Here is a 57671-nt window from a genome sequence, read left to right as displayed (position 1 = left end):
ATGACCGGAATGCCCTGATTGTCGCGGATCCGCTGGGTGATCACTTCGAGGTGGAGCTCGCCCTGCCCGCTGATGAGGTGCTCGCCCGTGTCCTCGTTGATCTCGATCTGGATCGTCGGGTCCTCCTTGGCGACCTGCTGGAGCGTCTCGATGAGCTTCGGCAGGTCGTCCATGTTCTGGGCCTCGACGGACTTCGTGATGACCGGCTCGGAGATGTGCTCGATCGACTCGAACGGCGTCATCTCCACGGAGGAGACGGTGGAACCGGCGATCGCGTCACGCAGGCCGGTGACCGACGCGATGTTCCCGGCGGGGACGTGACCCACTTCCTCGCGCTCGGACCCCATGAAGAGGCCGACGCTCTGGATGCGGTTTTTGCCCGCCGTCCCGGAGACGTACAGCTCCTGGCCTTTCTCCAGCGTCCCGGAGAAGACGCGGCCCGTCGCGATTTCGCCCGCGTGCGGGTCCATCGAGATGTCGGTGACCATGAAGACGACATCGCCGTCTTCGTCGACCAGCTGCATCCCCTCGGCCAGCTCGGTGTCGGCGTCGCCGCGCCAGATGCGCGGGACACGGCGGGGCTGGGCGTCGACCGGGTTCGGGAAGTGCTCACAGACCATGTCGAGCACGACGTTCGAGAGCGGCGTCCGCTCGTGGAGCTCCTCTCGTTTGTCGTTCTGCTCCAGGTCCATGATGTCGCCGAAGTCCATGCCCGTCCGCTGCATCGACGGCATGGAGACGCCCCACTTGTACAGCGCGGAGCCGAACCCGACCGTGCCGTCCTCGACGGAGACGGTCCAGTCCTCGGGGATGTCCTCCATGTTCTCGGCCATCCCGCGGATGAGCTCGTTGACGTCGGCGATAACCGACATCAGCCGCTCTTGCATCTCCTGGGGCCCCTCCTGGAGCTCGGAGATGAGGCGGTCGACCTTGTTGATGAACAGCGCCGGCTTCACGCCCTCGCGGAGCGCCTGCCGGAGCACCGTCTCGGTCTGGGGCATGGCGCCCTCGACGGCGTCGACGACGACCAGCGCGCCGTCGACCGCGCGCATCGCGCGGGTGACGTCGCCACCGAAGTCGACGTGGCCCGGCGTGTCGATGAGGTTGATGAGGTGGTTGGTGTCCTCGTACTCGTGGGTCATCGAAACGTTCGCCGCGTCGATGGTGATGCCGCGCTCCTGTTCGTCCTCCTTCGTGTCCATCGCGAGCTGCTCGCCCGCGGTGTCCTGGGAGATCATGCCGGCGCCAGCCAGCAGGTTGTCGGACAGGGTCGTCTTCCCGTGGTCGACGTGGGCAGCGATGGCGATGTTCCGGATGTTCTCCGGGGCGTCCATCAGCCGCTCGCACTCTTGAACGATCTTCTTGCGTCGGCCCATTATACCGTTCGTTACCGACAGCAGGGTCAAAAGGGTAGTGTTTCGTCTCGGCCGTTTCGACGGGGATCACCCCGGATCGCCGCCGATTTCGTGTCGGTGAGTCTCACGATCTCCGTGCGTATCGGCCACGCGATTCCCGTCCCGGTCGGCCACGCGATCCGTGGTCGCCCGGTGTCGTAACCGACCGGACCCATCCGCGGTCATTTAAGTAGCCGCTCCGAGACGGAGGCGTATGAGCGAAACGCTCTCACGGCTCGTCGACAGCGGCGTCGTCGCGGTGTTGCGCGGAGTCGAGGCCGACCAACTGATCGAGATCACGGAGGCGTTACGCGAGGGCGGCGTGACCGCCGTCGAGATCACCGCCGACACCCCCAACGTCGCCGAAAAGCTCGGCGAGGTCGCCGGGTCGTTCGACGACGAGGTCGTCGTCGGCACGGGGACGGTCCTCGACAGCGAGACTGCCCGGACCACGTTGATGGCCGGCGCGGAGTTCGTCGTCTCGCCGAGCCTCCACGAGGACGTCATCGAGACGTGTAACCGCTACGGCGCGGTCAGCGCGCCCGGCGTGATGACCCCGACCGAGGCCATCCGCGGCTACGAGGCCGGCGCCGACTTCGTGAAGGTGTTCCCCGCGAAGACCGTCGGGCCGGACCACCTCGGCGCGATGAAGGGCCCGCTCGGCCAGATCCCGATGATGCCGACCGGCGGCGTCGGCCCCGGCAACGCCGCCGACTACATCGAGGCTGGTGCGTTCGCTGTCGGCGCCGGCGGCGCCCTCGTCGACTACGACGCGGCCGCGCGCGGAGATTACGAGGAGATAACCGAGACCGCCCGGACGATGACGCAGGTCGTCGAGGACGCGCGCGGCGGCGACTGAGGCGAGGCGACAGCGACGATCTACTTATAAATAAGGCAACAGCAGCGGCGGCGCGCGCCTCCGAGTGGCCGACAGGCCACGAGGAGCGCCGTGCGAGGGAGTCGGCCGACCGGAGGGAGGCCGACGAGGCTGGGGAGGTGTGAGGCGCGGTTGCGGTGTGGGGTGGGACCCAAAGGGGAAGCCGCGAGGGCGAAGCACGCCGCAGTAAGCACCGCAGCGAGTGAGCGAAGCGAACGAGCGAGGCGCGCAACAAGGAGCGCGAGCCGTCGCGGCTTGGGCTTTGGAGGCATTCACCGGCGGTCCGTCGCGGCTTGCTTTGGAGGCATTCGCCGGCGATCCGTCGCCAACCGTTTATTAACGAGCGACTGGGGCTTTGGAGATGGTCGCCGTCGTTCTATGATCAACTATTTATCAGCGACCAGCGACACCAGCCACCGTTTACAACACTTCAACAGCCGCATTCCAGTCTCGATCTGCTACATAAAGTCCGCGATGCCCGACTGTTTGTTGGTGTCGTCTTCGAATATCGACTCTAACGACTGGTCTAACACCTTCAGCCGCTGTTTCGTGTAGGGCCGGCAGTCGAATCGGTCGGCCACCTCGATGGCGGTGTCGACGTACTTGCTCACCGACCCCTCGTGAACGGTCAGGTTCACGCGGCCGCCGCACTCGCGGCAGTCGCCGGTCAGGGGCATCCGCCGATACTTCTCGCCGCAGTCGAGACACCGCGTTTCCTGACGCGAGAACGCGCGGAGGTTCCCGATGATGTCCGGCAGGAAGTGGTACTCGATCACGCGCTCGGCCACGTCCGTCTCGTCGACCGCGCGCAGTTTCCGGGCCAGCTCCAGCTGGGCGTCCATCTTCTCCATCATGTCGCCGAGCGTCTTGTACGCCGAGAGGTCCGGCCCCATCGCGATGTCGGTCGTGTCGTGAGTGTGGCCGAACCCGTGATACTCCGCGTCGGTTCCGAGGGTGTCCTCGCCGATCTGGATCAGGTCCTCGACGGACTCCGGGTCGGCCATCTCCAGGGTCGCGTCGTAGAACTCGCGGGGGTACTCCCGCGCGATGTCGACGTTGTGCGCCTCGTCGTCGATTTCGGACGGATCGATCCGCGATGACATGACGAGCGGCGCGTCCATACGACCGCCGCGCTGGTCCGGCAGGAATGTTTTCGAGAAGTTGAGAAGTCCGTCCATGAGGAGCATGACGCAATCCTCGTCACCGTCACACTGATCGGCTGATAAATCGTTCGCGACGAGAGAGTGCGTGTCCTCGACAGTGAGGCAGTACACGTAGTTGACGTCACTCTCAACGATCTCGATCTCGTCAACAGCTTCGACGAGATACTGACCAGATCCTCCGTCAGACACTCGCGACACGTACGGGTCAACTGACGAGACGTTGTCCGCGAGCAGATCTGCTTTGCGAGAGAGGTGAAAACCGACGGATTCGGCGAATCGAACTGCTTCCTGCGAAGAGACGACGATAACGTACGTCTGTGCGTTCAGCCGCATATCACTCTCATCGTAGAACTCGGGGAACTTCTTATAGAGCCTAACCCGTTCTGGGCGATCGACCGTGGCGTGAATGCCGAGGCGTCGGAGTAAAGCGAGGGTGTCCTCTCGGAGCTCCTCGCTCACTGTCGTGGCCGTGATTCGGAGCGATTTCTTGTCAACACCGCCGTCACCACTGAAGTATCCGCTTAGGTATGCCCCGACAATGTCTTCCGATGCGTCAAATATCGAGTCGGGGACGCGCTTCGTCTCTGCGTACACGCCCGCATCGAGTACCGAATCGAAGAAGGCACGCAGGAGACGACCGGATACAGTGACCTTCGCGTGATTCTCCTCGTACGGGTCGACGCCGAACTCGTCGCGCAGAACGTTGAGGAAGAACTCTCTCGCTTCCGTTTCGGTTCCACAGATGGTCGTCTGGTGGATCGCCCCCTTCGGCGTTTCCTGTTCGCGAGCGAATCCCTCGGCCGCGTAGTAACCGAGTAGTGTCGCGACCCGGTCATTAAGATGGACGATCCGGTCGATCTCGGTTCGATCGCGTTTCATACCGAGCGTCACGTCATCGGGGACAAACGCGAGAAGTTCATCGGTCGAGGAGAAGCACTGCTGTAGGTACGACGCGGGGAAACTCTCCCGGTATAAGTAGTTACTCAGTGTCTTCTTGTTCGTGTCGAACACCCCGGTCATGCTCTGGAGCGGGTAGAACCGTCCGTCCCAGTCGTCCGCGAAGGTGTCCTCGAAGAGATCGTACAGCCGATCTTTGTCTAGTCCCTTTATCATGAGGCGGTCAGTCGGGACCGCTTCGGATCGGATAAATTCGGCGAGCAGATCGAACTGCCGTTGGCTCCGATCGGTGTCACCGCTCCCGATCGAATCGGGAACAACCAGTTTGTCGGTCGTGTCGAGGTCCCGTGCGTCCCTGCTGACGATTGTGTCCAGTTCGTCGTCGTATACGTGGATGCCGTGATCCGGAGTGACCGTTATCGAGCGCCCAGATACCGTACGGACCTGTACCATGTGATCCGGGGCTTCGTGTTTGCTGACCGCCTCGACCGGACGAGAGACGCGCTCTCCGTCGGTAGTTAGCGCGGGCACGGACAGTCCCCCGTCGACTTCTTCCAACTCGCCGATTGCTGTCCCGAAGTCGTCGAACTCGACATTGGACTGATCGAGGTACGTTTCGACGAAGTCGTCGATCTCGTCGTATCGCAGAGTGCCGGTCTCGTCCTCGTACCAGATCTTCGTCTCCGGGTGGAAGCAGTTGCGACGCTTTGCGGCGTGAAAGTACGGATGCGCGTATCCGACGGCAGCCGACGTGAATCCGACCACTCTTCCGACAGTTGCGGCGCTCGTGTGCGGCGCCATCCCGAAGACGAGCTCGCCGACGAGGTCGTCGCGCTCGTTGACCTCGTAAAAGCGGGGGAGGTCGTAGAACTGCTCTAAGAGGTCGTCGACGAAGTCCGCGGTCTTCAGCATGTGTTCCGCGGCGCCGTCGGAGAGAACGATGTCTTGGACCCGAAGCTCCACCAGTTGGTCGTCGTGGCGCAGCGGCTCGCCGTCGATGTCGGTCTCGTAGCCGATCTCGCGGAGGTGGTCGGCGGTGATGTCGAGTTCCTCCGGACGGACCGACGTGACGGGGAGGTCGGTCATGTCGTAGCGCACCGTTCCGTCCTTGAACGACGTGACGCCGTTTTTCGCGCGCAACACGCCCTTCTCGATCGGCTCGGGAGTCTTGTTCCGCGAGGTGAGCCCCTGAACGCCTTTTAAGATCTTGAACGCAGACTCCCGCTCGCCGACGTTCGCCAGCGCGGAGCGGTACGCGTCGTTGAGGTCGACTTCCTGGTAGGTCGCCGCGGTCACCTCCCACTCACAGCGCGGACACTCGACGCGCCCGGCCTCGTCGGGCTGACAGACCGTGCCGCAGTCCCCGCACTCGTAGTGGAGGTCGGTGTGGACCGCACAGTCCGGACACCGCGCTCGGTACGTGTGCTCGTTACACTCGGGGCACACCCGTTCGGAGACCTCCACGTCGAGCCGCCCGCGATGCCCCGAGTCGTCCATCACGCTCGCGGCTTCCGCCACGTCGCGCTGCGGGCCGCCCGCCTCGTTGATCGGGAACAGCGTGTGGACCGCCGGGGAGAGGTCGCGGCTCTCCGATTTCTCCGGGCGCCCCATCCGGTTACCGATCCGCGTCGGAGCGCGTTCACGTACCACGAAGGGTGCGACTTCGTTGACCGCCTTCACTGCGTTCTCGCCGTCGTCCCACTCGCGGGCCGCCGCGGAGAGTTCGTCCGCCTCCCACGTCTTTCTGAGGCCGTCGTCGACGCCGAGCGACCGCGCGAGCGGCCGCCACGTCGGGACCCGGAGCGCGTCCGGCGTCGAGACGTGTTCGACCAGCAGCGACTCCAACGCGGTCTGCGTCGTCTCGGTGCGCTCGACGGCGAGGGTCCCGTCGACCACGTCGCCGGCGGCGACGGCCTCCGCGAGCGCCTCGAACGCGTCGACCGACACGTCGTGCCAGAGGTAGGTGTAGTCGGGGTGGAGCGGGCAGTCGTACTCGTCCGCCCACGAGAGCGCCTCGTCGACGGTGGGGGATTCGAGGTCGATTCGGGGATCGTCGGTCATTGCCTGCACGTCGGCGCCGGCCGCCTCGAACTCCTGGACCCACCACTCGAAGACGTACGACGCGGGCGCGAGCGGGTGGTTGTTCTCGACGAACTCGCCGTAGTTGACGAGGTACTCGCCGAGATCGAGCACCTTCTCGACGCCGTTCTGAATCTCCTTTGCCTCCTCCGGGTCGTCGATCCGGCGGACCTCGCCGTTGGCGAGGCGGACGGTCGGCCCCTCGATGGAGTCGACCGGGACGACGCCGTGAGCCTTCCCCGGACGCTCCGTCTTGATCTGGGTGCCGGCCGCGAGGAAGTCGTCGACGATGTGCATCGTCGCCGGGTGGACCCCGCCGGTCGCGAAGCCGTGATTCCGCGCGCGACCGTATCGAAGCCGGAATCCGCCCGCCTCGCTCGGATGCGTGAAGACGGGACGACCGGCGATCAGGTCCCGGAGGAACTTCTGAGAGGGCTTCGCGCGGAGCGGGCCGTCCGGCTCGCCCGGCGAGTCGGCGGCGGGCTCGGCCGGCGCGTCCTCGCCATCGCTGGCGTCGTCGCCGTCGTCTTCGTCGCCGTGATCATCCTCCGCTTCGTCGGCGTCACCGTCGCTCGCGCCACCGCCGTCCGTTCCGATCGTCCCGTCGATCAGGTCCTGGAGCCACGGCCAGTCGACCTCGTCGAGGTCGCGGGTGTACCGCTGGATCTTCGGGGCCTTCAGCGCGATACCCTCGGCGGCGACGAGACACATCCCCCCGCGGGCGGAGTTGGTGTCGACGCGCTCCAGATCGCGGAACCCGGAGACCTCCTCGTCGCCCGTCGCCTCCCCGTCGAGCATGACGGGCATGTGCTTGGCGATGAACTTCGACTCCTTGTCCTTGGGCGTGTACTGGAGCCCCGTCTCCTTGTCGTAGAGCGCGATCTCCTCGGCGTAGCGCTCGACCTCCACGTCTCGGGGCTTGTACTCGTCGATGCCCAGAAGCGACCGGGCGTAGTCGGCGACGAGCACGGAGAGCGCCTGCGCGGTCCCACCCGCCGACCGAATCGGGCCGGCGTAGTAGACGTTGACGAACTCGGTCCCGTCGTCGTTCTCCAGCAGTTCGACGCGGTCGATCCCCTCGATCGGTGCGGCGACGACGCCCTCCGTCAGCAGCGCGACCGCGGTCCGGACCGCGCCCTCGACCTTCCCGGCGCGGGAGTCGTAGTCGCCGACGGTCCCCTCGACGAAGTCGGTGACGAGCGCGAGGGCGGCTTCCTCACGCGACATCTCGCCTTCCAGTTCGCGGACGCGCTCTGCGACCCCGTCGATACCGAGAATGTTCTCGACGCGGTCCGCCATGTCGCGGGCGATCGGGATCTCGATTTCGGGTTTCGGGTCGTGGCCCTGCTCTTTGGCGGCTTCGGCCACGTCCCACGCCTCGTCGAGGCGGTCTTCGATCCGAGCGAAGTAGCGCTCGTCGTCCGGCCTCATCGCCGCGCGCTCCGCCTCAGAGCCATAAGTCGAGGTCGGTGGCCTCGTCGTGAGAGCGTTCGAGCGGCTCGGCGAACGCCCGGAGGTGACACTCGCCGGCCCAGACGGTCGCCGAGTCGAGGTGGCCCGCGAGCGCCTGTCCGCTCGGCCGCGACAACACGACGTGCGTGTGCGCGAAGACGTCGCCGTCGAGCAGCGAGACGTTCCCCACGCAGGCCGCGACCTCCAGCGGCTCGTCGAACGTCACGGAGCGGTACTCGGTGTCCTCCTGGTCGTAGAACCACACCTCTGCGTCCTGTACGGCGCCGAGCGCCGTGAACCAGCCCGCATCTACGTCCTCCGCGCGAGCGAGGTCCTCTATCTCGCCGCGCCAGTCGGCCCCCGTCTCGAACCGCGCGACGTACTCGGCCGTCGGCTCGACTTCCCGATGGTGCATAGGAACCGTCCACGACCGCCGGGGGCAAAAACCCTTCAGTCGCGGTGGCAACGCAAATTGATATAGCGGTATATGATTTATGCCAGAACTGCGTGGCCGACTACCGCAGCCAGAGAGATAGCCTGAAGAGCGGTTTAAACCCTAAAAAACGGCAGGGCGGCTATCGAGTGGAAAAACAGAGAGAACGGAGCCGAGGGGAGACCCGATCAGAACGGGGCCTGAGGGCCTTCGTCGTCGCCGCCGTCGTCGGTCGTCTCGCCGGGGAAGGAGGGAGACATGCCGCCGCTGCTGGTGCCGCCGAGGTCGCCGTCCGCACCCGCGCCGGCGCCGGTGTCGGCGTGGACGGTCTCGATTTCGGGGATCTCCTTGACCATCCGCGATTTGATCGCCTGGATCGTCATCGGCGAGATACCGCAGCCGGAACAGGCGCCGCCGAGCTGGACCGTCACCTCGCCGTTCTCACGGTCGAGGTGGCTGATGGCGGCGCTCCCGCCGTGCATCTGGATCTGCGGGAAGTTGCGCCGCAGGAAGTTCGTGATCCGCTCGCGGAGTTCGTTTTCGCCGTCGGCAGTGTCCGTGCTCATGTCACTAAACTCGCGTTCGGGCGGCTTATGCCTTTGGTTCGACGGGACGCGTCACGCGAAAACCGACGTGTAGGCCCCGCTTTCGGCCGAATCGGGCCGTCACTCGGGCGGGTCGACGCGCAGCGTCCGGTACAGTTCCGTCTCGATCCGGTCGACGTACTCCTCCAGCGTCTCCTCGAACGTCTCGTCGTCGACGGGGACCGCGCCGCGGATTCGCTCGCGCGGGTTCTCGGGGAGTTCGACGCGAAACTCGCCGTCCTCGTAGAACGGTTCGGACTCGTTGAGCACCGTCTGGTCGATGCCGTGGATCAGCTCCGAGTCGTGGCGGTCGTTCATCTGGTTGAAGGCGTTCTTGTACGCCCGCTGGAGTTCGTTGAAGTAGTGTACGTACTTGTCCTCGAACTTCTCGGGGTCGAACTCGTCGGCCATACGTGATCCGACGATACGACCATGAAAAAGCCGGTCGATCGCCGCGTACGGGACGAAAATCGACGGTGACGGCGCGTCGTCGTCGGTCGCGAGAGTGTCCCCCGCAGGCAGTCATAAATTATATTTCGCTATATCAAATATGATCTCGGCGGCCAGCCGTCACTTCACGAAGAGCGGTGATCGGACCGTCGGCTTTGGGGCGAGTCGACTCCGAGACGCGGGTATCTCGCGTCGCGAGAAGAACGCGAGCCGGTGTCGCGCGCGACGGGGAACGACCCGGCCGCGGCTCAGCGCAGTCGGCCGAGCAGCCGGTAGTCGTGATCGGGCTCGTATCGGCGGAAGAGGAGGCTGTTCGTCAGCACGCTCACGCTCGATAAGGCCATCGCGCCGGCGGCCAGCGCGGGCTGGAGCAGGCCGAGCGACGCGAGCGGGATCATCAGCGTGTTGTAGCCGAGCGCCCACACGAGGTTCTGTTTGATCTTCTGGAGCGTCGCGTCGGAGATGCGGATCGCCTTCGCCACGTCGAGCGGGTCGTCGCGCATCAGCGTCACGTCCGCGGCCTCGATGGCGACGTCGGTGCCGCTCCCGATAGCGGTCCCGACGTGTGCGACCGCGAGGGCGGGCGCGTCGTTGACGCCGTCGCCGACCATCATCGCGTTGCGGCCGTCCGCCTGGATCGCTTCGACCGCGTCGGACTTGTCCTCGGGGAGGACGCCGGCGCGGACGTTTTCGGGGTCGATCCCCACCTGCTCGGCGACCGCGCGGGCCGTGCGCTCGTTGTCGCCCGTGATCAGCATCACGTCGATAGCGCGGTCGCGGAGCGCGGCGACGGCGTCGGCCGCACTCGGCTTCACCGTGTCCGCGTCGGCGACGACTCCCGCCAGGCGACCGTCGTCCGTGCCAGCGGGCACGCGGGCGACGAGCATCGCCGTCTTCCCCTCGCGTTCGAGGCGTTCCATCACGTCTGCGGCCGGCGAGGGGTCGATCCCGTTGTCGCGCAGCAGTTTCCGGTTGCCGACGAGCACCTCGATATCGCCGCCGTCGCCGGACGCGACCGTCGCGCGGACCCCGTGGCCGGGGACGTTCTCGAACGCGGTCGGCGACGCGAGGTCGAGCCCGCGCGCCTCGGCACCCTCGACGATGGCGCGGGCCAGCGGGTGTTCGCTCCCGCGCTCGGCGGACGCCGCGAGGCGGAGCAGTTCGTCTCTCGCGTCGCGGTCGGCCTCGCGGGCGGAGTCGTCGTCGACCGCGGGTGGCTGCGTCGCGCCGCCGTCCGGGATCGGGTCGCCGTCGCGGTCGAAGGCGACGACGTCGGTCAGTTCCATCGCCCCCTCGGTGAGGGTCCCGGTCTTGTCGAAGACGACGGTGTCGACGTCTTTGGCGCGTTCGAGCACGTCACCGCCTTTAAACAGGACGCCGTGTCTGGCGCCGATCGTCGTGCCGACCATCGTCGCGGCGGGCGTCGCGAGCCCGAGCGCGCAGGGACAGGCGATGAGCACCGCGGAGGCGAACACGACGATAGCGAACTCCGAGACCGAGATGGCGCCGCCGGCACCCGCCGGACCGCCGGCGACGAGCCCCCACAGCGGGAGCCGGCCGACGAACCCGGCGAGCGCCTCCGGGAAGAGGAACCAGACGAGCCCCCACAACAGCGCGTTGGCGATGACCGCGGGGACGAAGTACGCCGAGATCCGGTCGGCGAGGTTCTGGATTTCGGGCTGGCGCGACTGGGCCTCCTTCACCGTGCGCACGATCTGTTTGAGCGCGGTGTCGGCGCCGACCTTCGTCGCCTCGACGACGAGCACCCCGTTCTCGTTCACCGTGGACCCGACGACCTCGTCGCCGGATTCCTTCTCGACGGGCACCGACTCGCCGGTCACCATCGACTCGTCGACCGCGCTCTGTCCGTCGACGACGACCCCGTCGGTCGGGACCTGTTCGCCCGGCCGGACCTTCATCCGGTCGCCGACTTCGACCTCGTCTACGGGGACCTCTCGCTCCGTGCCGTCCGCCTCGACGAGCGTGGCGGTGTCGGCCTCCATCGCGAGCAGCTCTCTGAGCGCGTCGCCGGCCTGCCCCTTCGAGCGGGCCTCAAGGTAGTTGCCGAGCGTGATGAACACGAGGATGAACGCGGCCGTGTCGAAGTAGAGGCTCCCGGCGATCGCCCCCGACAGCGACGCGACCGAGTACACGTACGCGGTCGTGGAGCCGAGCGCGATCAGCACGTCCATGTTGGCGCGGCCGTTCGTCACGAGCGCCTTGTAGGAGTTCCTGTAGAACGGGCGGCCCAAGACGACCTGGACGGGCGTCGCGAGCAGGAACTGCACCCAGCCGATCCGGACGCCGAAGACGCTGTCCGGGAAGAGTTCGCCGCCGAAGAGCAGGTGGTCGGTCATAAACGCCAACAGGGGGGCCGCGAGGATCGCCCCGAACAGGGTCAGTCGGAGCTGTTTGCGGATCTCCTCCTCGCGGGCGGCGTCGCGGGCGTCCTGTCCCGCGTCGCCCGCGTCGGCGCTCGCTCCGTCTTCGCCCGCGTCGCTCCCGCCGCCCTCGCGGACCGGCGAGTAGCCGGCGGCCTCGACGGCGTCGTAGAGGTCGGCGAGCGAGGCGTCGGCGGGGTTGTATCGGACCTGCGCCTCGTCGGTCGCGTAGTTCACGTCGGCGGAGATGACGCCCGGCGTCGCTTCGAGGGCGTCGGCGTTGGCCTCGGCGCAGTTCGCACACGACATGTCCGTGATGGCGACGGAGACGGTCTCGCTGACCGCGCCGTAGCCGGCCGACTCGATGGCGTCGAATATCTCGCCGAGCGAGACGGCCTCGGGGTCGTACTCCACGGACCCCTCGTCGGTGGCGTAGTTGGCGTTCGCCGACGCCACCCCGTCGAGGTCGTCGAGGGCGTCCTCGATCGACGCCGAGCAGTTGGCACAGGACATCCCCGTGACGTTCAGGTGGGCTGTTCTCGTTGGCATGGGTACTACTACGGGTCCCTCCCTTAGGCGGTTTTCTGCTTCGCGATCGAGGGTGCGAGCGGGTCGAAATCTTGGATTCGAAAGCGGATGGCAGAGGCGGTGGCGCGCGCCTGCGAGGCCACATTCGTGGCCGAGCAGCGCGTGCGAGGGAGTCAGTCGCCCGAAGCAACGCGAAGGGCGACTGACGAGGCTGGGGAGGCGTGAGGTGCGGAGCGGGCGGTCGGGTGGGACTCAAAGGGGCAGTCACGCCGAGCGCACAGGCGACGCAAGCACCGGAGTGAGGGAGCGAACAGCGTGAGCGACCGAGTGAGGAGCGTGAACGACCGAGCGAGGAGCGTGAACGACCGAGTGAGGAGCGCAGCGAGCGCGCGCGCTCGGCGTGACTGGGGCTTTGGAGGGAGCCACCGTGGATCGATCAGCGATCGGTTATAAGTGAATAGCTGAGTTTTCGCAGAGACTCACCCGACAGATCCAATTATAAGCGAACACATCGATATCTCACGCCCCCTCCTCCAGTCGCTGGTATCGCTCTTGGAACCGCGAGAGACAGGAGGAACAGCAGAAGTGGTACACCTCGTCGTCGATCCGCGCCGTTTCGCCCTCGCTGTCGACGCTGTTGGAACACTCCGCACAGGTCAACGCGAACTCGACGCCCTCGATCGAGGGCGTCCACTCGAAGGAGTCCACGAGCGTGACGGTGTACTCTTCGATGTCAATCCCCTCGAACAGCCCGGCCACCCACTCCCGCGCCGTTCGACCCTCGACGCGGGCGTACACGCGGAGGTCCCCCTCGGCCGTGACGAAGACGTGTTCGACCGCGTCGGCCTCGCCGACGCGAGTCCGCGCCGCGTCGAGCGGATCCTGCCCTCCATCTGACTCGCCGCCGAGCGGGAGTGCCACGTCGATCAACACGGGGACGCCGGCTCTGAGTTTCGTCCGGTCGACATCGACTGTGAACCCCTCGATCACGCCCGTCTCCTCCAGCCGCGTGACGCGGTCGGAGACCGCCGGGCCGGAGAGCCCCACTCGCTCGCCGATCTCGCTGTACGGACGCCGGGCGTTCTCGGCCAGCAGCGACAGGATCTCCACGTCGGTCTCGTCGAGGTCGCGCATGGGGCTCGGTACGGCTGGGATATATAAGACGGTTGGGCGAACCACTTCGAATTCCAAAGTCGGACGGGCGTTCGAGCCGCGATCGGAAAGCAGAAAACGACAAACGGGTTCCGCCCCTACGGTGGTACGTCATGAGCCAGACGATCACCGTCGAAGGAATGTCGTGTGAACACTGCGAGCAGAGCGTCACGGAGGCGCTCGAAGGCGTCGCGGGCGTCGAGAGCGCGACGGCGGACCGCGAAAGCGAATCGGCGACCGTCGAGGGCGACGCCGACCCGGCCGCGCTCGTGAGCGCGGTGACCGAGGCGGGCTACGACGCGTCGGCTTAAAAGGGAGAGTAGAACCGCGGGCGGCGGGGAGACCGGCTTAGCGGTTCAGCGTGTGGATCGCCTGCCCGCGGGCGTTTTCTGCGGCCTCCATCACCGCTTCCGCGAGCGTCGGGTGCGTGTGGACCGTCCCCGACACGTCCTCCAGCGTCGCGCCCATCTCGATGGCGAGCGCGACCTCGGCGATCAGTTCCGAGGCCTCCGGCCCGACGATCTGCGCGCCGAGAACGAAGCCCGTCTCGTCGTCGGCGACGATCCGCGCGAACCCCTCGGTGTGGCCGGTGGTCATGGCGCGGCCGGAAGAGTTGAACGGCATCTCGCCGACGACCGGGTTGAAGCCGGCGTCGTCGGCCGCTTCCTCGGTCATTCCCACCGTCCCGATCTCCGGGTCGGTGAAGACGGCGGCAGGGATCGCCTGCTGGTCGAGCGCGGCGGGTTCGCCCGCGATGACCTCGGCGGCGACGATGCCCTCTTTCGAGGCCGCGTGCGCTAACATCGGATCGCCCGCCACGTCGCCGACGGCGTGGATGTGGTCGACCGCGGTCCGGGTGCGGTCGTCCGTCTCGATGAAGCCGCGGTCGTCCGTCTCGACCCCGGCCTCGGCCAAGTCGAGCCCGTCCGTGACCGGCTGACGACCGACCGCGACGAGGATCTTGTCGACGCCGTACGTCGACTCCTCTCCCTCTTCGGTCTCCGTGTGCAGGCGGTAGCCGCCGTCGGCGCCCTCCGACCACTCGCTCGCTCCCTCGCCGAAGTTGAACTCGACGCCCAGCTCCTCGGCGCGCGTGCGGACGAGCCGCGTCACGTCGTCCTCGTAGGGGTCGAGGATGTCGTCGAGCATCTCGACGACGGTCACGTCGGCGCCGAGTTTGGCGTACGTCGTCGCCAGCTCCATCCCGATGTAGCCGCCGCCGACGATCCCGAGCCGATCCGGGACCGAGTCGGCGTCGAGCGCGTCCGCCGAACTCCAGACGTGGTCCGCGGCGAAGTCGAAGCCGGGGATCTGGATCGGCCGGGAGCCGGTGGCGACGATCGCGTGTTCGAACTCGATGGACTCGGAGCCCTGTCCCTCGCCGCCGTGGGCGACGCGGACGGTGTGGTCGTCGACGAACGAGGCGGTCCCGTCGATCAGGTTGACGCCGTTGGCCTTACAGAGCTTTTCGACCCCCCCGGTGAGCCGGTCGACGATCCCGTCTTTCCACTCGGCCATCTTCCCCATGTCGACCGCGGGGTCGGCGTGGATGCCCATGTGCTCGGCGTTGCCGGCCTCGTGTGCGAGCCCAGAGCCCGTGATAAGCGCCTTCGAGGGGATACACCCGCGGTTTAAACAGGCGCCCCCGTAGGCGTCCTTCTCGACGAGCGTCGTGTCGAGTCCCTTCTGTGCGGCGCGGATGGCGGCGACGTAGCCGCCCGGCCCCGCGCCGATCACCAGTACCTCCGTTCCGGTTGCGATGTCTCCGACGACCATTATTGTGTCAACAGCAGCAGCGGGTGTTCAAGGTGTTCCATCACGGTGTTCGCGAACTCGGCCGCGACCGCGCCGTCGATGACGCGGTGGTCGATAGACAGCGACAGGGGCAGCGTCGGCGCCGCGACGACCTCGCCGTCGCGGGCGACCGGCCGCTCCTCGATGGCCCCGAGGCCCAAGATTGCGGTTTCGGGGTAGTTGATGATCGGCGTGGCGTACTCCCCGCCGATGGCGCCGAAGTTGGTGATAGAGAAGGTGCCGCCCTGCATCTCCGCCGCCGTGATCTTGCGGTCACGGGCGCGCGAGGCGAGGTCGCTGATCTCCTCGGCCAGCTCGAAGAGCCCCTTCTCGTCGACGTCCTCGACGACCGGAACCATCAGGCCGGCGTCGGTCGCGACCGCGATACCGAGGTTGTAGTCGCCTTTCAAGACGATCTCCTCGTCGTCTTCGCGCAGTTCGCTGTTGAGCGAGGGGTACTCCTTGAGCCCCGCGACGATGGCCTTCATCACGAACGGCATGTAGGTGAGGCTCACGCCCGCCGCCTCCGCCTTCGGCTTCAGCTCCTCGCGAGCCTCCACGAGGGCGTCGACCGCGACGGTGTCGTGGTGGGTGACGTGCGGCGCGGTGTACTTCGACCGCTCCATCTGTTTGCCGATGGTACGCCGGACCCCTCGATAGGGGACCGTCTCGTCGGCCCCGACGTTGGTAGCGTCGGCGTCGGTGGCGGCGTCGGTCGCCGCGGTCGTGTCGTCGAGGTCGAGGGCCTTCGGCTGGGGTGCGGAGCCGTCCTCTCCCCCCGAGGCCGACCCCTCGGCGTACGCCCGAACGTGCTCGCCGGTGACGAACGCCTCGCCGTCCCGGCGCTCGTCGGTCGGCACGTCGTCGATGTCGACGCCCAACTCGCGGGCGACCTTCCGCGTCGCGGGCGTCGCGAGCGTCGTGTCGCGGCCGGCCGGCTCCGACGCGTCCGCGTCGGGGGCCGGAGCCGCGTCGCCGGTCGCGTCCGACTCGCTCGCGCCGCGTTTGTTCACGGCCGACTTCCGGCCGGATCCGGTGTCTGCCGGCGTCGGTGCGGGCTTCGGTGCCGGACCGGCGTCGGCGGATCCGACGGTAGGACCGTCGTCGGCGTCGGCGGCTTCCGCGTGGGCTCGCACGTCCGCCTCGCTGACGCGACCGCCGGGACCGCTCCCGTCGACGGCGCCGATGTCGACGCCCAGCTCGCGGGCGAGCCGTCGGGCCGAAGGGGGCGCGAACGTCCGGCCGGACGGCGTCGGCGGCTCGGCGTCGGTCGCGTCCGTGTCGGTCGCGTCCGCGTCCGTCTCCGGCGCCTCGGTCGCGCCCGCGTCGGCGTCCTCCGTCTCCGCGTCGTCGGCCTCGTCGGCCTCGTCGGCCGCGCCGTCCTCGTCGACGCGGAACGAGATGATCACGTCGCCGACGGGGACCACGTCGCCCTCCTCGACGAACAGCTCCTCGACGAGCCCGTCGTAGCTCGACGGGACCTCGACGAGCGCCTTGTCCGTCTCGACCTCCGCGACCGGCTGGTCCTCCTCGACGCGGTCGCCCGGTGAGACGAGCCACGAGACCAACTCGCCTTCGGCGACTCCCTCACCGACGTCCGGCAGCCTGAACTCCTCGACTGTCATCGGGTGGCCTCCGTGTGCATAGTTAGAACTCCACCGCCTCCCTGATACCCTCCTCGATACGGGTCGCAGACGGGAGGTAGTAGTCTTCCAGCGCGTACAGCGGGTACGGCACGTCGAAGCCCGTGACGCGTTTCACCGGTGCCTCCTGGTACAGCAGCGCCTCCTCCTGAAGGATCGCCGTGATCTCGGCCGCGACCCCGCCGGTCTTCGGCGCCTCGTGGACGACGACGGCGCGCCCGGTCGCCTCGAACGCCGAGACGATCGCCTCGCGGTCGAGCGGGGAGATGGTGCGCAGATCGACGACTTCACACTCGATTCCGTCCTCGGCGAGGCGCTCTGCGGCCTCCAGCGTCGGGCGCGTCATGGCGCCGTAGGTGAACACCGCCACGTCGTCGCCCTCGCGACGGGTGGCCGCCTCGCCGAGCGGAACGGTGTACGGCTCCTCGGGCACCTCGTCGCGGAACGCCCGGTAGATGAGCTTCGGCTCCAGGAAGATCACCGGGTCCGGGTCCCGGATCGACGCCGCCAACAGCCCCTTCGCGTCGGACGGCGTCGAGGGGATGGCGACCTTCAGCCCCGCCTCGTGGGCGTAGAACGCCTCCTTCGACTCCGAGTGGTGTTCCGGCGCGCGGATGCCGCCGCCGTAGGGCGCGCGCAGCGTCATCGGGAGGGAGAACCGCCCGCGGCTCCGGGCCCGGAACCGGGCCATGTGGGAGACGATCTGGTCGAATCCGGGGTACATGAACCCCGAAAACTGGATCTCGGGGACGGGTTTGAGCCCCATCGCTGCCATGCCGACCGCGGCCCCGACGATGCCCGACTCGGCGAGGGGGGTGTCGACGACGCGGTCGCCGCCGAACTCGTCGAACAGCCCCTCGGTCGCGCGGAAGACGCCGCCGTTTTTCCCCACGTCCTGACCCAACACGAGGACCTCGTCGTCCTCGCGCATCTCGGTGTACAATCCGTCTCGAATCGCCTGTACCACGGTGAGGTTCTGTGTGTCGCTCATTTACTCCTCCAGGAACGCTTCGTCGCCGTGCGCCTCGTGGAACGCCGCGAACGCCTCGTACTGTCGTTCGAGCTCCGGCGGGCGCTCCGCGTACGCGTGTTCGAACATCTCTTTCGGCCGGGGTCGGGACTCGGACTCCGCCGCCTCGATGGCGTCGGCCACCCGCGTCTCGACGGCGGCCTCGATTTCGGCGACCCGCTCGTCGTCGAGGATTCCCTCCGAGCGGAGGTACGACTCGAGTCGGGGGATCGGGTCTTTCGCCTTCCAGCGTTCCACCTCGTCCGCATCGCGGTAGACCGTCGGGTCGTCGGCGGTCGTGTGCGCGCCGAACCGGTACTGGACGGCCTCGATGAGCGTCGGGCGGGGGCGGTCCGTCTCGGGGTCGCGAGCCTTCTCCAGGGCGGCCGTCGTGACGCTGTACACCGCGAGCGGGTCCATCCCGTCGACCTGCACCCCGTCGATGCCGTACGCCTCCGCCTTCTGGGCCAGCGTCGCGCTCCGCGTCTGTCGCTCGCGCGGCACGGAGATGGCCCACTGGTTGTTGTTACAGAAGAAGACGGTCGGGGTGTCGAACACGCCGGCGAAGTTGACCCCCTCGTGGAAGTCGCCCTCGCTGGTCGCGCCGTCACCGAAGTAACAGAGGAACGCGTCGTTGTCGCCGCGGATTTTCGAGGCCCACGCCGCCCCGGTGGCGTGCGGGATCTGCGAGGCGATGGGGACCGCGACCGGGAAGACGTTCACGTCTTCGGGGGTCGCGTTACCCGCCTCGTGGCCCATCCAGTAGAGCAGCGTCTGTTTCAGCGGGAGCCCGCGGACGAGGGCGGCGCCGTGTTCGCGGTACGAGGGCACCAGCCAGTCGTCTTCGGCGAGCGCCGCCGCGGAGCCGACCTGCGCGCCTTCCTGTCCGGAAAGCGGCGGGTACGTCCCCATGCGCCCCTGTCGCTGGAGGCTCACGGCGCGCCCGTCGAAGTGCCGCGCCAGCCGCATCTGCCGGTAGATATCGACGAGCGCCTCGTCGTCGAGGTCCGGCACATCGCCGACGACCGTCCCGTCCTCGTCGAGTACGCGGACCGGATCGTCGTACGCCCTGTCGAACACGCTCACGGTCGCAGACACCTCTTCATACACGAACGGTTCACCGCCCAGGTATTATTGTTTTCGTAAATAGTTTAGTATAGGCAGAAATCGGTTGGAGCGATGAGAGACTGTCCATCAGAATCGGGGAGAATCGGACATTTTTGAACAAATTGAGGGGCACTCGGCAATATTTTCGCCAATGTCGGCGTTTCCTCGAACAGTACCGAACGATCGGGAAGGTTCTCGGCCGATCGGCGAGCCGACGGGGGCAGGGTGTGTCGGATTCGGCGCGACGCGGCCGTGCGGTGTCGGCGCCGGCTCGACAAGTCAGTAGACGGTACACGAGAAGCGCCGGGCGAGAGCGGCAAGCGACGACAGCCGGCGCGCGACCGAACTAGCCGAGCCGGAAGGAGGGTTCGTCGGGTTCGCCGTCGAGATCTTCGAGCTGGATCACGTCTTCGTCGCCGTCCTCCAACTGCTCGCGGAGGTAGTTGACGTAGCGTTTGTGCTCTTCGAGCTGTTCCCGGAGGTGATCGGCTTCGAGCTCCAGTCGCTCGTGTTCGCGCACGAAACTCTTCGGGACCTCGATCTTCGGGGGGAACGACTCCCCGCTCTCGCCCATGCTGTCAAGCTCCGCCTCCGGGATGACGCGGACCTGTCCGTCGTGGGCAACGAGCGTTTCCACGTAGTCCCGGAAGACCGCCGACAGCGAGATGTCTCGCTCCTCGGCGATGTCGCGGAGGGTCTCGAACGCGTCCTCGTTGACGCGGAACGAGATCGTCTTGTTCTTGTTGCCCATTGTCGGACTAGTTTCCTGCAATCCACTTAAGCGTTTGTCAGACACTCGCAAAAGAGCCATACGGCCGGCCGCGAGGCGCTCCGGGGCGCCTCAGAGTTCCGGCGTCCCGGCCGGGTCGCTCTCGTCCGAGGCGGGGTCGTCGCTCGCGGCGCCGTCGCCGGCGAGTTCGTCCCCGTCGTTCTCGTCGAGGTCCGCTAACGCCGACAGCGCGGCGTCTTTGTACGTCTGGGGGTCCAGGTCGTACTCCTCGCGGGCCATGCGCGCGTACTCGTTACCCTCGTCGTCGAACGCGGCGACGCGCTCGACGGTTCGGCGGGCCGTCTCCGCGACCCAGCGGTCGCGGGTGGCGGCGTCGACTTCGGTGATCGACTCGGGGCGGACGGAGACCCGGACGGTGCCGTCGTCGGTCTCGTACGTCCGGGGTTTCCCCACGACTGCGACGTAGGCCGGCGGCTCCAGATCGCGGAGCTTCGACGCGGCTTCGGGCTGGTACTGGCCGGCGTACACGAAGAACGTGCCCGTCGGATCGACGATGCGGCCGCGCCAGTACTCGGCGTCTTCGCCGACGTCGTCCTTCTCGGTGAGCGTGCCGACGAAGAACACGCGGTTCGACGACTCGCCCGTCGGCAGCAGCGCGTAGACGGGCGCTCGCTCGTCGTCGGACTCGGTGAACGTGAAGGCGGCGTCGTTGAACTCGCTCGCGAACACGCGCCGGGCGACCTCTCGGGTGGGTGCGGATTGGCTCATTTAAATCGACCTCGCTTCGATCAGCGCAGTTTCAACGTCGACGGTGCCGGGGTCCTCCATCTCGTCGACCAGGACGTACCGGCCGAAGGTGGGGCCGGTGACGCGGTAGTACCGCCCGAGCACGTCGTCGCCCATCTCCTCGGCGACGACCGTGGTGTCGAGCGCATCCATCGCCATGTCCTTGGCCTCCTCCAAGCCCATACCGGTGAGCTTCTCGGTGGCCTCGCGGTCGAAGATGACCTCGGTGACGGTCTCGCCGTCGTCTAAGACGCCCTTGATCCGGAGGTCGAACTCGCCCTCGACCTCGCCGTGCTCGGAACAGCGCCCGTTCTGGAGGACGCGCGTGCAGTCGTCTTCGGGGCACCGCTTGATGAGCCCGGAGCCGGACTGGATGTCGACCAGCGCGCCCTCGACGGTGTCGGCGTTGTCGCCGACCTCGATCTCCTCGTCGATCTCGGTGATCTGCGTGGTCCGGTTGAGTTTCACCGAGTAGCTCCCCTCGTACTCGTCGGTGACGACGTTCGAGAGCTCGTAGGCCTGCCCCTCGGTGAGTTCGGGGAGCTCGGACGTTTTAAAAGCGACAAACTTGATCGTGCCGGACTCGTCGCCGACGAGCCCGACCTGCGAGATGGAGTCGCTCCGCGGCTCCCACAGGTCGACGAGCTTCACGCGTAGGTCGACCCACTGCTCGTCTTCGTCGATGTCGTTGACGAGGACCGACTCGCTGCCGCCGCGGCCGAGCTCGTCGCGCTCCATCCCGGCGTCTTCGAGGTAGCTGTTGGTGACGCTCCGACGCGCCTCGTCGACCGGGACGCGGTACTCGTCGACGAGCGTCTCCAAGCGCTCCTCGATTTCGTCGGCGTCGACGTCGAGGTGGTCCGAGAACTGTTCCGCTATCGCTTCCGCTTCCTGTCGCAGTTCGCTCATGGGGTGTCTCCGCCTCCGGTCGTGTTTCAATGGGAGGCGTACGAGGGTTGGCTCCTCACGGTATTAAAAATCGGGTAACCGCGGTGAAAGTGAACGAAACGGCGTCGTTGCCGGCGCTGCCGGCGGTTCGAGCGCTGCTGGCGCGGCGGCCCGCCGCGGCTCGCCCCGACTGCGTCTGACGCCCGTCAGCCAGACGCGGGCGCCGTTTCAAGTGGAACGGTACCACACGAGCTGCTCACAGACGGCGATGGGCCGCCGACCCACCGCCAGCCGACCCACCGTCCGCCAACGGACCTATATCCGACGCGCCGAAACGGCGGGTATGGACGACCGACTCGAACGCGTGATCCGCCAGCAGCTCCGCAAGGCGGGCAAGCAGTTCGAGGAGGCCAAGCGGGCGTACACCGAGGCGAAGGCGGACCCCGAGGGCAACGGCGAGAACGCGCGGCGATACGGTCTCGCGACCGACGACGAGGGACGCGCACGCATCGTCTGTCGCCGCCACGCGGAGCGCCGGGCCGTCGCGGTCGACGACGAGGGGCGACCGACGTGTTTCGAGGACGGCCATCCCGACTGCGAGGGGTGTGCCGAAGACGTCCGCGACGGCGTCGCCGAGTCTTGGTGACCGTCGACCGAGCCCGACTCGCGGCCTCGACGCGCCCCCGAGAGCGACCACCCAAAGCGATTTTCCTCCCGGCGCCGTCGGGCGACCCATGAAGCGGACGACGGTCGCCGTCGCGCTCCTGCTCGTGGTGGGCCTCGGACTCGGGGCCTCCGGCCTCTTTGCCGGAGCGGGCGACGAGGCGCCGCCGCCGACGGTCGACGAGCCGGCGCCGACCCCGGTGGACGAGGCGTCGCTCATCGCGGTCGCGGGCGACTACCGGCTCTGGCCGTACACGAGCCGCCGCACCGCGGTCGAGGGACGGACCCTCGCGATCAACGTTCTCGTGTACGCGGACGCGGAGACGACCCGGCGAGCGATCGAGCGCCGGTCGGGGACCGACTGGGAGACGACGACGGCAGCGGAGGCTGCGGCGACCGCCGACAGGGAGGCGGTAGAGGCGCTCGTCGAGCGGGACTGGGCGGACGCGCACAGCTCCGACCGCTACAGCTACGTCGAGGGGCCGTCGGGCGGCGTCTGGCTGGAGGAGACGTTCGAACTCCACGACGGCACGTATCTCGGCGTGCGCGATCACCTCCGGGCGTACGAGTCGCCCGACGGCGCCTACACGGCGGTGCAGGCCCACGAGGAGTACTACGACTGGTTCCGGCTCCGGCACACGGTGCCGGGTATCGACGAGCCGGCGGTCCGGCTCGAAGACGAGTTCATCCACGGCGCGGTCGACGCCGAGGTCAGCCGGGAGTACCGCGGTATCGAGGGCGGGTGGAGCGATGGGTGGGTGTCGGTGATCGAACTGACGGCGGCGGGTGCCGCGGCCGGCGCGCTGCTCCGCCGTCGGACGCAGGCCGCGGCGGTCGAACTCGCGCGTCGGGCCCGCCGGGAGGCGAGCCGACACGCCGGCGCCGCCCTCCTCGGCGCGGCGCTCGCGGCGATCGTCGTCGGCGTGCGAGTCGCCGGCGTCGCGGCCGAGACGGCCCTCCCCGGCGTCGGACCGAAGCTCATCGCCGCGCCCCTGTACCTGCTCATGGCGGTGGGGATGCCGGCGCTCGTCGTCGCCCGAGCGCCGAGGTCGGACCCGAGCGCTGCGCTTCTCGGCGTCGTCGCGGGGGTCGGCGCGGGGTTCGTGATCGACTTCGTCGCCCTCGGCGTGGCGGTGCCGCCCGCGCTCCTCGTCCATCGGGCCGCGCTGCTCGCCGCGCTCGGGACGGTCGCGATGGGACGCGCCGCAGCCGACAGACCCGTTCTCGCCGCGGGACTCGCGGCGTGGGCCGCCGGGCTGGCGCTGCCGCTCGCCGACGTGATCTGAGCGGAGCGCCCTCGACAGGCGGGCAATCGAGGGTCGCGCCGAGCGCGCCCGGACTGGCGGAAACACCACAGAAGAGATATACGTGAGCGGGAAGAGCCCTCGGACGGATGACGCGACCAGTCAGTCGCCGAGCGGCGCTCGCGGGTGTCGGACTCGCGGCCCTGAGCGCCGGCTGTCTCGGTCGAACGCGGAACATCGTGGGGCGGGACCGGGGCTCGCAGTTGGTCCTGGAGATCGCCGCCCCGCCCGCCGACACGGACCCGAACGCGATCCGTATCGCCAGACACTTCGCCGAGAATCTGAACGCGGTCGGCGTCGACGCCCGCATCAGCACCCTCGGGCGCACCGACCTCCGGCGAAAGGTCCTCATCAACCACAACTTCGACGCGTACGTCGGGCAGTTCCAGGAATCGGAGCCGTTCGACCCGGACGCGATGTACGCGTTCACCCACTCGCGGTTCGTCACGGAGGCGGGGTGGCAGAACCCGTTCGGACTCAGCGACGTCAACGGCGTCGACGAACTGCTCGCGCGCCAGCGCCGGTCCGCCGGCGACGACCGCCGCGAGGCGGTACACGCCCTCCAGCAGACCCTCGGCGAACTCCAGCCGTTCACCGTCGTCGCGTTCCCCGACCCGCTCACCGCGGTCCGCGAGGACCGCTTCGAGAACTGGACGGATCGACAGCCGCTGTCCGTCGGCGGGCTGCTCGGTCTCGAACGCGCCGGTTCGGTGGCGGGTACGGAGGAGACGGGGACCGTCGGCGGCAACGACACCGCCGACGGCAACGACACCGCCGACGGCAACGACACCGCCGACGGCAACGACACCGCCGACGGCAACGACACCGAGGACAGCGACGGGCGCTCCATCGACGGGCTGGAGCTGCTCGGCGATATGCCGCTGACGGACGACGGTGAGGACGCGGACGACGGGACCCTCCGGCTCGTCACGACCGACGAGCGCATCACGGAGAACTGGAACCCGATCGCCGCCGAGTACCGGCGGTACGGGACGTTCACGTCGCTTCTGTACGACCGGCTCGCGCTGATCGACGACGGGGAGGTGGTCCCGTGGCTCGCCGCCGGCTGGGAGCGGACCGACGACGCGACCGTCGAGCTGTCGCTCCGATCGGCCGACTGGCACGACGGGGAGCCGGTGACGGCGGCGGACGTCGCGTTCACCTACGAGTTCCTCCGGGACACCTCGATGGGCGCCGCCGAGTCGCCGGTGCCGACCCCGACGTTCCGCGGGCGAGTGTCGGCCGTCGAGTCGGCGACCGCGGTCGACGAGGAGACGGTCGAGATCGCGTTCGACGACGTCAACGAGGCGGTGGCCGTGCGCGCGCTCACCGTGCCGATCCTCCCGGAACACGTCTGGACCGACCGGACCGCGGCGGCGTCGATCGCCGGCATCGAGTTCGACGCCGAGACCACCGAGGCCGTCGTGACGAACAACGAAGACCCGGTCGGGAACGGCCCCGTCCGCTTCGTCGAGGCCACGCCCGAGGAGTCGGTCACGTTCGAGCGCAACCCCGACCACTTCCTCCGCCGATCCGCGGACGACGGGGCGACGAGCGGGGACGGGACGGAACCGCTGGCGGAGATTCCGGAGCGGTTCCGTCGGAAGCCGGCGTTCGACCGGCTGACGATCGAGGTGATGGGGTCGGACATCGCCGCGGTACAGGCGGTCGGCGACGGGTTCGCGGACGCGACCGTTTCGAGTCTCGGGCCGGACTCGGTGACGCGGATCGGTCGCGAGGCCGACGCTCGGCTCGTCGCGGGGCAGTCCGGCGGGTTCTACCACATCGGGTACAACGCCCGCCGGGCGCCGCTTTCGAACCCGCGGTTCCGGGCGGTCCTCGCGTCGCTCGTCGACAAACGGCGCCTCGTCGACGTGGCGTTCGACGGGTACGCCGAGCCCGCCGCCTCGCCGCTCGCCGCCACGCCGGAGTGGGTGCCTGCGGCGTTGCGGTGGGACGACCGCGAGACCGACCCCGTACAGCCGTTCGTGGGTGAGTCCGGATCGCTGGACGCCGAGGCGGCCAGAGACCGGCTCCGCGAGGCCGGGTATCGATACGACGAGGAGGGGCGGCTGCTCGCGCCGAACCCATGAGCCGGCTGCTGTCGGTCGTGAGTTCGCTCTCGCTGTGGGTCAGCTCGGCGCTGCTCGTCGCGAGCGTCGCCATCGTCGGCCCCCGACGACTGTACGAACTCTGGAACGACGCGCGGCGCCGGCTGTGGGAGATCCGCGTCCCCTTCGCCGGGCTGGTGGCGGTCCTGATCGCGAGCGCCGTCGGCCGGAGTTCGCTCCAGACGGTCTCGGAGCTGTTCGGGCTCCGGCTGACGTGGGCCATCTACGCGCTGGAGGGGAACTTCGTCGCGTGGCTACAGACGACGTTCGCCACTCCGCAGGTGACGATGTACTTTTCGTCGGTGTACGTGTACGGATACGTGTTCCTCGTCGCGTTCCCGTTCATCGCGTACCTCGCGCTCCCGCGGGCGGCGACGATAAAGCGGCTCCTCGTCGCGTACGCGCTCAACTACGGCGTCGGCCTCGTGTTGTACACCGTCGTGTTCGCACACGGCCCGCGGAACGTGATTCCCGAGATGGTGACCTCGCTGCTTTTCACCCATAACCCGAATTTCATGGCCCTGACCGGAGAGGTGAACAAGCCCGCGAACGTCTTCCCCTCCCTGCACACGTCGCTTTCCGTGACCGTCGCGACGTTCGCGGTGTTGACCCGGCGGAAGTACCCGCTGTGGACGCCCATCGCCGTCTGGCTCGCGGCGAGCGTGGTCGTCGCGACGATGTACCTCGGGATCCACTGGCTCACCGACGTCGTCGGCGGGACGGCGCTCGCGCTCGGGTCGGTGTACCTCTCGTACCGGTTCGTCGACGGGGACGCCGACCGGGCCGAAGCGGACGACGACCCCGACCGATCCGAGGGAGGCGAGGCGACGAGCGGGTAGCCCGCCCGGCGTTACACGTCGCCGACGAGGCGTCGGATCTGTTCCGGCGGGACCGCGCCGCGCGCGGCGTGACCGTCGTACGCGAACGTGGGGACGCCGGAGACCCCGCGCTCGCGAGCGGCGGTGAACAGGTCGGTGACGCGGTCGCGCAGGTCGTCGTCGTCGAGCGCCTCGTCGACGATAGTGGGATCGAGTCCGTCGACGTCTCCCGCGATGTCGGCGAGGACCTCGCGGTCGCCGATGTCTCGGCCGTCCTGCCACAGCGCGGCGAACACCCCCTCGTCGAACGCGAGCCACGAGTCGGGGGCCGTCTCTCTGACGTGGACCGAGACGATCTGTGCGGGCAGCGAGTCGACGTCGGTCCGGAGCTCCTGTGCCATCTCCGCGTCGTACTCGTCTTGCAGGCGACGGACGTTCTCGCGGGCCTGCTCGTAGTACGCCTCGTCTTTGCCGGTGTCGGCGCTGTCGTCGATTTCGCCGTCCGGACCGCGCTGGCCCGCCCGGAGGTCGAACGGGTGCCAGTCGATCGCGAGCGGCTCCTCGCGGGTCTCCTGATACGCTTCGAGCGACTGGCGCCCGAGGTAGCAGAACGGGCAGACGTAGTCGGAGTAGACGGTGATCGAGTCCGGCGAGTCGGGCGCTCCGGCGTCGGTGTTCGACATACCGACGGTTCGCCCGCGAGGGCAAAAGGCCGTTCGGCGGCGGCGATCCCGGTTCCGCCGGATCAGACGAAGTTGAGCGGGATCATGAGCGCGACGCCGAGCGCCAAGCCGCCGAGGAGGACCGGCTTGCCGCCCCGCGGGAGCTCCGCGCCCGTTTCGAGCGCTTCGGGGATGAACTCGGTGAGGACGAGGTAGATCATCGCGCCCGCGGCGAAGCCGAAGCCGTACGGGAGGAACTCGCGGGCGGTGCGGACGAACGCGAAGGCGATGACCGCGCCGATCGGCTGCGGGAGACTGGAGAACACCGCCCACCACACCATCTTCCACTTCGAGACGCCCATCGCCCGCAGGGGAATCGAGATGGCGGTCCCCTCGGGGATGTTGTGGATCGATATCGCGACGGTCATAAACACCGCGAGCAGCGGGACGGTGAAGCCGAACAGCTGGGTCCCGCTGGCCAGTCCGAGGTCGGCGAAGGAGACGCCGACGGCGACGCCCTCGGGGAAACTGTGGACGGTCAACACCCCGAGTATCAGCACGAGCTTCGTGAAGTCGGCCTCCTCGTACTCTCGGGGGTCGATGTCGGCGTCGAGGAGGACTTCGTGGGCGACGACGACGAGGCCGACCCCCGCGGCGACGCCGACGCCGATCTGGGTCGGCGTCCCCTCGGCGAGCCCCTCCTGGACGAGGCCGAACAGCGACGCCGCGAGCATGATGCCCGAGGCGAACCCCCAAAGCGCCACGTTGCCGCGGTCGCTTATCGAATCGAACACGAAGAACGGCAGCGCGCCGATACCGGTCGCGAGCGCCGTAATGAGTCCCGCAATAAAAACGAACACGAGTGAATCGAGCGCGACCATCTATCGATTCAGCCTTCGACAGTCCGGTACATAACGTCGGCGTCCGCGGCACACCCGCGGTCACGGACGGCACCGCCGGCGGTGCGAGCGTCGAAACGGTATAAAAGGGTGTCTCGGATCGTCGCCGCTTCAGCCGGCCATACTCACCAGATCGGAGAGGAGCGCGAGAACGAACAGCACGAGGAGCGTCAACAGCACCGCGAGCTTCCTCCCAGGCCGAGTACGGCGGCCTCGCCTCTCCGAACCGAAGTCGGGAAGCGATATCCGACGTTTCGGGAGAATCACGGCTGGCTCTCCGCGTCGGGTGAGTCCGTCTGCTCCGTGGACTGCTCGTCCGATGACGGCGCCGAGTCGTCAGTCGACTCGGAGTCAGGGGTCGAAGCGGACTCGGTGGGTGATTCGGACTCCGACTCCGAGTCGGGCGACGGTTCGTCGGTCGCGTCTGACTCGGACTCCGACGATGACTCGGAGTCAGGAGTCGACTCCGACTCAGGCTCGGACTCCGATTCCGATTCAGATTCCGGTTCCGATTCCGATTCAGACTCAGGCTCAGGCTCGGACTCCGATTCCGATTCAGATTCCGGTTCCGGTTCCGATTCAGACTCAGGCTCAGGCTCGGACTCCGATTCAGCCTCTGATTCCGATTCAGACTCGTCTCCGGGCGACGACGGAGCCGCCGGGGGCTCTGAAGCGCCCTCGCCGGTGCCCGAGTCGCTCTCGTTCGTCTCCGGCGTCTGCTCGTCGCTCACCGGTTCGTCCGGGGCGCTCCCGTTCACCGGAGGCGCTTCGGGCGGGCTGTCGCCCGTCCCGTTCGCGTCAGTCACGTTCGCGTCCGTCCCGCTCGTGGGCGCGGCATCGTCCGTGTCGGGCGTGTCGCCCACGATCGCGGCCGTTCGGGTCAGGTCCGAGCCGGTCGTGTTCTCGATGGGCGTGAACTCGTCGGCCGTCTCGAAGGTCGTCGTCACGTTCGCGGTCGCGGTCAGCACGGCGATGGTGACACCGCCGCCGAACGCGACGCCCCAGACCAAGACCACGAGGGCCACGAGGCCGACGAGCGTGCGGTTCACGGGCATCAGTCGCCCTCCCCCGTGCGGTCCGCCTGCGCAGGCGGCGTCACCGACGACCCCGCCGTGGGGTCGGCGCCGTCGAGCGAGTCGGGCGACGTGAACGGGTCAGTGTGACCGTCCGCGGTCTCGGCGGTTGTCTCGTCGACGGGCGCTGCCTCGCCGACGGACTCGGTCTCGCTGACCGCGTCCGACGACTCGGTGGCCGCGGACGAGTCGGTCTCTGCCGTCGACTCGACGTCACCGCCGTCGGTGGCGCCGGTCTCGGCGACCGGTTCGGGGTCGGCAGGCGCCGACGCGTTGGTTGCCGTAGACGCGGACCGCGAGAGGACGCCGCTCGCCGGGACCCAGATCGCGAGGGCGCCGAGCAGCAGCGTGGTCGAGCCGATCGCGACCGCGATGGGCGCGGCGGTCCGAAGCTCGAACGCGATGTAGATCGCGTACGGGGCAAACAGCGCGAGCATCGCCGCCGCACCGCCGATGGCGTCGACCGAAACGCCGCCGTTGGCCGCCTCGTTGGCGACGGCGGTCGCGTCGGTCGATGACTCGGTCGACGAGTCGGCCGGCGACTCGACGACTGCGGCCGCTGCGGTCGGCGAGGCCGAGCCATCGCTCGCGTCCGGATCGTCGGTCGCATCCGGATCGTCGCTCGCGTCCGCCGCGGCGACCGGTTCGGCTCCGTTCCGCCCCTGCACCAGCGACCAGATTTCGGTGACTGCAAGCAGACCGAAGGGGAGCAACACCAGGGTCACGAAGCCGGCGGGCGTGCCGGCGAACTGGATGACGAACCCGATGTACGGGATGGTCAGCGCGACCACGCCGACGAGGTTCGCCGCCGGCACGAGGCCGGGATCGGGTCCCTCGTTAGCGTCTCCCATTGTCTCGAAGGCGAGGCCGTTCGCCGTCTCGACGACGCCGATCACCCGATGTGTCACGGGCACGTCGCTCGTGCCCCGCATGAACGTGATCACGTCGCCAACGGCGACCGTGGCGGGGTCACGCTCCGCGACGACGACCACGTCGCCGGGCGCGATGGCGGGGGTCATACTCGGCGTGAGCACGACGAAGCTCTCGTCTGCGCTGACGACCTCGGGGACCGCGTACACGGCGAACGGCGTGACGAGCGCGATCAGCAGGACGATCCCGAGTATGTTCGCCGCCCGTTTCATCCGTGCTGAAGTGAGTATGGTTGTCATCAGTTCGCCTCCGAGCCGCACAGCGACTCGCCGTCCGTGGTTGTTCCAGCGTCGATCTCGAAGTCGCCGTACACGTCGCCCACCGCGAGCGGCTGCGAGCAGCTCACGTGGATAACGACGGGTCTCGCCTCGCCGTCGACGCTGATCTCGACCTCCGGGCCAAGCTTGTTGGTCGGGCGGCCGTTGCCGCCGTTCCCGTTGCCGTTCCCGTTCCCGTTGTTACCGCCCCGGATCACGTCTTTCCTGTCGAGGGTGAAGACGTCACCTTGGGAGACGGTCCCGACGAACAGTTCGCCGCTCGTGTTCCCCTTCGTCGAGACGACCGAGATGGTCGCGTCGTCGGACCCGATGTACTCGATGTCGAGCGTCGCGAGCGAGGCCTTCTCGTCCTCGCAGACGGCGCACTCGGGTTCGGGCTCGGGCTCGTCGTCCGGCGTGTCGCCGCCGGTGCCGCTCTCACAGACCAGCTCGTCGTCTGTCGTCGTCACCGCGACGACCTCGAAGTCGCCGTAGACGTCGCCGGGGCCGAGCGGCTCCGAGCAGCTCGTGTGAATGTTGGTCTCGGTGCGCTTGTTCCGCGACGCGCCGCCGCCGGAGTCGAGGTAGATGTTCGGCCCGATCCAGCCTGGCGTGTTCGTCCCGGAATCCGCACCGTCGAGGACGAACTCCTCGCTCGGCCCGACCGTATCGTTGAATATCACGGTCGGGGGGTTGTTGCCGTTCCCCCGTCCGTTCCCGCCTCCGCCGCCGCCGGTGGCCCGGACGACAAGCGGGTCGAGGATCTCGTCGCCGAGGTATTTGAGCCTGAGCCCGCCGACCTTGACGTCGTCGTCGTTTTCTTCCGCGCAGGGGACACACCGGTTCTCGTCGCAGACGCGGCCGGCGAAGGGGTTCATCGCCTCCGCGTCCGCTTCGGTGGTGTGGCGGCACTGCTCGGCGTACAGCTGGAAAGTCAGGTCGGCAGTCTGCCCGCTGACATCCATCGCGTTGGCCGGAAGCCGCCAGTAGACCTCTACGAGGATCGTGTCCTCGGGGGCGAGACAGCCGTCGTCGATCCGCTCGCCGTTGAACAGGTCATCTCGAACGGTTCGAAGCGGCTTGTATCCGCCGGTCACGGAGGTTTCATCGACGTGAACGTCGACTTCGAGCTCGCGTGCGAGACCGTTGCTCGCCACGCACTCGGTCGCGAGCCAGACCCGGACCGGGTTCGTCTGGGCGCCGATTTCGAACTCCTTCCAGCCCGAATCGCCGCGGCGGATCCCCGACACGTCGACGGCGAAGGTGCCGCTGGTGGGCTCGTCGTTCACGAGGAGCTCGACCGTGCCGGCGCCGAAGGTGTTGTTCGAGAACGTCTCGCGGTCCGCGAGATACGCTCCGGTACCGAGGCCGCTGGCCAGTCCGACGGCGCCGATGCCGCCGATGCCGGCGAGCAACCGGCGGCGACTCACGCCGCTCGGTCGAGGCGATCCGTCGATGTCGCGGCTCATCAGTTGCCCCCGTCGGCGGTGGCGTTGGTCGGCTCGTACGTGAACGGATTCACGTTGCTGGTGCAGTCGTCCGCGGTGAATTCGACGTCGAAGTCGACGGTCCCGCCCTGCCCGGCGTTGCCGCCGATGGAGTCGAACTCCCAGGTGAAGATGAGGCAGCGTCGCTCGTCGGTCGTGAGACAGCCGTCACCGAGCAGCGTGGGATCGAGTTCGATCCCGTCCGCCAGCGGGCCGGCGACCAGGTCGGCGAGGGTTCCGTCGGCGATCTCCCGACCGTAGTCGGCGAAGTCGCTCTCTGCGCCCGCGCAGGCACCGATCCCGAGTAGCCCGGTGTCGTACCGAACGTTGAGGTGGATGCGCTCGGCGAGCGCGACGCTCGCGGGATCGGTGTCGTCGAACGCGTCCGAGAGCGCGAGACGGAACCACACGCGGACCCCGTCCGGGGCCGCGCCCGCGGAGTCTTCGAGCCGGAGCCCGACGCTCGCGGTGCCCTCGTCGCCGGGGAGCGCGTTGTCGAAGTCGACGAGACGGATGCCGGCGCTTTCGACGTCGTCTTCGACGTCGGTGGGACTGGAATCGACGAGCGTTCCGTTCTCGGTGCTGCGCCAGCCGACGAGCAAGTCCCAGGGCGTGTCGGTCTGTGCGTACGTGTACGCAGAGTACCTATCCCAGCTGTCTGTTCCCGTCGGTCTACCGCTGGCGGCACCGAGCGTCGCGAAGCCGACGGCTCCGACGCCTGCAAGTGCCTCCCGGCGGGTGATTGTCGATCCCTGTGATCCTTTCTGTGTCATGGTGGTGGTGTCGGCTCCGGAACGGCCGTTTCGTCGATATCACTGCTTACGCCGTCTCAGTCCGTATGTATGGACTACCTACCGAACCGGTCCGACGGTCCTACCTGAGGGGTACGCGGTCCTTCCCGACCGATTCGAGCGGATCCGCGCGAAATCTCGGTTCGGCCCCGGTCGCGTCCGAAGTGTGGGCCTGGAGGCGGTCTCCAGACCGGCGACTCGTGCCGCAGTGGGCCGAATTTACTGTTATGTATGATATCTTGTCCCCGAGGGGGAACGCCCACCGACGGAGTCGAACCGTCGTCCCGGCCTTTCGGGTCCGGAGTGGGGGGTGGTCGGTCGGACGGGCGCCGTCGCGCCCGCCGCGTCACGCGCCGATCTAGACGTTGATGACCCCCGACGCGTCGGTGACGTTGTCGATGGCCGCGCGGCCGTCGTTCGAGCTGTTCGGCGACGCGACGCCCTCGCCGCCGTCGCTGGCGAAGACCTCCTTCACGACGAACTGGGTCGGAACGCTCGACAGCGCCGGCAGGCCGCTCGTCCAGTCGATGACGAACGTGTAGGTCAGCCGGTCGGCGCTCTCGACCGCGAGGAAGCCGGGCGCGTCCTCCGCGGCGGTGTCGAAGCGGTTGTTGTTTCCGCCGGTGCCGATGTTGCGACGGATGTACCCGCCGTCACCGCTCGCGCCGCTCGTGCTGTTCGCGATGCCACCGGACCGGGCACCGGAGGTCGCGCTGCCGAAGCCGAACCGGAAGTCGTCGTTCGGGCTCTCACCGAGCCCGTCGGTGTTGACGTCGAAGTTGGCCTCGACGACGTAGGAGTTCGGGTTGCTCGGCCACTCGCCGAGACCGGAACTGCCGCCGCCGTACATGTCGCCGTCGAGCTCCACCTGCACGACCGTGGTGGGGCCGCTGCTCACCCGCGCGGTGATCCAGCTCCCCGTCGCGTCGCCCTGCTCGTCGCCGTCGCGGTCGACGCCCGGACCGGCGTCGGTCGTCAGGACGGTGTCGAACTCGACGCAGGGGTTGTTCGTCCCGTCGTTGTGACGCGACTGCTCGGCGTAGAACTCGAAGTCGAATTCGACGGAGTCGGACTGGATCTCGTTCCCGACGCTGGTGGGAACGATCCAATCGAAGCAGACGCACTGCTCCGCGACGTTCGGCGCATCGTCGACGAACGGCTCCTCGACGCCCTCGAACGCGGGGCGGTTCGCCACCGGCGCGCTCGGGTCGCCGTCACCGTACAGCGGGACGCCGGCGCGGAGCGCCAGCATCACGTCCCGGAGCGAGCCGGAGACGATCTCGGCGCCCTTCGCGCCGTCGCTCGTACAGTACGAGACGGTCACCTGCATCGCGTCGGCGAGGTCGCCGCCGGCGGTTTCGTCCGACTCCGTTTCGGGCTCGTTCATCCCGTTCTCGTCGTTCGCCGTCAGATCGCCGCACATCCACAAGTACGCCGGATTGTTGACGATAGAGAAGCAGAAATCACCCTCGCCGGAGTCTCCGGGCTTCAGGTCGGAGACCTGAATGCTGAGAGGATCGCCCTCGCCGCCCCCGACGACGTTGCCGTCAATGAAGGTCCCGTCAGGGGTCTGGTACTGCGCGTAGCTGCCCTGGTCCTCAGAGTAGTCGACGTGGACGAACAGGTCGAGCTCGCCGGCCGTGAGGGAGTTGCCCTGGAAGGTCTCCGTGTCGTTGAAATACGCCGTGGTGCCGAGGCCCGCGCCCGCGGAGGCTACGCCCACCGCTCCGAGTCCGACCAGCATCTTGCGCCGCGAGAGTCCGATAGTGTCGTCGTTCATTGTGTATCATCCCCGAAGGGAACTCCCGGTGGCGGTCGTGAGCCGCCGCGTCGGCCGCCCGAAGGCGCCGAGCCGGGGATCGGGCGGGAGTTCCGCCCGAGGCGAGCGGGCCGCCCGCTCGCTGCCGCGGTTTCAGATCGGTCAGTTACCGGCGCTGGTGCTGTTCGCTTCCGTTCCATTAAACGTCACAGCGGGATCGTCGTTGTGGCGCTCCTGCTCGGCGTAGAGGCCGATGTCGAAGGAGATCGAGTCGGTCTGGACCTCGTTGCCCGCCTCGACGAACGGGAGCTCCCACTCGAAGCCGATACACTGGGTCGTCGCACCGGGGTACGCCTGCGTCCCCTCTTCGATGCGGTTGCCGTCCAGGGGGACGCCCTCGGAGAGGGCCGCGAAGACATCGGTCATGGAGCCTTCGATGATCTTCTGTTCGCCTTCCAAGACGATCTCCGCGATCTCGGCGTAGACCGTGTCGAGGTCGGCCGGATCGGGCGCGACGAACGCGTCGTCGGGCGAGCTCGCGAGGCTCTGGAGCAGCGAGGTGTTGGCGCTCCCGAGCGCGATGGTGAAGATGCGGATGCCGTCGTCGTTCTTGGCGGCGTCCGCCGCGGTGGTCGCAGCGGTCGCACTGGAGTTGCCGTCGCTCAGCAGGATCATCACCTTGGATGCGCCGGGCGTGGCGTTGGTGCCGTTCACCAGTTCGTCGGCGGCCTCGTCGATGCCGGCCGCGATGGACGTTCCGCCGCCCGAGGAGTACGCGTTGATGGCGTCCTTGACGAGCTGGTAGTCGTTCGTCAGCTCCTGGTCTGTCGTCGCGCTGGAGCTGAACGAGATAGCCGCCGCCTCGTCGGGAGACGAGAGGTTGTCCACGAAGCCCGTCGCGGCCGTCTTGAGCGACGAGAGCGGGGTTCCGCCCATCGACCCGGAGACGTCGCTGACCAGGGCGACTTCCAGTTCGTTGCGCTCGCCCGTGCCGGTGGGCTCGAAGACGTTGTCGCAGTCTTCGTCGTACCAGACGCAGACCTGAATCTCGTCGGCGAGCTCGCCGATGCCGTCCGTGTCGGTGCCCTCGTCTACGATCTCGGGCTCCGTCTGTCCCCTCTCTTCGTTGCTGGTGATCTCGCCGGCCATCCAGAGGTACGCCGGGTTGTCACAGATGTGGACGCTGATCGTCACTTCGCCGGAGTCGCCGGGCTTCACGTCTTCGAGGGTGAAGATCGGAATGCCGTCGCCGTTGACGAGGAACTCGTCCGCCTCGGGCGAACAGAAGTCGAAGACGTCGCTTTGCACGAGCGTCTCCCACTCCTCGATCTGCTCATCGGTGGGCGCCTCGCCGAGCAGGTACCGCCCGTCGCCGAGCGACTCGGCGTCCGGGTAGCCCATCTCCTGGATGTCCGACAGGCGGCCGGGGCCGCCGAGGTAGGTTGATTTGTAGTCGAGTTTTAAATCGAGAGTTCCCGCAGTAAAGGAGTTGTTTGCGAACGTTTCTGTATCGTTGAAATACGCCGTCGTTCCGAGTCCCGCACCCGCAGAGGCCACGCCGACCGCGCCGAGGCCGGCCAAGAGCTTGCGCCGCGAGAGTCCGGTTGTGTCGTCATTCATACGGAATCATCCCCGAGTGGGGAATCCCGACAGCGGTCGTGAACCGTCTCGTCGGCCGCGAAAAGCGCCGAATCGGGACGCAGGCGTGTCGCCGTAGCGGCGAGCAGATGGCCTGCGTGGAGTCTGTGTCTCAGCGACGGTTCGGGATCAGGCCGAGACCCCCGCGCCGTCGTTGTGGCGCTCCTGCTCGGTGTAGAAGCCGAGGTCGAAGGCGAGCGTGTCGCCCTGGATCACGTTGCCCACTTCGAAGGGCAGTTCCCAATCCAGTCCGATACAGTACATCAGGCCGTTGCCCTCGAACGCGTCGCGGTCCTCGTCGGCCGCGGGGTCTTCCAGCTCGTCGTACATGGTGAGGATGTTGCCGTCGAGCGGGATGCCGTTCCCGGAGGACAGCGCCGCGAGCACGTTGTCGAGGCTGTCTTCCATGATGATCTTCTCTGCGACGAACTGGCTGGCGAGGACGCCGAACACCGTCGGGATCACCACCGGGTCGTCAACATCGTAGAAGAACTGGGGATCGTCCCCCGGCGATGTCGCCGCACCGGCCATGTCCTGCAGGATGCTGTCGTTGGCGCTACCGACCGAAACGGTGTACAGGTCCGTCGCCGGACTGGGCGAGGAGCTGCGCGCGTCCGTCGCCGCGTCCTGCGGCGAGCTGAACGACGTCGAGCCGGTGCCGTTGAACGACTCGCCGTCCGACAGCACGATGTTCACCGCTTTGATTCCCGGTCGCCCGTTCAGCGCGAGCTCTGCCTGCGCGTCGTCGATACCTTCGCCGATGAAGGTGCCGGTCGCGATACCGCCGGACGCAAGCGTGTTGGGGTCGGGGCTACCGTCGCCGTCGAAAGGCGTCGAGCCGGCACCGCCGCTGACGACGTTTGCCAGCTTCTGGCGCAGGCCATTGAGCGACGCGTCGACGACCGAGAGGTCGCTGGTCATCGGCTGTAAGATGCCCGTGCGCGGCTCGGTGTCGCCGTTCCTCTCGCCGTCGAAGTAGGCGATACCGACCTGGACGTCCGCGTTCTGCGCGTCGAGGTACTGGACGAACTCCTTGGCCGCGAGCTCGACGAGGTCGATCTTCGTCGTCTCGGAGAAGTTGTCGGGACCGACCGTGATGGGGTCTTCGCTGACGACGCCGGTGTACTGGCGGTACAGCATCGAGCCCGAGAAGTCGAGCGTCAGCATGATGTCGGCGGGCTCCGCCTCGTCGCGGACGTTGTCGCAGTCCGCGTCGTACCAGAGCTTCGCGTTAATGAACTGCGCGAGGTCGCCGCCGTCGGGCGTGTCGACCGCCAGCTCTGGGTCCGTGTCGACGCCTTCGCTCTCGGAGACGTTGTCGGCCTGCATCCAGACGTAGCCGGGGTTGTCACAGAGGTGCAGCGAGAAGGTGATCTCGCCTTCGTCGCCGGGCTTCACGTCGGTGAGTTGGACCAGCGTGTCCATCTGGTTGCCCGTGACGGGGTCGGTGCGGAAGTCGGCCTCGTCGATTGGCGGAATGTTGTCACAGTTCAGGATCGGGAGGTTCTCCCCGGTGCTGTCCGGGTCGTCGATGTCCACGTAGTCGCTGTACTTGATCTGTCCGCCGTCGCCGTCCGAGATCGACTGCTCCCCGTCGCCGTCGTGGTCGGGGTGCGCGTTGATGAAGGTGTGGCCGTTACCGAAGTCGTACGTCTGCTGCCAGTCGACGAGCAGGTTGAGCTCACCCGCGGTGAGCGAGTTGCCCGCGAAGGTCTCCGTGTCGTTGAAGTACGCCGTGGTTCCGAGCCCTGCGCCCGCAGAGGCCACGCCGACCGCGCCGAGGCCGGCCAGGAGCTTGCGCCGCGAGAGGTCGAAGTTGGTTGAATCGTTTGTCATTGTATGTGTGTGTATACTGTGTGGATAGTCACGACCTCCCGCGGCGACTACCGCGTCGCCGTAGGGCGGTTCGAGCTGTTCATACTGATCGCGAGATCAGTTGGTGGAGTTCACCGGTGCCGAGTTGTTGAAGGGGTCCTCGTTGTGGCGGACCTGTTCGGTCTCGAAGACCAGGTCGAACGAGAGGCTGTCACCCTGGATGACGTTGCCCACGACGAACGGGACCTCAAGCAGGAGACAGAACGAGTAGACACCCTCGCTCTCCGTGTCGTTGATTGCGAGGAAATCACCGTTCTCGTCTTTGACGATGTATCCGCCGCTGAGGATGTCGTCGGCCTCGCGCGCGTTCGTGTAGTGCGCGTCTGCGCTGGCGACACCGCCAACGTCAGGCATCGCGTAGGTGATGCCGGACGCGTTTGCGGTAGCGTTGGGCGCGTTGTTGAAGACGGGGTCGAGGACAGAGAGTCCAGACTTGTCGCCGCTGGTGTCGTCGTAGTTCTGCCACACGGACGCGAGCATGAACTCGCCGAGGTCGGCGCTGTTGTTCGCGTCGCCCTCAACTTCCTGTTCGGGCTCGGGGTTCGCGCCGCCCGCCTCCATAAAGTTCTCCGTGCGGATCTGCACGTATCCGGGGTTGTCACCGACTTCGATGTCGAAGCAGATGATCGCCCAGTCGCCGGGCTTCACGTCGTCGACGACGAGGCCCGCGGTGACACCCTGGCCGTCCGCGGTCACGGACATGGGGATGTCGGTCTGGCCGCTCCAGTAGTCGTCCGCCGCCACGAGGTTCGCCGTGACGCTCATGTCGAGCGTGCCGGCCGTGAAGGTATTGTTCTCGAAGGTTTCGGTGTCGTTGAAGTATGCCGTGGTGCCGAGTCCGGCACCCGCGGAGGCCACGCCGACTGCGCCGAGTCCGAGAAGCATCTTGCGCCGCGAGAGTCCGATGTCGTTGTCTTGGTTCATGGTTGATTGGTGTCCGACACGCCTCCGGTTTGGTTGGTGGCTAAGTCGGTTACTCCTCCATGGGGGGGATACCCACGTAGTTACGAGCAGCCATGTCACGATGGAACGAGAGCTAGAACCGACTGGAACGAGCCGTTCGACCGGCGGTCCGACGCGCCTACCGAAGCCGAAAACGACCGCATGAGCGCCCTACTCGGGCCAAAACGGCGGTACGGGTGTCGTACCATCGAGGCGGCACCGAGCCGGGGAAACCGAGGCCGTAGGGCGGTCGTACCGGCCCGCGGGCTATCGGTTTGCTCGGGCGGTCCCCGGCTCGTCGACGACTCGGCGGGCGCGGTATCTACTGCATACATATGCCAGCAACAATCGTTATAGCATCCAACAACTGACGGCTTCGCGAACAGCGGAGCGTCGGAGTGACAGATGAAATACCGACCAGACATCCTCCCGGCAGAACAGGTGTACGCAATTCTCGCGAACGAGCGCCGCCGGCGCGCGCTCGAACACATCGAGAGCGTCGGCGGCGTGGTGACCGTCCACGAGCTGTCGACGCTGGTCGCCAGCCACGAGACGGGCGACGCCTCCCCGCCCGCTCGGTGCCGAGAGAGCGTCTACACCTCGCTCGTCCAGACGCACCTCCCGAAGCTCGCGGAGGTCGGCGTGATAGAGTATGACAAAGCGACCCAGACCATCGAGCTGTCGCGCCACGCGCGCGACGTGTCGCTGTACACCGAGATCGTCGCCAAGGGCGGCATCACGTGGTCGGAGCTGTACCGGGCGCTCGGCATCGTGTCGCTGACGGTCCTCCTCGCGGTCCTCCTCGAATTCTCGGCGTTCGCGCTCATCAACCCGGTGCTCTGGACGAGCCTCTCGCTCGGCGCGTTCGCCGCCGTGGGCGCGTACCAGCTGTGGGTGAACCGCTTCTCCGTCATCCGGCAGTTCGGCCGGCGGCGGCGATAGCCGACGACGCGTCGGCGCCACGTCGGACGGCGCGAACTGACGCGTCGGAACCGAGGGATGTCGGATTTTTCGAACGCAGAGACGACCAGCACAGCGCTCCGCACGGATCGGCACAGAGGGGCTCAACACGAGTCGGCGGCGCGCCACCGACCCGATCCGAGTTGGAGCGCGACGAGACCCGATCCGAGCGGCGGGTACGACGAGACCTGATTCGAGCGGTGGGTACGACGAGACGCGGGCGTCCGGCCCCGCACCCACCACGCGGCGAGCGGCCGGCGTACGCCACGCGACTCCGACGGCGACGGCGGTTTTTTAAAATGCCTGACCGACAGCGAGAGGGGTTTATGAGTGAGCGACCGGCGACGACAAAGAGTGGTGAGGGTGCGAAGGCGAAACAGGCGTCAGGCCGCCTCGGCGGCGGGCGGCGACGGGAGTTGCATCTCGAACAGGCGCGCGTCACACTCGGTACAGCGCCCGGCGACCACGTCGTAGCTGCTACAACACGACTCGACGACGCGCTCTTCGAGCGCCACGGGACCGTCGCAGGCGGGACACTGTTCGACGAACAGGCGGATCGCACCGAGCACGTCGCTCCGCGCCGCGAGCGAGAGCGCGGACCAGTCGTCCAGCGTCTCCGAGAGGGCGCGGTTCGCGGCGACGTCCGAGAGGAACGCGGAGCGAGACTCCCAGTGGCCGATACGCTGGCCGTCGGCGAACGCGAACGCGGCGCCGCCGCCCCAACTGAGCGAGAGCGACGCCTCGGGGACGCCCGTGAGCGAGGCGAGCGACGCCACGTCGGCGTTGGGGTCGTCGTCCGAGACCACGGGGCCGTCGGTCGGAGCGACCGCGTCGAACCGCATCTCGTCCAGGGCGTCGTCCCACGCGGACGCGAACCAGGGAGCAAAGGAGAGGTCGGCTCCGTCGGGGGTCTCGACGAGGACGCCGGACGACAGGAGGTACGACTCCGCGTCGATGTCGGTCAGGGGCGCGGGCTCAGTCCCCTTCCCGAACAGGCGGAGGACGCGCTCCGGGAGGTAGCGTTTCGTGAGTTCGGGCGTCCCCGGAACGAGGTAGCCGCGGAGCCAGATCGCCCCGAGCGCGGCGCCGAACCCGGCCGTGGCGAGGAGCGGTCCGGCGACCACGCCCACCGCCGTCGCGCCGACCGCCGCGATCCCGACGTTGACCGCGGTACACGGGAGACAGCGGTTCTCACCGGTGTACTCGGGCTTTCGGAATCGGTCAAACAGTTGCCGATCGGTCCCCGCTGTCTGCGCCTCCGAGATCCCTGCGTCGTGTGACGTAGTCATACGCTGACGTTGGCGTCAAACGGTCGTATGTATGCGTCGCCTACCGGTCGCAAATCGGCGGGGTCCGCGGCTCCCGCGGTCGGGGCTGGTGACTTCGAGGGCGCTGCGGCCCGCTCCGAGCCGACATCCGCGACGACGCGTCGCCCGGTCGAGCGGGGGGAGTTTCCGGCCGACTCCAGTCCGGACGCGACGGAGTATATAAACGTAGCGTAATGGGAGATGGTATCAATTGATATGGTGGGGAGTAGTTAGGGAGAGCAGACAGGTTCAAACAAACGAGAGAGCAATCCCCGTTGACCCCAATTATGACACCCCAAATCGCCGTCGAACAGGACCAGCAGAGCGGCGAGGCCGAGCCCTCGCGCGACGAGATATTCACCGCGTTGAGCAACGCACGGCGACGGCGGGTGATCAAATATTTAAAACAAAACGAACCGGAGGCGCGCGTGCGCGACATCGCGGAACAGTTGGCGGCGTGGGAAAACGACCTCGACGTGTCGGAGGTGTCGTATAAACAGCGCAAGCGCGTGTACACCGCGCTTCACCAGTCGCACCTGCCGAAACTGGCGGCGAGCGGGTTCATCGAGTACGAGTCCGACCGGGGGTTGGTGTCGCTCACCGACGAGAGCCGGAAGCTGGAGGTGTACTTAGAGATCGTCTCCGAAAACGAGATTCTCTGGAGCGAGTTCTACTTCGGGCTCGCGGTCGTCGCGGCGCTCGCGGGCGCGGCCGCGGCGGTTGGGACGGTTCCGTTCGCGAGCGTCTCGGGATACACCTACGCGATTCTCACCTCGGTCGCGTTCGGCGTCTCCAGTCTGGTACACCGGCGGATGACGCGCCGCAACCGGCTCGGATAGCGGCCGCGCCGCGACCGACACCCGCAGGGTTTTAGCCGCGCACGGCGGGAGTACGGACATATGGCAACGGGGATCGTCGGGGAGTTCCTCGATCTCAAAGCGGAGACGGACGCGGACGTCCTCGCGATGCAGTGTGGCGACTTCTACGAGTTCTTCGCCGACGACGCCGAGCTGGTCGCCGACGAGCTCGACTTGACGGTCTCACAGAAGTCGTCGCACGGCTCGTCGTACCCGATGGCGGGCGTCCCACTCTCGGAGCTGACGCCGTACGTGAAAGCGCTCGTCGAGCGCGGCTACCGGGTCGCCGTCGCCGACCAGTACGAGACGGCAGACGGCCACGCCCGCGAGATCACGCGGGTCGTCACGCCGGGCACGCTCTTGGAGACCGCCGACGACGACGCGCGGTACCTCGCGGCGGTCGTGAGCGAGAGCGACGACGGCGGCCCCTACGGGCTCGCGCTCGCCGACGTGACCACGGGCCGGTTCCTCGTCACCGAGGTCGAGACCCCCGGCGACCTCCGCGCGGAGCTGTATCGGTTCGACCCCGCAGAGGTGTTGCCGGGGCCGCGCGTCCGCAACGACGACGCGGTGCTCGGGGCGGTCCGCGATGACCTGTCGGGGTCGGTCTCCCTCTTCGACCCGGAGTCGTTCGCGCTGGGCCGAGCGACCCACGCGGTCCGCGAGCAGTTCGGCCGGGAGACCGTCGACAGCGTCGGGATCGACTCCGAGTTGGCGATCCGGGCGGCCGGCGCGGTCCTCGGGTACGTCGAGGAGACCGGCGCGGGCGTGTTAGCATCGATCACGCGGCTCACCGCCTACGGCGACGACGACCACGTCGCCGTCGACGCCACGACGCAGCGCAACCTCGAACTGACGGAGACCATGCGCGGCGAGGGCGACGGCTCGCTGTTCGAGACGGTCGATCACACCGTCACCGCCGCCGGCGGGCGGCTGCTCCGGGAGTGGCTCACGCGACCACGCCAGGACCAACCAGAGCTCGACCGCCGGCTCGACGCGGTCGACGCGCTCGCCGCGGCGGCGCTCGCTCGCGACCGACTGCGCGAAACGCTTGATCACGCGTACGACCTCGAACGACTCGCGGCGCGCGCCACGAGCGGGAGCGCGGGCGCGAGACAGCTCCTCTCGGTGCGGGATTCGCTGGCCGCCGTCCCCGCGCTCGCCGACGCGGTGTCCGGGACCGAACTCGCCGACTCCCCGGTCGCCGCGGTGCTGGAGCGGATCGACCGCGAGCGCGCCGCGGCCCTCCACGACGAGCTCGCGAACGCGCTCGCCGACGACCCGCCGAAGACGAAGACCCAGGGGGGGCTCCTCCGAGAGGGGTACGACGAGGAGCTCGACGAGCTGATCCAACGCCACGAGAAGGCGAACGACTGGCTCGACGGCCTCGCCGAGCGCGAGAAGCGGCAACACGGGCTGAGCCACGTCACCGTCGACCGCAACAAGACGGACGGCTACTACATCCAAGTCGGGAAGTCGGTCGCCGATCAGGTGCCCGACCACTACCGCGAGATCAAGACGCTGAAGAACTCGAAGCGGTTCGTCACCGACGAGCTCGAAGAGCGGGAACGCGAGGTCCTCCGCTTAGAGGAGGCCCGCGGCGAGCTGGAGTACGACCTGTTCGAGGAGCTCCGAGAGCGCGTCGCCGACGACGCCGAACTCCTCCAAGACGTGGGGCGGGCGGTGGCCGAGCTCGACGCGCTCGCGTCGCTGGCGACCCACGCCGCCGGCAACGACTGGACGCGCCCCGAACTGACCGACGACCGCCGGCTCGACGTGGACGCCGGGCGGCACCCGGTCGTCGAGCGGACGACGGACTTCGTGCCGAACGACCTCCGGCTCGACGCGGAGCGCGGGTTCCTCATCGTCACCGGGCCGAACATGAGCGGGAAGTCGACGTACATGCGGCAGGCGGCGCTGATCCAACTGCTCGCGCAGGCCGGCTCGTTCGTCCCCGCGCGGGAGGCCACGGTCGGGCTCGTCGACGGCATCTACACGCGAGTCGGCGCGCTCGACGAGCTGGCGCAGGGGCGCTCGACGTTCATGGTCGAGATGCAGGAGCTGTCGAACATCCTCCACTTGGCGACCGCCGACTCGCTCGTCATCCTCGACGAGGTCGGCCGCGGCACCGCCACCTACGACGGCATCTCCATCGCGTGGGCGACGACCGAGTACCTCCACAACGAGGTGCGCGCGCGAACCCTGTTTGCCACGCACTACCACGAACTGACGACGCTCGCCGACCACCTCCCGCGCGTGGAGAACGTCCACGTCGCCGTCGACGAGCGAGACGGGGAGGTGACGTTCCTCCGGACCGTCCGCGACGGGCCGACGAACCGGTCGTACGGCGTCCACGTCGCCGATCTGGCCGGCGTCCCAGCGCCGGTCGTTTCCCGCGCGGGCGACGTGCTCGACCGGCTCCGCGAGGAGAAGGCCATCGAGGCGAAGGGCGGCACCGAAGGAGACCGGGACGGGAGCGACGGGCCCGGCCGCGCCACCGGCGACACCAAACAGGTCGTCTTCGATCTCTCGTCGGGGTCGTTCTCCGACGGCGAGGGCACCGACTCGGCGGCGAGCGACGGAGCGGCGTTCGAACCCGAGACCGACCGGAACGGGACGCCGCCGGCGTCGACTCGGCCGGACGACGGGGCCGCCGTCGAGGCCGAAGCGACCGACGAGACGGCCCCCGAGACCCGCGCCGTGGTCGAGGAGCTCCGCGAGGTCGACGTGGCGTCGACCGCGCCGGTGGACCTGCTCGCGCGCGTCCAGGAGTGGCAGGACCGGCTCGACGAGAGCGGCTGACGAGGGCGCGTCTGACGTAAGAACTAATGTCTGACCTCCTCGTGTGGTGTGTATGGGTATTATGAGCAAGATCCTCGGCGGCGGCGGGAACCGCTCCGTCGACGATTACGTCGAACTCGACCTCGGCGACTTCGCGGAGGCGCACACGGACGGCGGAATGCAGGTACACATCGCGGAGATCGGCAGCCAGAGCGACGTGATTCCGATCAAAGACGCGGTGTACGACGGCGACTTCGTCATCGCGGACATCACGCGGCACTCCACCTCGGACCGGACGATCGAACACATCATCGACGAACTGCGGCAGGTCGCGCGGGAGGTCGACGGCGACATCGTCCAGAAGGGCGACGACCAGATCGTCGTCGCCCCGACCGGTGTGAGCATTTCGCGGCAGAAACTGTAGGACTGCTTCAACGACGGCCCCGATCGCGGCCGAACCGTGGCATATATGCCCGTCTCGCGCCCACGTACGACCGAATGGACGAGCCGGTCCTGCTGACGGGCGCCGGGGGACGGGTGGGGCAAGCCATCCTCCGCGGCATCGGCGACGACTACGAGTGGCGACTCCTCGACAGGGAGCCGCTGCCCGCGGCGAAGGTGCCGAACAGGGTCCCCGACGCCGACCGGTACGTCGCAGACATCACCGACGCCGACGCGGTCCGAGCGGCGATAGACGGCGTCGGCGCGGTGATCCACCTCGCCGGCGACCCCCGGAAGACGGCCCCGTGGGACTCGGTGCTTCGGAACAACATCGACGGGACGCAGGTCGTGATGCGCGCCGCGGTCGACGCGGGCGTCGAGAAGTTCGCGTTCGCCTCCTCGAACCACGCGGTCGGCGGTTACGAGACCGAAGAGCGCACCCCGGACCTCTATCGGTCGGACGACAGCTACCGGCTGGACGGGACCGAACTCCCCCGGCCCGGAAACCTCTACGGCGTCTCGAAGGCGGCCGGGGAGTCGCTCGGGCGATTCTACCACGACGAGTTCGACATGAGCGTCGTCTGCGTCCGGATCGGGAACCTCACCAAGGACCACCCGCCGCGGGAGTACGAGCGGGGACAGGCGATGTGGCTCTCACACCGCGACTGCGCGCACCTGTTCGACCGGTGTCTGCAGGCGGAGTACGGCTACGAGGTCGTCTACGGGATCTCGAACAACGACCGGCGGTACTACTCCATCGAGCGCGCCCGCGAGGCCCTCGGCTACGACCCGGCCGACAACTCCGCCGACTACACCTTCGACGGGAAACCCAAGGCCGACGCGGGCGTCGACGACGACCCCGACGACGCGGCCGATAAAAACGACGCGGCCGACCCCCCGGCCGAGCCGAACTTCCCGGCGGACCCCGACACGCCGACCGACAACGCCTGACGCGGTAGCAGCTAAAAGAGGTCGTCGACGTCGCGTCGCTTCCGCGTTGCCAGTTCTACGTGATCGGTGAGCCGCGCGGCCACCTGCGGGCGGGCGTCGGGAGTGCGGAGGAACGCGAAGAGGAGTTCGGTGACCGTCGTCCGGGCGGTTCCTTCCTCCTCGCGGGCGAGTTCGGCCGCGGTCTCGAACGCGGCCGCGTCGCCCGGCGCGACCGCGTCCGCCAGCACGGGCGCCGCGAGCAGCGCCGCCGACAGGTCGAGATTGTCGAACCGCGGCGCCGTCCCGTCGATGCGGATGGTCGGGGGGCTCGACCGCTCGATCGCCTCCGGGTCGGCCGCCAGTCGCCGGCACCACTCACGGACGGGTGCCGAATCGAGGCCTCGCGGCGTCGGTCCCGCGTCGCCGAGGTACGTCACCGCGTTGCCCGCACAGCCGACCGCGCCGGACCAGTTGTGGTCGGCGGCGTGGTGGGTCGCCGCCGCGGCCGCGATCAGCCCGTGGAGCAGGCGCTCGTCGCGACCGTCGGCCAGGGGGAGCCACGCCGCTTCCCACGGGTCGTGGGCCGCGAGGACGTGTCCTTCGTTGAAGAGGGCGGCCCCGGCGCGGAGCGCGACGGGAACGGGGGGCGGGGGTCGCTCGTCGGAGTCGGCGTCGGTCATACCGACGGCTCGGAGGCGCCGACAGATAAGCGGTGAGGCCGAGCGGAGAGCGGACGGGAGGAGGGGCTGTCAGCGGGGACCTCGGTCAGCCGTCAGCGGGGACCGACTCGTCACCGGCCGGGAGGCGGGGCGCCGCGCGGTCGACCGCGTCCGGATATCGGCGATGGAGGGCCACGCCGACGACGGTCCCGGCGAGCGCGGCCGCGAGGACCGCGGTCGCGACCGGGAACGCGCCGAGGACGAACGGCAGGGCCGACAGGGCCGCGAGCGTCAGGGCCGCGCGCCACGAGGGGAGGCGGTCGGGCAGCGCTGGCCCGGCGTAGCGGTCGGGGCGTCTCATGCGTCTGGTGCGTCTCGAAGGCGAGTTGTCTCGTCGCATTGGTGGGTGGAGGGTGGCGCGGAGCCCCGCGCCGCGGGCGGTGTCGATGCGTCAGTCGGGGACCGTCGATGCGTCAGTCGGGGACCGTCGTCGACCGGCGTCGGCGAGTGTGCGCCTCGTGGAGTCGACGACCGCGATCGGAACGCCGGCCTCGGCGTCGGACGCGGGCCGGGTCCTCACCCGAGGCTCTGTCGGTCGAGCGACCGGGTCCAACTGTTGGAAGGACGGGAGAGAGGGAGCGCTCGCTCCGACCGGCGAGGCCGACCGCCCCCACGCGGGTTACGCGGGGACGGCGTCGGATCGAGCGACGACCGAACCGCAACCCCGGTACCCGGCGCTCCAGCGGGGGGCGAGCGTGGGGATCGGGGTGCGGGTGGTCATGGGTTGCGCCCAGCGGGGGGGTTCCGCACGGGCGTATCTGCCCGTACAGACGGATGCGGATTAATAATTACCCGTGTGTGCGACGCATTGTCATTATTGGATATTTAATAGAGATGTCCAGCGGTTATTTTGTATCGGGAACGACGCGGCGGGCACGGGTCGTGGCACATACACTAAGACGGGGCGGCCCCTACGGCCAGTAGTCGTGTCCAGTAGCCTGTTGCCGGTCATCGCGGCGATCCTCGTGTCGGGACTCGTCGTCCAGTTGGTCGCGCACCGTCTGAAGGTGCCGAGTGTCATCTTTTACCTCCTCATCGGCGTCGTGCTGGGACCGGAGGTGTTGGGGCTCGTAACGCTGGACACGTTTGGGAGCGGCCTGGAGATCATCGTCGGGATCAGCGTCGCGATCATCGTCTTCGAGGGGGCGTTTGCGCTGCGGATCGAACGGATCCGCGGCGCGTCGACGGCGTCGCTCCGCTTGGTGACGGTGAGCGCCCTCGTGATGTTCCTCGGAACGGCGGCGGCGGTCCGGTTCTTCGAGGGAGCAAGCTGGGATATTTCGCTGCTCATCGGGGCGCTGCTGGTGGCGACCGGACCGACGGTCATCACGCCGATACTCAACGTCGTGCGGGTCAGGGACCACGTCGCGACCGCACTGGAGACGGAGGGGATCGTCAACGACGTGACGGCCGCGATCGTCGCCGTGGTGATCTTCGAGACGCTGTTGCTTGACGATCTGGGCGTCCCGGCGACCGTGCTGTCGTTTCTCCAGCGGCTCGGGGTCGGGGTGGCCGCCGGGGTGCTCGCGACCGTCATCATCTACTACCTGTTGAACAGCAACTTCGTCCCCGAACGCGACGTGCAGGCCTCGCAGTTCCTCGTGTTGGCGGCGGCGGTCGGGGCGTTCGCGGCCGCCGAGGCCGTCGCCGCCGAGGCGGGTATCGCGGCTGCGGCGACGAGCGGGATCCTGCTCGGCAACCTCGACATCGACAACAGAGAAGAGATCGAGCGGTTCGCGGAGAACACGACGCTCGTCGTCTTATCGTTCGTGTTCATCTCGCTGGCCGCGCTGATAGACGTCGAAGCGATCGCGGCGCTCGGGGTCGGCGCGATCGCGCTCGTCCTCGTCATCATGCTCGTCCTCCGGCCGCTCGGCGCGCTGATCGCGACCGCCGGCGTCGAGCGGTTCACCTGGCCGGAGCGGCTGTTCATCGCCGGCGTCGGCCCCCGAGGGATCATTCCGGCGAGCGTGGCCACACTGTTCGCCATCGAACTCGAACTCGCCGGGAACGTGGCGGCGGGCGAGCTGTTGGTCGGGACGGTGTTCGCCGTCATCTTCGCGACGGTCGCGATCGAAGCGGGGCTGGCAAAGCAGATCGGCAACGTCCTTGGAGTGTCACCAATGCGCACGATAATCATCGGCGGCGGCCGGGTCGGCCAGGCGCTCGCCACACGACTGGAGCGGCGCGGAGAGTACGTCGTCATCGTCGAGATGGACGACGAAGTGGTCGAGCGGGCGCGCTCGGAGGGGTTCACCGTCTACGAAGGCGACGGGAGCGACACGGAGACGCTCCGGAGCGCGGGCATCGAGGACGCAAAGCGCGTGATCACGGTGACCGCGGACGACGACATCAACCTCCTCACGTGCCAGCTCGCGATAACGAAGTTCGACATCGAGGCGGTGTACTCGCGGGTGAACGACTCGGAGAACACCGACGCCTTCGACAGCATCGGCGTGACGGCGATCGACTCCCCGACGGCGACGGCGGTCGCCATCGACGACGAGATCGAGCGGCCGGCGATCACACACTGGATGAACGAACTGGGCGACAGCCACGACGTTCAGGAGGTCGAGGTGACGGCGGAGAACCTCGCGGGGAAGACGATCCGCGACCTCAACGCGAAGATTCCGGACGGCGCCTTCGTCGCCGTCGTCAGTCGTGACGGCGAGAATAACGTGCCGTCGGCGGACAGCGTGTTAGAGTACGGCGATCACGTCACCTTCATCGGCGACTCGGCCGCAGTCAAGCGCGCGATGGAGCGGTTCCATCCGCACGATTGAGGCGGCGAGACGGGGTCGTGTGTTTGCAGAGTGAACAAGGAAGTGTCGGAGCGAAACACAGGTAACGGTATATAAATGCCAAACAGCCGTGCGCGTAGTAGAATCTCCTACGTGCGGTGCTGGCCGTGGCTGGTGTGTCCGAGAACAACCTGATAGTGCATCCGAAAACGTCCTGACGGAGTCTCACGCGAGCGAAGCGAGCGTGAGGCACGTCAGGACCGAACGCAGCGGCTCCCGAACGAAGTGAGAGAGCCGCAAAGTGAGCGTCCTGACGGAGATTTGAACTCGGAAAGACGGTCGGCCTCGCTTCGTTGCCGGCGCTTCGCGCCGGCTGCCTGCGAGACCTCCGGTCTCGCTACGCTCGGCCGCTGCGACTTTCCTGCACAAATCTCCGCGGCGTTTTCGGATGCACGCACGGCTCGCGATGCTCGCCGTTTGGTGCATCCGAAAACGTCCTGACGGAGATTTGAACTCCGGTCCCTGGCTCCGCAAGCCAAGAGGATAGTCCACTACCCTACCAGGACTCAAGCAAACGTACCGCGGTAGAACTTAAGACGGTTACGGTACGGAGGCCGCGTGGCGGGTGGTCGCATGCGGCGCGAAGGGGGTCGGCTCCGCACGGTTGACAGAGCGTCGAGCGCCGGACGCGCAGGGACGTGAAACCCCGAGTGAGATTGCACACCTTTTGTATCGAGGGGGCCCGAGGGATCGACATGACCGAACCCCGATCCGCGACGGCGACGCCGCGGACTCGATTGGCGAACGCGCCCCGGAGCGGGCCGAAAGCGGACACGAGCGCGGCCGCGAGATCGCAGCAAGGACAACGCTTATGCGCGGACTCGACAACCGAGGAGGTACGCGTATGGGAGTGATAGAGGACGTCTACGGGGGTCTCGACACCGACGTCGAGTTCGAGGAGTTCGAGGCGGCCGTCGAGGACAAAGTCGAGCAGATGGGCGGGCTCGCCGACGAGGAGACGGCCGCGATGCTGATCGCCCACGAGTTGCGCGACGAAGAGGCCGAGACGATCGCCGACATCGAGCCCGGCATGAACGACGTGAAGTTCCTCGGGAAGGTGACCGCCATCGGGGACGTCAAAACCTTCGAGCGGGACGGCGAGGACGCCGAGGAGGGGCGCGTCTGCAACGTCGACGTGGCGGACGCCTCCGGCTCGGTCCGGGTCGCGCTCTGGGACGACATGGCCGTGGCGGCCGACGAGGAGTTGGAAGTCGGCCAGGTGGTCCGCGTCATGGGCCGCCCGAAGGAGGGGTACAGCGGGCTCGAAGTGAGCGCCGACAAGGTCGAACCGGACGAGGACGCCGAGGTCGACGTGCAGGTGCTCGACACGTACCAGGTGGAAGACCTCTCGCTCGGCGCGTCTGACGTGGACCTCGTCGGACAGGTCCTCGACACGGACGCGGTCCGCACGTTCGACCGCGACGACGGAAGCGAGGGGCGCGTCGCCAACCTCACCGTCGGCGACGAGACGGGTCGCGTGCGCGTGACGCTGTGGGACGGGAAGGCCGACCTCGCCGAGGAGTTCGAAGCCGGCGAAGTCGTCGAGGTCGGCGACGGCTACGTCCGGGAGCGCGACGGCGACCTCGAACTTCACGTCGGCGACCGCGGCACTGTTGAACGCGTCGACGAGGACGTCGAGTACGTCCCGGAGACGACCGACATCGCCGAGGTGGAGATCGACCAGATCGTCGACATCGGCGGCGGCGTCATCGAGACGGACCCGGTCCGCACGTTCGACCGCGACGACGGCTCCGAGGGACAGGTCCGAAACGTCCGGATCAAAGACGACACCGGCGAGATCCGGGTCGCGCTGTGGGGCGAGAAGGCGGACCGCGATATCGACTTGGCCGACCAGGTCGTCTTCACCGACGTCGAGATCCAAGACGGCTGGCAGGACGACCTCGAAGCCTCCGCGAACTGGCGGTCGACCGTCACCGTGCTTGACGAGGGGGGCAGCGCGTCGGGCGCGGGCGGCGACGGCGGGGCGGAGCGCGGTGCGAGCGACACGGGACTGGGTGCGTTCGCCGAGGACGGACAGAAGGCGGCCGCCGAGGCCGTCGCCGGCGAGAGCGGAGACGACGAGGCCGGAGGCGGCGCAGCGGCCGCGGCGGCGGCTGCGACGGAGGGCATCGAGTTCACCGGCACGGTTGTTCAGACCGGAGATCCGGTCGTGTTAGACGACGGCCAGCAGACGAAAAGCGTCGCGACCGATGCGAGCCTGCGGCTCGGCGAGGAGGTCACGGTCCGCGGGACGGAGCGCGACGGGACCATCGACGCCGACGACGTGTTCTAGCCCGTCGCTCGACTGTTCTCGACGGGGAAGCTCGCGTCGGTGGCCGATCGACCGGCATCACAGCGACGCCCGGAGTCGCCGCGACGTGAGCCCTCGGCCGCGGAGAGTGGGTAACGGAAAGCGTTATACGGTACACGGACGCGACTGTGTGTATGAGTGTCGAGTTGCCGTTCGCGCCGGTCGACGGGATCATCCGGCGGAACGCCGGGGACCTCCGCGTGAGCGCGGACGCCGCCGAGGAGTTGGCCCGCCGGATCCAAGCACACGGCGCGGACCTGGCGATCGACGCGGCCGAGCAGGCAACAGCAGACGGCCGCAAAACGCTGATGGCGGCCGATTTCGGCGTCGAGCAAGTGATCCCTCGCGAGGATCTCACGCTCCCGGTCGCCCCCATCGACCGGATCGCTCGACTCCGGATCGACGACCGATATCGGGTGGGCGTCGACGCGCGGATCGCGCTGGCCGACATCTTAGAGGATTACGCCGACAACGTCGCGAGCGCGGCGGCGACCCTCGCACACCACGCCGACAGACGGACCGTACAGGCAGAGGACATCGAGACGTACTTCGCGTTGTTCGAGTAGATGCACTTTGGTTACAGCGAGCGGTGTCTGGAACACGACACCGGCGAACGACACCCGGAAAATCCGGACCGACTGCGCGCGATACGGCGTGGGCTGGCGAAGCGCCACGGCGTCGAGTACGCGGAGCCGGACCCCGCGACGCGGGAGGAGGTCGTCGCGGTCCACGACGCGACGTACGTCGACGAACTCGAGGCGTTCGTCGCCGACGGCGGCGGAAGCTGGGACCCCGACACCGTCGTGAGCGAGGGGACCTGGGACGCCGCGCTCACGTCGGCGGGGCTCGCACAGTGGGCGGCGCGGTCTGCGCTCGACGGCGCCGACGGGCGAAACACGCCGTTCGCGCTCGGACGCCCGCCGGGCCATCACGCGGTCCCCGACGACGCCATGGGCTTTTGCTTTTTCAACAACGCCGCCGTCGCGGCCCAGACGGCCCTAGATAAGGGCGAGGCCGACCGAGTCGCTATCTTCGACTGGGACGTTCACCACGGAAACGGGACCCAAGACGTGTTCTACGAGCGCGGAGACGTACTCTACGCGTCGATCCACGAGGACGGCCTCTATCCGGACACCGGCGAGGTAGAAGAGACCGGGCGCGACGAGGGCGAGAACACCACGGTGAACCTCCCGCTCGCTGCCGGCGCCGGCAACGCGGACTACTGCCACGCTATCGACGCGGTTGTCGCGCCGGCGCTCGAACGGTTCGACCCCGACCTCGTGATCGTCTCTGCCGGGTTCGACGCCCACCGACACGACCCGATTTCGCGGATGCGAGTCTCGTCGGAGGGGTACGCACTGATGACCGATCAGATTCGGTCGGTCACCGACGACGTCGGCGCCGCGACCGCCTACGTGCTCGAAGGTGGATACGGCCTCGACACGCTGGCGGAAGGCGTCTCGATGGTGCACGAGACGTTCGACGGACGCACCCCGGTCAGCGACGACGAAGACCCCGACGAGAAGACCAAGACGCTGGTGGGCGAACTGCAGGACCTGCTCGATTTATAAGGATTTTCAGCCGGTTCGTGACGGTGCGTTGACCAACGGGGTAGGTAAACGACCAGCGACGGACCAGTCGCTCCGAAGGTAAGTTCAAGAAACGCCCGGAGCGGGATTTGAACCCGGAGGACTTCGCTCGCTGCGTTCGCTCGTCCTCAGATTCAAATCCCTGAGCAGGAGTTCGTCGCCGACGGTGTCGGCTCGCTTCGCTCGTCGGTTGGCAGTGACAGAAACGCCCGGAGCGGGATTTGAACCCGCGTCACGACCGTGACAGGGTCGTATGATGGGCCACTACACCATCCGGGCAAACAGCGACTCACCCCGGAAACGTGGGGACGCCCGGAGCGGGATTTGAACCCGCGTCACGACCGTGACAGGGTCGTATGATGGGCCACTACACCATCCGGGCTTGTCGCAGTCATTCGTACCCCTGTCTGGCAAATAAGGCTTGTCATCCCCGCCGACGATGGTGACCGATGACAGGGGCGATGGCCTCACCGTGGGGGAGTACGCGTGGGCCGACACAGACGAAGGTGATGATAAAGGAGAGACGGCCGGCTCAGCCCGGCATCGCCGTCGTACGATGGGTCTCGGTGAGCGAAAGCCAGTTCGGCGGTACGCTTTTGTGTGATACCCACATGAGATAGGGTATCGCACGCCCTCCCGCCGTGAGCCGCGCGTGGCAGCGGCGCTTAACAAGCCTTATGAGGTTGGCACATATAGCGATCTGTAGTATCTCGTGATAGCTTCTCTCAATAACCACCACCCATGGTAGACGTAAGCCAACACGAACTCGTCCCGGACCACGTCCTACTCGAGCCCGAGGAGGTCGACGAGGTCCTGGCAGAGTACGACGTGAAACGGACGAACCTGCCGAAGATCAAACGCACCGATCCCGCGATCCCCGACGAGGCCGAGGTCGGCGACGTGGTGAAGATCGTTCGAAACTCCCGCACGACCGAGAAAGCGGTCGTGTACCGATTAGTTGTCTCATGAACAGACAAGACCGACGCGTGGTGTCACGCGAGTACTTTTCAGACGAACGGCTCGCCGAACACCACTTCCGATCGTTCAACAATTTCTTGGACCGCGGCATGCAGGAGGTCGTCGACGAGAAGGAGACGATCGAGACCGACATCGGCGACAAAGAGGGGCAAGAGCCCGTCTACGTCGAACTCGGTGACGTGCGGATGGTCACCCCGCGCGTTCGCGAGGCCGACGGGTCCGAAGAGCTGTTGTACCCTCAGGAGGCCCGACTGCGAAACATCACGTACTCGGCGCCCGTGTTCATGGAGATGTCCATCGTGCGCGGCGGCGAGGACGAGCCCGAACAGGTCGTCGACACGACCGAGACGAAGGTCGGTCGGATGCCGATCATGGTCGGCTCGGACAAGTGTAACATGGCCGGCTTCTCCGACGAGGAGCTCATCGACATCGGCGAGGACCCGGTCGACCCCGGCGGCTACTTCATCGTCAACGGCTCCGAGCGCGTGCTGATGACCTCGGAGGACCTGGCGCCGAACAAGATTCTCGCGGAGTACGACTCGAAGTACGGCGACGAGATTCAGGTCGCGAAGACGTTCTCTCAGCGCCGCGGCTACCGCGCGCTGGTGCTGTGTGAGCGCAACCGCGAGGGGCTGCTCGAAGTGTCGTTCCCGTCCGTCTCCGGCTCTATCGACTTCGTGACCCTCGTTCGTGCGCTCGGACTCGAGTCCGACGAGGAGATCGTCCACCGCGTCTCGGACGACCCCGAGATCGTGAAGTTCATGCTGGAGAACTTAGAGGAGGCCTCGGTCCAGACGACCGAGGAGGCCATCGAGACCCTCGGCGAGCGCGTCGCCTCCGGCCAGGGGAAAAACTACCAGCTCAAGCGGGCGAACTACGTCATCGACCGCTACCTGCTCCCGCACCTCCACGAGGAGGGCGTCGAAGAGGAGGACGTGCGGATCAACAAGGCGTACTACCTCTGCCGGATGGCCGAGGCGTGCTTCGAGCTCGCCTTGGACCGACGCGAGGCCGACGACAAGGACCACTACGCGAACAAGCGCCTGAAGGTCTCCGGCGACCTGATGCGCGACCTGTTCCGGACCGCGCTGAACAAGCTGGCACGCGACGTGAAATACCAGCTCGAGCGGGCGAACATGCGGAACCGTGAGCTCACGGTCAACACGGTCGTCCGCTCCGACGTGCTGACCGAGCGGCTCGAACACCCGATCGCGACGGGTAACTGGGTGGGCGGTCGGTCCGGCGTCTCCCAGCTCGTCGACCGGACGGACTACATGGGTGTGCTCTCGCACCTTCGGCGCCTGCGCTCGCCGCTGTCGCGCTCGCAGCCGCACTTCAAGGCGCGGGACCTCCACGCGACCCAGTGGGGTCGCATCTGTCCCTCCGAGACGCCGGAGGGGCCGAACTGTGGCCTCGTGAAGAACTTCGCGCAGGCGATGGAGCTCTCGCAGACGGTAGACGACGAACAGGGGCTGAAACGAGAACTGGCGTCGATGGGTGTCGAGGGAATCCCCGGCATCGAGGGCGTCGAACGACAGACGGCGGACGATTAATATGGCTCAGGCAGAACGCGAAGCGAAGGTGTACGTCAACGGGAGCCTCGTCGGGACCCATCCGGACCCCGAGGCCCTCGCCGAACAGATCCGCGAGGCTCGCCGACGCGGCGACGTCTCGGAGATGGTGAACGTCTCGGTCAAAGACCGGACCCAAGAAGTAATCGTCAACGCGGACGCGGGGCGCGCCCGCCGCCCGCTGATCGTCGTCGAGAACGGCGAGCCCCTGCTGGGCGACGAGGAAATCGAAGCGCTCGAACGCGGCGACGTCGAGTTCGAGGACCTCGTCGAGCGCGGCTACGTCGAGTTCATCGACGCCGAGGAGGAGGAGGACATCCTCGTCGCCGTCGACGAAGAGGACGTAAGCGACGACCACACGCACCTCGAGATCGACCCGCAGCTCGTCTTCGGTATCGGTGCGGGGATGATCCCGTACCCCGAACACAACGCGAGTCCCCGAATTACGATGGGCGCGGGGATGATGAAACAGTCGCTCGGGCTTCCCTCCGCCAACTACCGGATCCGGCCGGACACGCGCCAGCACCTGCTGCACTACCCGCAGCTGGCGATGGTGAAGACGCAGACGTCCGACCAGATCAGCTTCGACAAGCGGCCGGCCGCGCAGAACTTCGTCGTCGCCGTCATGAGCTACGAGGGGTTCAACATCGAGGACGCGCTGGTGATGAACCAGGGCTCCGTCGATCGTGCCCTGACGCGCTCGCACTTCTTCCGGACCTACGAGGGCGAGGAGCGCCGGTACCCCGGCGGCCAGGAGGATCGGTTCGAGATTCCCGACCAGGACGTGCGCGGCGCCCGCGGCGAGGACGCCTACACGCACCTCGACGAGGACGGTCTCGTCAACCCCGAGACGAAGGTCGACGAGTCCTCGGTGCTGCTCGGAAAGACCAGCCCCCCGCGCTTCCTCGAAGAGCCCGACGACATGGGCGGGCTCTCTCCGCAGAAGCGCCGCGAAACGAGTGTGACGATGCGCTCCGGCGAGTCGGGCGTCGTCGACACCGTGACGCTGATGGAGGGCGAGGACGGCTCCAAGCTCTCGAAGGTGAAGGTGCGCGACCAGCGCGTTCCCGAACTGGGCGACAAGTTCGCGTCCCGACACGGGCAGAAGGGCGTCGTCGGCCACCTCGCGCCACAGGAGGACATGCCCTTCACCGAGGAGGGGGTCGTCCCCGACCTCGTGATGAACCCGCACGCCCTACCGTCTCGGATGACGGTCGGCCACGTGCTGGAGATGCTCGGCGGCAAGGTCGGCTCGCTCCGCGGCTCGCGGGTCGACGGGACGCCGTTCCAGGGCGAAGACGAAGAAGAGCTGCGCGGCGGACTCGAAGAACACGGCTTCAAGTCCTCGGGCAAGGAGGTCATGTACTCCGGCGTCACCGGCGAGAAGATCGAAGCGGAGATCTTCGTCGGGACGATCTTCTACCACAAGCTGTACCACATGGTGTCGAACAAGCTCCACGCCCGCTCTCGCGGGCCGGTGCAGGTGCTCACGCGCCAGCCGACCGAGGGGCGCGCCCGCGAGGGTGGGCTGCGCGTCGGGGAGATGGAGCGCGACACGATCATCGGCCACGGCGCGTCGATGGTGCTCAACGAGCGGCTCTTGGAGTCGTCTGACGCGGAGACGGTACACGTCTCCGCGAAGACCGGACTCGTCGCCGTCGAGGACCGAGAACAGCGCCGGGTGTACGACCCGGTCACGGGCGACGAGGACGACATCCACGAGTTGGAAGTGAGCTACGCGTTCAAGCTCCTGCTCGACGAGATGATCGCCTTGGGCATCCGACCGAAGCTCGAACTGGAGGACGCGATTTAAATGTCAATGCAAACACCGAAAGTGCTCGGCGGCATCGACTTCGGCCTCATGGACCCG

46 protein-coding genes and 3 tRNA genes (2 of these 49 only partly in view) are annotated in these 57671 nt (G+C 67.6%); 19 read left to right on the top strand and 30 right to left on the bottom strand.

Annotated features, from left to right (window positions below; genetic code table 11):
- Positions 1 to 1376 carry the 5' portion of an elongation factor EF-2 gene (locus DOS48_RS14555; protein ID WP_127116448.1) on the bottom strand. It extends 814 nt beyond the left edge of the window, so only the first 1376 of its 2190 coding nucleotides appear in the window; it begins with the start codon at positions 1374 to 1376; its stop codon lies off the left edge, out of view.
- A 232-nt stretch (positions 1377 to 1608) separates the two neighbouring features.
- On the opposite strand from DOS48_RS14555, the gene DOS48_RS14550 reads away from it, so the two are divergent.
- On the top strand, positions 1609 to 2253 hold the full coding sequence (locus tag DOS48_RS14550) for a bifunctional 4-hydroxy-2-oxoglutarate aldolase/2-dehydro-3-deoxy-phosphogluconate aldolase (protein ID WP_127116447.1): 645 nt from the start codon (positions 1609 to 1611) through the stop codon (positions 2251 to 2253).
- 476 nt (positions 2254 to 2729) lie between these two features.
- Here DOS48_RS14550 and polC read toward each other — a convergent pair whose 3' ends face one another.
- The 6 genes from polC to DOS48_RS14520 form a co-directional block, all read right to left on the bottom strand.
- Positions 2730 to 7841 carry a DNA polymerase II large subunit gene (gene polC, locus DOS48_RS14545; protein ID WP_127116446.1) on the bottom strand — a complete coding sequence of 1704 codons (5112 nt, stop codon included), beginning with the start codon at positions 7839 to 7841 and terminating at the stop codon, positions 2730 to 2732.
- A 16-nt stretch (positions 7842 to 7857) separates the two neighbouring features.
- Positions 7858 to 8277: a PPC domain-containing DNA-binding protein gene (locus tag DOS48_RS14540; protein ID WP_127116445.1), complete on the bottom strand. Its 420-nt coding sequence runs from the start codon at positions 8275 to 8277 to the stop codon at positions 7858 to 7860.
- A gap of 206 nt (positions 8278 to 8483) precedes the next feature.
- Positions 8484 to 8861, bottom strand: a complete 378-nt coding sequence (locus DOS48_RS14535) for a NifU family protein (protein ID WP_127116444.1) — start codon at positions 8859 to 8861, stop codon at positions 8484 to 8486.
- A gap of 99 nt (positions 8862 to 8960) precedes the next feature.
- Complete coding sequence (locus tag DOS48_RS14530) at positions 8961 to 9290, bottom strand: DUF5783 family protein (protein WP_127116443.1); 330 nt, start codon at positions 9288 to 9290, stop codon at positions 8961 to 8963.
- 287 nt (positions 9291 to 9577) lie between these two features.
- Complete coding sequence (locus DOS48_RS14525) at positions 9578 to 12259, bottom strand: heavy metal translocating P-type ATPase (RefSeq protein WP_127116442.1); 2682 nt, start codon at positions 12257 to 12259, stop codon at positions 9578 to 9580.
- Positions 12260 to 12757: 498 nt separating this feature from the next.
- A complete protein-coding gene (locus DOS48_RS14520; RefSeq protein WP_127116441.1) occupies positions 12758 to 13372 on the bottom strand; it encodes an AsnC family transcriptional regulator in 615 nt (204 codons plus the stop codon).
- Between the two features lie 131 nt (positions 13373 to 13503).
- Here DOS48_RS14520 and DOS48_RS14515 point away from each other — a divergent pair, with 131 nt between their 5' ends.
- Complete coding sequence (locus DOS48_RS14515; RefSeq protein ID WP_127116440.1) at positions 13504 to 13701, top strand: heavy-metal-associated domain-containing protein; 198 nt, start codon at positions 13504 to 13506, stop codon at positions 13699 to 13701.
- A 37-nt stretch (positions 13702 to 13738) separates the two neighbouring features.
- On the opposite strand, the gene lpdA is transcribed toward DOS48_RS14515, so the two are convergent.
- From lpdA to DOS48_RS14480, 7 genes are all read right to left on the bottom strand, one after another.
- Complete coding sequence (gene lpdA / locus DOS48_RS14510; protein WP_127116439.1) at positions 13739 to 15166, bottom strand: dihydrolipoyl dehydrogenase; 1428 nt, start codon at positions 15164 to 15166, stop codon at positions 13739 to 13741.
- Positions 15166 to 16809: a 2-oxo acid dehydrogenase subunit E2 gene (locus DOS48_RS14505; protein WP_127116438.1), complete on the bottom strand. Its 1644-nt coding sequence runs from the start codon at positions 16807 to 16809 to the stop codon at positions 15166 to 15168. Before DOS48_RS14505 ends, lpdA begins: the two co-directional genes overlap by 1 nt.
- A 22-nt stretch (positions 16810 to 16831) precedes the next feature.
- On the bottom strand, positions 16832 to 17818 hold the full coding sequence (locus DOS48_RS14500) for an alpha-ketoacid dehydrogenase subunit beta (protein ID WP_127116437.1): 987 nt from the start codon (positions 17816 to 17818) through the stop codon (positions 16832 to 16834).
- Positions 17819 to 18922, bottom strand: a complete 1104-nt coding sequence (gene pdhA / locus DOS48_RS14495; protein ID WP_127116436.1) for a pyruvate dehydrogenase (acetyl-transferring) E1 component subunit alpha — start codon at positions 18920 to 18922, stop codon at positions 17819 to 17821.
- Between the two features lie 367 nt (positions 18923 to 19289).
- Positions 19290 to 19694: a CopG family transcriptional regulator gene (locus tag DOS48_RS14490; RefSeq protein ID WP_127116435.1), complete on the bottom strand. Its 405-nt coding sequence runs from the start codon at positions 19692 to 19694 to the stop codon at positions 19290 to 19292.
- Positions 19695 to 19784: 90 nt separating this feature from the next.
- Positions 19785 to 20441: an RPA family protein gene (locus tag DOS48_RS14485; RefSeq protein WP_127116434.1), complete on the bottom strand. Its 657-nt coding sequence runs from the start codon at positions 20439 to 20441 to the stop codon at positions 19785 to 19787.
- A complete protein-coding gene (locus DOS48_RS14480; protein ID WP_127116433.1) occupies positions 20442 to 21368 on the bottom strand; it encodes a replication factor A in 927 nt (308 codons plus the stop codon).
- Positions 21369 to 21690: 322 nt separating this feature from the next.
- Here DOS48_RS14480 and DOS48_RS14475 point away from each other — a divergent pair, with 322 nt between their 5' ends.
- From DOS48_RS14475 to DOS48_RS14460, 4 genes are all read left to right on the top strand, one after another.
- Entirely contained in the window at positions 21691 to 21993 is a 303-nt protein-coding gene (locus tag DOS48_RS14475) for a hypothetical protein (RefSeq protein ID WP_127116432.1), read from the top strand.
- An 88-nt stretch (positions 21994 to 22081) separates the two neighbouring features.
- On the top strand, positions 22082 to 23296 hold the full coding sequence (locus tag DOS48_RS14470; RefSeq protein WP_127116431.1) for a hypothetical protein: 1215 nt from the start codon (positions 22082 to 22084) through the stop codon (positions 23294 to 23296).
- Positions 23297 to 23403: 107 nt separating this feature from the next.
- Entirely contained in the window at positions 23404 to 25407 is a 2004-nt protein-coding gene (locus DOS48_RS14465) for an ABC transporter substrate-binding protein (RefSeq protein WP_127116430.1), read from the top strand.
- Positions 25404 to 26264, top strand: a complete 861-nt coding sequence (locus DOS48_RS14460; RefSeq protein WP_127116429.1) for a phosphatase PAP2 family protein — start codon at positions 25404 to 25406, stop codon at positions 26262 to 26264. Before DOS48_RS14465 ends, DOS48_RS14460 begins: the two co-directional genes overlap by 4 nt.
- 11 nt (positions 26265 to 26275) lie before the next feature.
- Here the strand turns inward: DOS48_RS14460 and DOS48_RS14455 are convergent, their stop codons facing one another.
- From DOS48_RS14455 to DOS48_RS14410, 10 genes are all read right to left on the bottom strand, one after another.
- A complete protein-coding gene (locus DOS48_RS14455; RefSeq protein ID WP_127116428.1) occupies positions 26276 to 26926 on the bottom strand; it encodes a DsbA family protein in 651 nt (216 codons plus the stop codon).
- 62 nt (positions 26927 to 26988) lie between these two features.
- On the bottom strand, positions 26989 to 27786 hold the full coding sequence (locus tag DOS48_RS14450) for a ZIP family metal transporter (protein ID WP_127116427.1): 798 nt from the start codon (positions 27784 to 27786) through the stop codon (positions 26989 to 26991).
- Positions 27787 to 28067: 281 nt separating this feature from the next.
- Positions 28068 to 28859, bottom strand: coding sequence for a hypothetical protein (locus DOS48_RS14445; protein WP_158283827.1), 792 nt, complete (start codon positions 28857 to 28859; stop codon positions 28068 to 28070).
- On the bottom strand, positions 28859 to 30046 hold the full coding sequence (locus DOS48_RS14440; RefSeq protein ID WP_127116426.1) for a signal peptidase I: 1188 nt from the start codon (positions 30044 to 30046) through the stop codon (positions 28859 to 28861). Before DOS48_RS14440 ends, DOS48_RS14445 begins: the two co-directional genes overlap by 1 nt.
- Complete coding sequence (locus DOS48_RS29585; RefSeq protein ID WP_127116425.1) at positions 30046 to 31533, bottom strand: TasA family protein; 1488 nt, start codon at positions 31531 to 31533, stop codon at positions 30046 to 30048. The genes DOS48_RS14440 and DOS48_RS29585 overlap by 1 nt, the downstream gene beginning before the upstream one ends.
- Positions 31533 to 32324, bottom strand: a complete 792-nt coding sequence (locus DOS48_RS14430; RefSeq protein WP_127116424.1) for a hypothetical protein — start codon at positions 32322 to 32324, stop codon at positions 31533 to 31535. The genes DOS48_RS29585 and DOS48_RS14430 overlap by 1 nt, the downstream gene beginning before the upstream one ends.
- Positions 32325 to 32700: 376 nt before the next feature.
- A complete protein-coding gene (locus DOS48_RS14425) occupies positions 32701 to 34122 on the bottom strand; it encodes a SipW-dependent-type signal peptide-containing protein (protein ID WP_127116423.1) in 1422 nt (473 codons plus the stop codon).
- A 141-nt stretch (positions 34123 to 34263) separates the two neighbouring features.
- Positions 34264 to 35721 (bottom strand): TasA family protein, encoded by a 1458-nt coding sequence (locus DOS48_RS14420; RefSeq protein WP_127116422.1) that lies wholly within the window; start codon positions 35719 to 35721, stop codon positions 34264 to 34266.
- A gap of 147 nt (positions 35722 to 35868) precedes the next feature.
- Positions 35869 to 37575 (bottom strand): VWA domain-containing protein, encoded by a 1707-nt coding sequence (locus DOS48_RS14415; protein ID WP_127116421.1) that lies wholly within the window; start codon positions 37573 to 37575, stop codon positions 35869 to 35871.
- Positions 37576 to 37671: 96 nt separating this feature from the next.
- Positions 37672 to 38538 carry a TasA family protein gene (locus tag DOS48_RS14410; RefSeq protein WP_127116420.1) on the bottom strand — a complete coding sequence of 289 codons (867 nt, stop codon included), beginning with the start codon at positions 38536 to 38538 and terminating at the stop codon, positions 37672 to 37674.
- A gap of 423 nt (positions 38539 to 38961) precedes the next feature.
- Here DOS48_RS14410 and DOS48_RS14405 point away from each other — a divergent pair, with 423 nt between their 5' ends.
- On the top strand, positions 38962 to 39498 hold the full coding sequence (locus DOS48_RS14405) for a hypothetical protein (protein ID WP_127116419.1): 537 nt from the start codon (positions 38962 to 38964) through the stop codon (positions 39496 to 39498).
- A 401-nt stretch (positions 39499 to 39899) separates the two neighbouring features.
- Here the strand turns inward: DOS48_RS14405 and DOS48_RS14400 are convergent, their stop codons facing one another.
- Complete coding sequence (locus tag DOS48_RS14400) at positions 39900 to 40805, bottom strand: hypothetical protein (protein ID WP_127116418.1); 906 nt, start codon at positions 40803 to 40805, stop codon at positions 39900 to 39902.
- A gap of 305 nt (positions 40806 to 41110) precedes the next feature.
- Between DOS48_RS14400 and DOS48_RS14395 the strand changes: the two genes are divergently transcribed.
- The 4 genes from DOS48_RS14395 (at position 41111) to azf (ending at position 45853) form a co-directional block, all read left to right on the top strand.
- Positions 41111 to 41662 carry a helix-turn-helix domain-containing protein gene (locus DOS48_RS14395; RefSeq protein WP_127116417.1) on the top strand — a complete coding sequence of 184 codons (552 nt, stop codon included), beginning with the start codon at positions 41111 to 41113 and terminating at the stop codon, positions 41660 to 41662.
- A gap of 60 nt (positions 41663 to 41722) precedes the next feature.
- On the top strand, positions 41723 to 44482 hold the full coding sequence (mutS, locus tag DOS48_RS14390) for a DNA mismatch repair protein MutS (RefSeq protein ID WP_127116416.1): 2760 nt from the start codon (positions 41723 to 41725) through the stop codon (positions 44480 to 44482).
- A 52-nt stretch (positions 44483 to 44534) separates the two neighbouring features.
- Positions 44535 to 44885: a cell division protein SepF gene (gene sepF, locus DOS48_RS14385; RefSeq protein WP_127116415.1), complete on the top strand. Its 351-nt coding sequence runs from the start codon at positions 44535 to 44537 to the stop codon at positions 44883 to 44885.
- 74 nt (positions 44886 to 44959) lie between these two features.
- Positions 44960 to 45853, top strand: a complete 894-nt coding sequence (gene azf, locus DOS48_RS14380) for an NAD-dependent glucose-6-phosphate dehydrogenase Azf (protein ID WP_127116414.1) — start codon at positions 44960 to 44962, stop codon at positions 45851 to 45853.
- An 11-nt stretch (positions 45854 to 45864) separates the two neighbouring features.
- Here azf and DOS48_RS14375 read toward each other — a convergent pair whose 3' ends face one another.
- Together DOS48_RS14375 and DOS48_RS29255 are read right to left on the bottom strand one after the other, a co-directional pair.
- Positions 45865 to 46512 (bottom strand): DUF309 domain-containing protein, encoded by a 648-nt coding sequence (locus tag DOS48_RS14375; protein WP_127116413.1) that lies wholly within the window; start codon positions 46510 to 46512, stop codon positions 45865 to 45867.
- A gap of 85 nt (positions 46513 to 46597) precedes the next feature.
- Positions 46598 to 46852, bottom strand: a complete 255-nt coding sequence (locus DOS48_RS29255; protein WP_244629350.1) for a hypothetical protein — start codon at positions 46850 to 46852, stop codon at positions 46598 to 46600.
- Between the two features lie 640 nt (positions 46853 to 47492).
- Between DOS48_RS29255 and DOS48_RS14365 the strand changes: the two genes are divergently transcribed.
- On the top strand, positions 47493 to 49334 hold the full coding sequence (locus DOS48_RS14365) for a cation:proton antiporter (protein WP_127118809.1): 1842 nt from the start codon (positions 47493 to 47495) through the stop codon (positions 49332 to 49334).
- A 451-nt stretch (positions 49335 to 49785) separates the two neighbouring features.
- On the opposite strand, the gene DOS48_RS14360 is transcribed toward DOS48_RS14365, so the two are convergent.
- A tRNA-Arg gene (locus DOS48_RS14360) sits at positions 49786 to 49858 on the bottom strand.
- Between the two features lie 338 nt (positions 49859 to 50196).
- Here DOS48_RS14360 and DOS48_RS14355 point away from each other — a divergent pair.
- From DOS48_RS14355 to DOS48_RS14345, 3 genes are all read left to right on the top strand, one after another.
- On the top strand, positions 50197 to 51645 hold the full coding sequence (locus DOS48_RS14355; RefSeq protein ID WP_210755388.1) for a single-stranded DNA binding protein: 1449 nt from the start codon (positions 50197 to 50199) through the stop codon (positions 51643 to 51645).
- Between the two features lie 152 nt (positions 51646 to 51797).
- On the top strand, positions 51798 to 52229 hold the full coding sequence (locus DOS48_RS14350; protein ID WP_127116411.1) for a histone family protein: 432 nt from the start codon (positions 51798 to 51800) through the stop codon (positions 52227 to 52229).
- Complete coding sequence (locus tag DOS48_RS14345) at positions 52230 to 53234, top strand: histone deacetylase (RefSeq protein WP_127116410.1); 1005 nt, start codon at positions 52230 to 52232, stop codon at positions 53232 to 53234.
- Between the two features lie 224 nt (positions 53235 to 53458).
- On the opposite strand, the gene DOS48_RS14340 is transcribed toward DOS48_RS14345, so the two are convergent.
- Together DOS48_RS14340 and DOS48_RS14335 are read right to left on the bottom strand one after the other, a co-directional pair.
- A tRNA-Asp gene (locus DOS48_RS14340) sits at positions 53459 to 53531 on the bottom strand.
- A gap of 30 nt (positions 53532 to 53561) precedes the next feature.
- Positions 53562 to 53634, bottom strand: a tRNA-Asp gene (locus tag DOS48_RS14335).
- Between the two features lie 359 nt (positions 53635 to 53993).
- Between DOS48_RS14335 and DOS48_RS14330 the strand changes: the two genes are divergently transcribed.
- The 4 genes in view from DOS48_RS14330 to DOS48_RS14315 are tightly spaced (at most 6 nt apart) and all read left to right on the top strand, a layout consistent with a single transcriptional unit that may run on beyond the window.
- Positions 53994 to 54221: a DNA-directed RNA polymerase subunit H gene (locus tag DOS48_RS14330; protein WP_127116409.1), complete on the top strand. Its 228-nt coding sequence runs from the start codon at positions 53994 to 53996 to the stop codon at positions 54219 to 54221.
- Positions 54218 to 55783 (top strand): DNA-directed RNA polymerase subunit B'', encoded by a 1566-nt coding sequence (locus DOS48_RS14325; protein WP_127116408.1) that lies wholly within the window; start codon positions 54218 to 54220, stop codon positions 55781 to 55783. The genes DOS48_RS14330 and DOS48_RS14325 overlap by 4 nt, the downstream gene beginning before the upstream one ends.
- 1 nt (position 55784) lies before the next feature.
- Complete coding sequence (gene rpoB / locus DOS48_RS14320) at positions 55785 to 57614, top strand: DNA-directed RNA polymerase subunit B (protein ID WP_127116407.1); 1830 nt, start codon at positions 55785 to 55787, stop codon at positions 57612 to 57614.
- A 6-nt stretch (positions 57615 to 57620) separates the two neighbouring features.
- Positions 57621 to 57671: the start of a DNA-directed RNA polymerase subunit A' gene (locus DOS48_RS14315; protein WP_127116406.1), read on the top strand. The gene runs 2871 nt beyond the window's last position; the window shows 51 of its 2922 coding nt (coding positions 1-51); the start codon lies at positions 57621 to 57623; its stop codon lies beyond the right edge, outside the window.

It is taken from the genome of Halorubrum sp. PV6 (genome assembly GCF_003990725.2).
Lineage (GTDB): Archaea > Halobacteriota > Halobacteria > Halobacteriales > Haloferacaceae > Halorubrum.
Note: the sequence above shows the minus strand (reverse complement) of the source record. Positions and strands in the feature narration are given on the sequence as shown.

Excerpts from the sequence above, each read along its gene's own strand:
- DOS48_RS14400 (WP_127116418.1), bottom strand. The coding sequence starts at position 40,805 with ATGACTACGTCACACGACGCAGGGATCTCGGAGGCGCAGACAGCGGGG.
- DOS48_RS14500 (WP_127116437.1), bottom strand. The coding sequence starts at position 17,818 with ATGAGCGACACACAGAACCTCACCGTGGTACAGGCGATTCGAGACGGA.
- DOS48_RS14550 (WP_127116447.1), top strand. The coding sequence starts at position 1,609 with ATGAGCGAAACGCTCTCACGGCTCGTCGACAGCGGCGTCGTCGCGGTG.
- DOS48_RS14415 (WP_127116421.1), bottom strand. The coding sequence starts at position 37,575 with ATGACAAACGATTCAACCAACTTCGACCTCTCGCGGCGCAAGCTCCTG.
- DOS48_RS14525 (WP_127116442.1), bottom strand. The coding sequence starts at position 12,259 with ATGCCAACGAGAACAGCCCACCTGAACGTCACGGGGATGTCCTGTGCC.
- DOS48_RS14520 (WP_127116441.1), bottom strand. The coding sequence starts at position 13,372 with ATGCGCGACCTCGACGAGACCGACGTGGAGATCCTGTCGCTGCTGGCC.
- DOS48_RS14465 (WP_127116430.1), top strand. The coding sequence starts at position 23,404 with ATGACGCGACCAGTCAGTCGCCGAGCGGCGCTCGCGGGTGTCGGACTC.
- DOS48_RS14345 (WP_127116410.1), top strand. The coding sequence starts at position 52,230 with ATGCACTTTGGTTACAGCGAGCGGTGTCTGGAACACGACACCGGCGAA.
- DOS48_RS14490 (WP_127116435.1), bottom strand. The coding sequence starts at position 19,694 with ATGGGCAACAAGAACAAGACGATCTCGTTCCGCGTCAACGAGGACGCG.
- azf (WP_127116414.1), top strand. The coding sequence starts at position 44,960 with ATGGACGAGCCGGTCCTGCTGACGGGCGCCGGGGGACGGGTGGGGCAA.
- DOS48_RS14485 (WP_127116434.1), bottom strand. The coding sequence starts at position 20,441 with ATGAGCCAATCCGCACCCACCCGAGAGGTCGCCCGGCGCGTGTTCGCG.
- DOS48_RS14440 (WP_127116426.1), bottom strand. The coding sequence starts at position 30,046 with ATGACAACCATACTCACTTCAGCACGGATGAAACGGGCGGCGAACATA.
- DOS48_RS14355 (WP_210755388.1), top strand. The coding sequence starts at position 50,197 with ATGGGAGTGATAGAGGACGTCTACGGGGGTCTCGACACCGACGTCGAG.
- DOS48_RS14505 (WP_127116438.1), bottom strand. The coding sequence starts at position 16,809 with ATGACAGTCGAGGAGTTCAGGCTGCCGGACGTCGGTGAGGGAGTCGCC.
- DOS48_RS14535 (WP_127116444.1), bottom strand. The coding sequence starts at position 8,861 with ATGAGCACGGACACTGCCGACGGCGAAAACGAACTCCGCGAGCGGATC.
- DOS48_RS14330 (WP_127116409.1), top strand. The coding sequence starts at position 53,994 with ATGGTAGACGTAAGCCAACACGAACTCGTCCCGGACCACGTCCTACTC.
- DOS48_RS14395 (WP_127116417.1), top strand. The coding sequence starts at position 41,111 with ATGACACCCCAAATCGCCGTCGAACAGGACCAGCAGAGCGGCGAGGCC.
- DOS48_RS14450 (WP_127116427.1), bottom strand. The coding sequence starts at position 27,786 with ATGGTCGCGCTCGATTCACTCGTGTTCGTTTTTATTGCGGGACTCATT.
- DOS48_RS14410 (WP_127116420.1), bottom strand. The coding sequence starts at position 38,538 with ATGAACCAAGACAACGACATCGGACTCTCGCGGCGCAAGATGCTTCTC.
- DOS48_RS14430 (WP_127116424.1), bottom strand. The coding sequence starts at position 32,324 with ATGACACAGAAAGGATCACAGGGATCGACAATCACCCGCCGGGAGGCA.
- DOS48_RS14350 (WP_127116411.1), top strand. The coding sequence starts at position 51,798 with ATGAGTGTCGAGTTGCCGTTCGCGCCGGTCGACGGGATCATCCGGCGG.
- DOS48_RS14460 (WP_127116429.1), top strand. The coding sequence starts at position 25,404 with ATGAGCCGGCTGCTGTCGGTCGTGAGTTCGCTCTCGCTGTGGGTCAGC.
- DOS48_RS14420 (WP_127116422.1), bottom strand. The coding sequence starts at position 35,721 with ATGAATGACGACACAACCGGACTCTCGCGGCGCAAGCTCTTGGCCGGC.
- DOS48_RS14405 (WP_127116419.1), top strand. The coding sequence starts at position 38,962 with ATGAAATACCGACCAGACATCCTCCCGGCAGAACAGGTGTACGCAATT.
- polC (WP_127116446.1), bottom strand. The coding sequence starts at position 7,841 with ATGAGGCCGGACGACGAGCGCTACTTCGCTCGGATCGAAGACCGCCTC.
- DOS48_RS14475 (WP_127116432.1), top strand. The coding sequence starts at position 21,691 with ATGGACGACCGACTCGAACGCGTGATCCGCCAGCAGCTCCGCAAGGCG.
- DOS48_RS14325 (WP_127116408.1), top strand. The coding sequence starts at position 54,218 with ATGAACAGACAAGACCGACGCGTGGTGTCACGCGAGTACTTTTCAGAC.
- DOS48_RS14470 (WP_127116431.1), top strand. The coding sequence starts at position 22,082 with ATGAAGCGGACGACGGTCGCCGTCGCGCTCCTGCTCGTGGTGGGCCTC.
- sepF (WP_127116415.1), top strand. The coding sequence starts at position 44,535 with ATGGGTATTATGAGCAAGATCCTCGGCGGCGGCGGGAACCGCTCCGTC.
- lpdA (WP_127116439.1), bottom strand. The coding sequence starts at position 15,166 with ATGGTCGTCGGAGACATCGCAACCGGAACGGAGGTACTGGTGATCGGC.
- DOS48_RS14480 (WP_127116433.1), bottom strand. The coding sequence starts at position 21,368 with ATGAGCGAACTGCGACAGGAAGCGGAAGCGATAGCGGAACAGTTCTCG.
- DOS48_RS14375 (WP_127116413.1), bottom strand. The coding sequence starts at position 46,512 with ATGACCGACGCCGACTCCGACGAGCGACCCCCGCCCCCCGTTCCCGTC.
- DOS48_RS14515 (WP_127116440.1), top strand. The coding sequence starts at position 13,504 with ATGAGCCAGACGATCACCGTCGAAGGAATGTCGTGTGAACACTGCGAG.
- DOS48_RS14530 (WP_127116443.1), bottom strand. The coding sequence starts at position 9,290 with ATGGCCGACGAGTTCGACCCCGAGAAGTTCGAGGACAAGTACGTACAC.
- DOS48_RS29255 (WP_244629350.1), bottom strand. The coding sequence starts at position 46,852 with ATGAGACGCCCCGACCGCTACGCCGGGCCAGCGCTGCCCGACCGCCTC.
- DOS48_RS14445 (WP_158283827.1), bottom strand. The coding sequence starts at position 28,859 with ATGCCCGTGAACCGCACGCTCGTCGGCCTCGTGGCCCTCGTGGTCTTG.
- mutS (WP_127116416.1), top strand. The coding sequence starts at position 41,723 with ATGGCAACGGGGATCGTCGGGGAGTTCCTCGATCTCAAAGCGGAGACG.
- DOS48_RS29585 (WP_127116425.1), bottom strand. The coding sequence starts at position 31,533 with ATGAGCCGCGACATCGACGGATCGCCTCGACCGAGCGGCGTGAGTCGC.
- DOS48_RS14540 (WP_127116445.1), bottom strand. The coding sequence starts at position 8,277 with ATGCACCATCGGGAAGTCGAGCCGACGGCCGAGTACGTCGCGCGGTTC.
- DOS48_RS14455 (WP_127116428.1), bottom strand. The coding sequence starts at position 26,926 with ATGTCGAACACCGACGCCGGAGCGCCCGACTCGCCGGACTCGATCACC.
- rpoB (WP_127116407.1), top strand. The coding sequence starts at position 55,785 with ATGGCTCAGGCAGAACGCGAAGCGAAGGTGTACGTCAACGGGAGCCTC.
- DOS48_RS14425 (WP_127116423.1), bottom strand. The coding sequence starts at position 34,122 with ATGAACGACGACACTATCGGACTCTCGCGGCGCAAGATGCTGGTCGGA.